Here is a 57671-nt window from a genome sequence, read left to right on the forward strand (position 1 = left end):
TTGCATGTTGTTAGACAAATTTGAAACTTACATTATCAACATTGTAGGTTTAAAATCTAGATCAATTCGAAAACATTTAATCAAAGTCTGTAAAGACGTTAAATTTTGCGATTCATTTCAATATTCAATAATCAAACACGACGATATACCAGTTTTAGAAGTTAGCTTACCGAAGCAACAACTTCCATATTTCATTAGTTTTTTAAGTTTTTACCAATTTTCAATTTATCAGATTTTATCTCCTAAACGATTAAATACGCTATTAGATACTGAACAAACATATCAAGCTTCTAAACGTTTCGACTTAGCAATTGATGGCCTCCAAGATGCATTCATAAAAGATAAAGTCATTGATATTATGACTTATTTCTCAAATAATTATGAAATTAAATATACTTTAAATAACAACTGTGCAAGCGTATGTTGTGCACCTGAAACGTTTAGTAAATTACTACAAACTATTGCATGTAGAAATATTGATATTCTTTCAGCATCTTATAAAACACGTGCGATGCATAAAGCAAATATATCTTAGTAAAATTCGTGAGATTTTTATTAAAAAATATTTTAAGTTATATAGTTAATTTACACTAGTTTACAGAACAGAGGGAATAGGACAGAAATAATATTTTCTCAAAATTTATTTCGTTGTATCCCCAGCTTGCTTAGCTTGTAGAATTTCTTTAGGAAATTCTCTTTGCTGGGGCCCCGCCTACCAGGCAAGGATGACTAGGTTTGAAAAAAGCTTGATTCAAGCGAATTTTCAAATCAGTCAGCTACTGACAAAATGATAAAGTAGGCTGAGACATTTTATTTTGTCCCAGCCTCTTTGTTTTTTAATTCTGTTCAAGCAATATCACACTCAACAAAAGTTTCTGGTTTTGTGATCAGTATAAAGCTAAGTTGGACAAATTACTAAGTATATTAAGCATTGTATATGAAAAAGCCAGTAGGTGAATAAATACTAATTCACTTACTGGCTATATTGATTAATTATTTTTTATCATTATCATCATAAACTAAATGTTCAAATGCTTCACGTACTTGGGGTACAGTCATTCCAACAACGACTTGTACATTTTTACCGCTTTTAACTAATCCGTGCGACATTTGTTCATGAGTGAAATATCCACTATCTTCAACTTTTGTTTCATCATTAACTGTTAAACGTAAACGTGTTGTACAATTAGTAACGTCTTTAATATTTTCTTTTCCGCCTAAACCTTCTAAATAATAATGTGCTTTCGCTTCATATTCATTGCTAGGTTGGAATCCAGAATTGTCAGTACTTCCATCGCTTTTTTTCTCTTTATAATCTTTTTTAGAGAATAATTTAACTTCTTCTTCAGCTCGACGTCCTGGTAATGGAATATCAAATTTCAAGATTAAGTATCTGAATACAACGAAATAGATACCTGAGAATATCAATCCTATAACAACTTGAGCTACATAAGTTAGCCAATGATTTTGTCCTAAAGGAATCCAGTTCGTCGCGATGAAATCAAGTAATCCACCGCCCATGTTACCAACAACACCGAAACCATACATAATTGTATCCATTGTCGCTGCTAATAATGCATGTATAACAAATAAGTAAGGTGCGATAAATAAGAATGTAAATTCTAAAGGTTCAGTAATACCAACAACTACCGCAGTTAATGTAGCTGGTACTAATAACGCAGCAACTTTTTTACGATTGGCTTTAGGTGTTGTAGAATACATTGCTAATGCGATACCGATAGCACCAAACACTTTACCGTTACCTTGTAACATGAAACCGTAATGGAATTGTTCTTTTAACGGTTTACTGCTTTCAGCAAATTCATTTAAATGTCTAAACCACTCTGCTTTAAGTCCGTCTTTTGCAACAACCGGACCTACTTCAATTGGTGCATAGATGAAGTGATGTAAACCAGTCGGTATTAACACACGTTCTAAGAAATGATACAACCAAACACCGATGTAGCCTGATGCGATAATGAAATGTTGCATTGATTCAATACCATTTTGTATTGTTGGCCAAACAACACAAGTAATTGCAGCTATTGGCAACATAACGAAGAATGAAATGGTTACAACAAATGTTAGACCTTGGAATACACCTAACATCTCTGGTAATTTTTTACTATAGAAACGATTATGTATCCATGTCACAATGGCAGAAATAATGATACCACCTAAAATATTAGTATCTAAAGTTTCAATACCAGCAATCGCTTTTAATCCAGTTACATTTTCTACACCTTTTTCTAAATTAGCACCAAATGTATGTGGCCATTGCGTTAAAATAGCGTTGATAAAGGTATTAAACATTAAATAGCCCATTAATGCAGCTAAAGCCGCATGACCAGGGGCCTTCTTAGCTAGAGATAAAGGCAATCCAACCACAAATACGATTTCCATATGATTGAAGATAACCCAACCACCTGATTCAATTACAGACCAAAATTTAAACCAAAATGTATGATCATTTGCTAATCCACCCATGATGGTAGGATTTTTAAATAATGTTGCAAAACCTAATACTATCCCAAAGAATGCAAACATTAATACAGGAACAATCATTGCACTCCCAAAACGTTTAATAGCGTTCATAATTTAACCCCCAAATCTTTCTATGTAGTACTTAAATATATCGTACATATAAAAGCGTTTTCTTAATATCTATTATAGTAAACGCTTACACTTATACAATGACATTGACCGATTTTGAAATAATTTTGTATAATCAGTTTATGTTTTCTATACATGAAAATATTTTCAGGAAGAATAAGAGGTGTCTTTGTGCTACTAGATGAAAAAGTAAATGCCAATTTTGACAAGTTAAATGATAATGACCTACAAATTGCACACTTTGTAAACACGCACGTAAATCAATGTAAAACTTTGAAGATACATGAACTTTCACAATACACTCATGCATCTAACGCTACCATTCATAGATTTACACGAAAGTTAGGATTTGATGGTTATAGTGACTTTAAATCCTATTTAAAATTTGAAAGTGAACATTTAAGTCAACTACCTAAAGATTCAATGGATGCTTTTAAACAAGAAATAGAGACAACATTTAGCTATTTAGCTCGTATTGATTATAATTTGATTACCGATAAACTTAACCAGGCGTCTACCGTCTACTTATATGGTACTGGTCGTGCACAGAAAAATGTTGCGGACGAAGCTCAGCGAATATTATTAACGATGCATAAAAATATTATCGTGTTACATGACGTTCATGAGTTGAAAATGGTACTGAATCGTTCTATTGATGAAGATTTATTCTTTATTATTTCTCTATCTGGTGAGAGTCACCAACTCACAGACGTTACAAATCTACTTCAATTACGCCAAAAATATTTTATTTCAGTTACAACAATGAAAGATAATTCATTAGCCCAAAAAGCGAGCTATAATGTTTATGTATCAAGTAATACTTTCTATTTATACGATGATACAGACTATTCAAGTTTTATTAGTTATCATATCTTCTTTGAAACATTAATCAGAAAATATAATGAACGTAAAGAGAAAGGTGAACTCAGTTAATCTTTATCACAACTAAATAGCGGTACTGATTAATTATTAACACATCAAAACCCCAACAAGGAGATTGTCTTTGTAAACTGTCCTTGTTGGGGTATCCACCCTAGTAAGAATGACTAGATATTTGGTAATATTGATATCAAATTTTCTCAGTTTAGACTGCTACGTGAATTCACGCAAAGTCCTAAGTTTTTATTTTAATAGATTATTGTCTTCTACATATTGTTCAAGTATTTGATGCATTTTATCAAACATCAATTCTAAACCGTGAACAGTAGAATCGTGATATTCCTTTTTCTTTTGTTTATATTCTAATGTTGTTAAGCGTCGTTCACGTTCAACTAATGACTGATAAAAGAAAAACATTTGTGTGCCACCGTTTTCACGCTCTTCAAATTCAACTTCAATGACATCCTCTTGATTACTTAATTCAGGCATACCAATTGTCATTTTTATATACTCATTGTCAACGAGTTCTTGATACGTACCTTGAATAATATTTTGTCGTCCATTACGTGAATCAACTATGCGATATGAGCCACCTTCAGTCATATCTACATCAATTGACTTATTCGTACGTTGAGATGTCATAAACCACTGTTTTAATAAGTCAGCATCCGTCCAAGCTTGATATACTAATTCTGGTGAGTATTTTAATAAACGTTCGATATGAATTTCAACATGTTCATTCTCAACATTATACTTTGCCACTTGTTTCACCTACTTTCACTCTTATATCTATTTTAACGCATTTCAATACAGTTCCAAACTTTGAACTATTAAAATGTTTTATTATTTTAATTTTTCTTATTAAACATGCTAATTATAAGTCTATTATTGTTATTTGTCTTTACTTTAAGATTTAGCTTTAACACGAGGGTATCTTAATATAATAGCTATAATACCGCATATCCCTAATAAAAATGAATAAATGCAGTAAGGCATTACACTAAATGGTGATATACTTGCAACGCCAGCTGCAGCTATCACTTGTGGGCTATAAGGTAAAAAGCCTTGAAAGCACCCTGCAAATATATCTAATAAACTTGCAGATTTACGTGGATCAACACCATATTCATCTGCAATATTTTTTGCTAATGGACCTGACATAATAATTGAAATTGTATTATTAGCTGTTGCAATGTCAGCTGCGCTCACTAAACCAGCAATACCAAATTCAGCACCACGTTTAGTTGTAACTTTAGAACGAACAAAATTTAATAACCATTCAATTCCACCATTATGCTGAATAATTCCAACTAAACCACCAATTAACACTGCTATGATTGCAATATCTTCCATACCTATAATACCCTGTGATACTGCATTTAGTAATCCTTTCCAACCAAAAGAACCATCAAATAAGCCAATAGTACCAGATAATAACGTACCACCGATTAACACAATGATTACATTTACCCCTACGAGTGCTAATACTAATACTAGTACATAAGGGATTACCTTAATTAAATTATAGTCATAGCTTTTAGAGTGATCTATTGAGATACCGTTAGTAAGGAAGAATAAGACAATAATTGTTAATATTGCTCCAGGTAGTACAATCCAAAAATTCACTTTAAATTTATCTTTCATTCTTGTTTTTTGAGTTCGAACAGCAGCTATGGTAGTATCTGAAATCATCGATAAATTATCGCCAAACATAGCACCACCTACAACAGTACCCATTGCTAACGCTGCTGGAATATCAGTTGCCTGTGCAAATCCAAATCCAACAGGTGCTAATGCAGCAACTGTACCTACAGAGGTACCCATTGAAATTGACACAAACATACAAATTACAAATAATCCAACGATGATTAAATTTTGAGGTATCAATGATAAACCTAAATTTACTGTTGATTCAACACCACCCATTTTTTCAGTGGTAGTTGAGAAAGCACCAGCCAATATAAATATAAATACCATTAAAATGATATTGGAATGACCTGCTCCTTTTGTAAACACTTCAACTTTGTTAGCAAATGTTTCTTTCCTATTCATTATTAAAGCAACAATAACAGTAATCATGATAGCTACATTTAAAGGCATATTAGTGAAATCACCTGTAATGGTACCTACACCTAAAAACAATGCAATAAATAATACTAATGGAAGTAACGCCCATGCATTGCCCTTTCTTTGTTCCTCCATACTAAACCTACTTTCCTTTTTAAAAATAATTTTATTATTAAAGTTACAAGATTACTGTCATAACGTCAATAAAGTTTTATGAAAATTACATATTAAAGCTATAGATAATGTCTTAATCATCAATTAGTTGGACGCTCAATTGTAAATTGCTCACCTAATTTAGCGTAATCATTACCTGCTAAACGGGCTACTGGTTTTAATTGTTTCGCATCAATTTTACTATCACCAAAATACACATCATCTTGTATGTGGTACTTAACAATTTTTCCAATAATTAAATCAGCACCATCATCTTCAGAGCCTAATAAAATCATTTGTTCAAGTTGACATTCAAATCTAATTTTAGCTTCTTTTATAGCTGGAATATCAATCACATCAGATGAGATGGTATTGAGTTCTGTTAAATCAAGTTCATTATCTTTAGGATTGATAGATGCAGCGGTCTTATTAATTTCCTCAACATTATCTTCATCTGTAACATGCACAACAAATGATTGGACGTTTTCTATATTAATTGCCGTATCTTTACGCTTTCCTCCTGCTCTCTGTGCCGAAATAGCAATCATAGGTGGCGCATTATTAACTATATTAAAAAAACTAAATGGCGCAGCATTTACATGTCCTTCGATATCAGAAGATGTAACAAATGCTATTGACCTTGGTATGATTGAACCACTTAATAGTTTATAATTTTGGATATCTGATAGTTGATTAGGATCAATGTGTTTCACTGTAATCCACTCCTTTCAATACAAAAACGCAAGAGTCTTTATTGAAACCCTTGCGTTGGATTTATACTTTGAGATATTTAATTGATTTGGATGCCACCTGTGACGCCAAAAACTTGACCAGTCGTATAACTTGAATCCTCTGAAGCAAGTAATACATATGTGCCTGAAAGCTCTACAGGTTGACCGGCTCTACCTAATGGCGTATCTTGACCAAATTGAGGAATCGCTGATTGTGGTTGACCACCTGTTATTTGAAGTGGAGACCAAAATGGACCAGGTGCTACACAATTAACGCGAATACCCTGCTCCCCTAATTGCTCAGAGAAACTTTTTGTTAATGAAATAATCGCTGCTTTTGATGCTGCATAATCATGAATCAATGGATTTGGATTATAACCTTGAACGGATGATGTTGTAGTGATTGACGCACCAGGTTGTAAATAATCCAATGCTTTTTGAACTGTCCAGAATACTGGATATACGTTTGTTTCAAACGTTTCTTTAAAAGATTGTGTATCGAACTCTTCTAATTTATCGTGATACTGTTGATGGCCTGCTACTAATGTCACATTGTCTAAACCACCTAATTCTTTATACGCTTGTTCAACTAAATCATAGTTAAATTGTTCATCACGAATATCTCCAGGTATTAATATAGCTTTACGTCCTGCTTTTTCAATGACAGCTTTAACTTCTTGAGCATCTTGTTCTTCACTTGGAAGATAGTTAATTGCAACGTCTGCCCCTTCTTTGGCATATGCAATCGCTGCTGCACGTCCTATTGCTGAGTCTCCCCCTGTTACAAGCATTTTATAATCTAACAATCGGTTATGACCTTCATACGATGTTTCACCACAGTCAGGTTGTGGTGTTAGTTCAGATTGAAGTCCAGGTAGTTCTTGTTCTTGTTTTTCATAATCAGATGTTTTAAATTTTGTTCTTGGATCTTGTGCACCCATTATTTACTCATCTCCTAAAACATGTTTAGTGTCTGTTTACCCGTTCATCATGCTTTTTAAATCACATTTCAAAAATTGTAATATAGCTACACAAATCAAACTCTTAAATGAAACATTGATTATTCATTAAATGCTGTGTCGTCAAGCAATTGATAAATCAACGTTATAAAGTACTCAGGAACTTTCTCAAGTATACGCTCATCTGGATCAAACTTTGGATGATGTAAATCGTATTTACTATTAGAACCAATAAACGCAAATACCCCTGGATGGTTAGCTAGTAAACCAGAAAAATCTTCGCCAATAGTATAGGGTGTCTCTAATTCTATGATTTGATAACCTACTTTTTGAGCAGCTTTCTTAGCTTGGTCAGTTAAGTATTCATCATTAAAAACTGTTCCTGGCAGCTTAGTATATATAACTTCTATATCGACATTGAACAATGTCTCTAATCCTTTAGTAATTTCTTTAAATCGTTGTTCTATATAATTTTGAACCTCTGGCTTAAATGATCGCACTGTACCTTGGACATATGCTTGGTCAGCAATCACATTCCATGTATTCCCAGACGATACTTCTCCAATAGTTACTACAGCACTATCAAAAGCTGATATATTTCGACTTACAATCGTTTGTAAACTTGTTATTAATTGACCAAGTACCATGACTGGATCATTACCTTGTTCTGGCTTAGCAGCATGTGCACCTTTACCGTGAATTTTAAATTCAAAACGGTCTACTGCCGAAGTAATTGGTCCAGATTTAATTGCAAATTCTCCAATATTTAAAGTTGGATAATTATGGAAACCTAATATCGCTTTAACATCGTCTAATACATCTGTCTCTGCAATCGCTTTGGCACCATATCCCGTTTCTTCTGCAGGTTGAAATATAAATTTCACGCGACCTTTAAGTTTATCTTCTTGTTCTTTTAAATTTGTAGCAATAGCTAGAATACTTGCCATATGAATATCATGACCACACGCATGCATCACACCTTCATTTGTTGAGGTGAATTCATGTTCAACTTGCTCTGTAATTGGTAAAGCATCTATGTCTGTACGAACAGCAATACAAGGTTCACCATGTCCTATTTCAGCTATAAGCCCTGTTTCTAAAGGATAATCTATTATTTTTATATCATAAGTTTGTAATATACGTTTTAATCGCTTAGTTGTTTCATATTCTTTCTGAGATACTTCAGGAAATTTGTGAAATGTTCGTCTCCATTTAACAAAATCATTGTAAGTTGTCATAGCGATGGTCTTCCTTTCTTTGTAAAAATAAAGTGAACGACATAATAAATAAGTGTGCCTATAACGACACCTATAACTAAATTGTGTGACATTAATATTAAAATAATCGTTATGAACATTACGATACTATGCTTTATAGGTGCTTCTTTTAAATGTTTAAACATACGTCTATCAAATGTATTCATTGATATTGTAATTAATACCGAAGCCAATACTGCCATAGGAATAAAACCTACAATCGTACCTAAAATAACGACGCATGAGAGAAGAAATAATCCTGTAACGAATGTGGCTAATCGCGTAGTAGCACCCATTTTAAAATTAAATTTTGATTGACCTACTAAGGCGCTTAAACCATATCCACCTAATAACCCGACAAACAAATTAGCTAACCCTTGACCAATAACTTCTCGGTCTTTATTGGAGTGACTTTGTGTAATTACATCCATCATTTCATTTGTAAGATTTGTTTGTACTACGCAAATAATAGACATGGTTAATGCATATAAAGTAATAATACTTAATGCATGTATGTTTAAAAGTTCTGTATAAACAGAAATTTTAGGAAAGGTAAGTCGAATTTCTGCTAAATCGTGGACTAATTGAACATTCGGTTTAAGAAAATAACTTGCTAAAGTCACGACGCTTATAGCTATAAGCGGAGCTGGCATAAATCGAATAAATGTTGAAGATAAATAAGTCGCAGTAGTTATACCAAAAATATATTTTATTTGCGTTGTAAGTAATAGAATGCCCAATACATTCATAAATCCAATAACAACAGTATCTGGAATATGATTAAGGATCTTATCTATGTGACACATGTCAAAAATAATTAGAATGATGCCCATTATAAACGTGGCCATAATTAAGTAATGAATATTGTATTGTTCTACTAGTGGTGCACCTACGCACCTACTATCGAAATACCACTACTTGGTCCAGACACCATACTTATTCGTTCTCCAAGAAAGCTAATGAATAACATCATTAATCCACAACTCATTAACCCTATCGTAGTACTGATATGAACAATAAACGAGAAGGCTATAGCTACAGGGAGTAGTGCTAAACCCATTAAGATACCTGCCATTATATTTTGCGAAATATCTCCAAGTCATTGCTGCTTATAACTTAACCGCTTCATCACCATCCATTACCTCCCTAATTATTTATATCGTAACATAATTGTCAAACTTTTCTATCAATTAAAAGTAATTAAAAAAGTAGAACAGAATTCAACGCGAATTCAACGTTCTACTCATTCATGTTTGAATTTAATTTTAAAGGTTATCGTTATCTTCTAATTTCAGAGTCATATACGACAATTTAATTCTACTTTTTAAACTAGGAAATGGTGAATTAAATTCGCCGCTAACTTTGACGTACGATTATCAACATCATAGTCTGGGTTAGTTTCTGCAATACTAATTGATGATACCTTATCGCTTAATATTACACGCTTACTTATTTCAAATACGGAATGAGGATATAATCCTAATACACTAGGTGAACTTACACCAGGCGCAAACGCACTGTCAATAACATCCATACATATGGTAAACATAATCGTATCATGGTCATGAATAAATCTTTCTATTTTATCTTTAATGGTCGGTGACACTTGATGTAAAAGTTCGTCCGCATACACATAAATAATATTATTATCTTTTGCATAATCATATAACGCACGTGTATTACCACCTTGAGCCAAGCCTAAAACTAGATAATCGACATTTTCATCATTATCTAAAATTTCTCGGAACATAGTGCCGGATGTAGGTGGCTCATCAGGACGTGTGTCAAAATGAGCATCAATATTGATAATTCCAATTGAAGCATCTGAATAGACTTCTCTAGTAGCCAAATATTGTGCATATGCAATATCATGACCACCTCCAATTAAAAAAGCCTGTTTATGTTGCTTAATAACTTTAGCAGACAATTGTGCCATCTCTTGTTGCGTTTCTCTAAGATGATTACTTGTATGTTCAACATTACCGTAATCAATCAACATTTCGCACTCACTTAAATCTGGAAGTTTCGCGAATTCATGTTTTATGATATCTGGTCCCTTTCTTGATCCGATTCTACCTTTATTATTTTCAACACCTTTATCAACGGCATATCCTAAGAGACCAACACCTGTCTTATCACTTACGTTTTCCATATTTTCCAAATTAGCGAACTTTACTGTTTGAAAATGTCTAAACTGTTTAGGATCTGTTTCACTATCCAAACGACCAGTCCATAGTTTTGGATTACCCTGTGTATACATTATATTGCCCCCTATTTATTTACTCTATAGCATTATCTTACATCATAACGAGATTTATCATTACCATTTGTTTATATTTATGATTACCCTTTTCAAATTAATTTAAGACATTAAAAATTGCTTTCAATCATATAAAAATAATTCAAGACTATTACATTTTAATGATATTTAAAATGGACAATTTATTTATGGCCTTGTAATATGTATAATATTAAAGAAAAAGTTTTTACGGTTACCCTAATGGAGGTTACATAAATGAAGACGAATCGTATATCAGGATTTCAATGGGCGTTAACTATCTTCGTATTCTTCGTTGTCACGATGGCGCTATCATTAATCCTACGAGATTTTCAAGCATCAGTAGGTATTAAACGTTTTGTATTTGATATTACTGATCTTGCACCGTTTATCGCAGCAATTGTTTGTATTATTGCATTTAAAGATAAACGTACTCAATTAGCTGGATTAAAATTTTCAGTTGATATTAGAGTCATTGAACGTATATTACTAGCATTGATTTTACCGCTAGTTATTTTCATGATTGGCATGTTTAGTTTTAACACATTTGCCGATAGTTTTATTTTATTACAAGCAACTGATTTATCTGTATCAGTTCCTACAATTATTATTGGTCATATTTTAATGGCATTTTTTGCGGAGTTTGGATTCCGTTCTTATTTACAAAATATTGTAGAAAATAAAGTTAATACATTTTTCGCTTCAATCATTGTCGGTTTAATTTATTCTATATGGGCTGCTAATACGACATATGGAATGGAATATGCGGGATACCATTTCCTTTATACTTTCATGTTCTCAATTATTATTGGTGAACTCATACGTGCAACTAAAGGACGTACGATATATATCGCTCTCGTATTCCATGCAACAATGTCATTTGCACAAGTATTTTTATTTAGTGAAGAAACTGGCGACCTATTCTCAATGAAAGTTATCGCATTAAGTACGACGTTAGTGGGCATTGTCTTTATCATTTTAAGTTTAATTATTAGATTTATTGTTTATAAAACAACTAATCGTTCACTTGATGATGTTGAACCTAATAATTATTTAGACCATATGAATGATGACGATACATCTACTTCAAATAAAACAAAGTCTGAAGATCATGAACTTAACGATAAAAAAGACAGCTTCACTGAGAGTCAACTTAATGAAGATCATGTTGAACATAAATCACAGTCTGAGAATCAAACTGATTCTTCAAATGAAAAACTTAAAGACAACACATCTTATAAAGAAGATAGACGTTCATCTGTAGTTGATGATGCTAAGGATGAAATAGATCAAATGAGTGATACATCTAGTCATAAAACTGAGAAGTAAAGCTTATATTACGCCTTCTTTTGAAGGCTAAGTGCACATACAAATAGCCAGAAAATGAATTTTTCTAAGTTCATTTTCTGGCTTATTTTTATTTATTTAAGTTAGATTTTTTTATGAATTTAACGCCATTTTGTGTACCTACTATAACTTGATCAGTTATATTTAAAAAATATCCAGTTTCTATGACACCTGTTAGATGAATTAAATACTCATGAAATTGATATGGGTCAATCTGTTTATTTAACTGACAATCTAAAATGTAATTGCCATTATCCGTTATAAATGGAACATCATCACTCATTCGACGTTCGGTAATAACATCATCATAAGCTTCAATTTTTTTAGCGATATGGAACCAATTGAACTTATCTACCTCTACTGGCAGTTTGAAACTTTCACCTAAGTAATTTACGAGCTTGCTTTCATCTACTAAAACTACAAAACGATGAGCCATTTCATCTATTACTTTTTCGCGAAATAGCGCTCCACCACCGCCTTTAATTAAATTGAGATTAGCATCCACTTCATCAGCACCATCAATTGCTAAATCAACATGACCAACATCATTGATATCAACAACATTAATATCTAGTTTTTTTGCAATAAATGCACTTTTATTAGAAGTACACACGCCAGTAATATTTAATTGTTCTTTGTGAATTCTTTCAGCGAGCTTTGGAATAAGCAATTCAATGGTACTACCCGTTCCAATTCCTAGCACCATATCATCTTCAATTTGAGCTACAGCATCATCTACTGTCATGATTTTAAGTTCTTTAGAATCTTTCATTTAACTGTGACCCCTTTTCAAATATACTCACTCATTATTTTACATGACGATCATACAAATACCTAGTTCAATATTGGAAATTATTTTATCATTTGTCTTATGTTTTAATTATTAATATAATATAATTTTTCTTAACACCTTAACTAAGGGGGCATAAATATGATTTCAGTATGTGCAATTTCAGTAGGACAAATTAAACAATTAGATTACGGTCAAAAGAGAGAAATGTTGTCTGCTTTGAATAAATCTCCTATTTCTAAAACAATGTGGTTATCAAGAACTGGATTTGTTGAAGATGAACAGGCATATAAAGACCATGGTGGTCCACATAAAGCAGTATGCTGTTTTAGCAAATCTCATTATCAAATGTATAGAAATGATTTAAATACGCTTCCTGATTACGCAATGTTTGGTGAAAATTTAACTTTGGAAAATTTAGATGAATCAGACGTGTTCTTTGGAAATCAATATCGTTTAGGTGAAGCAATTTTAGAGGTATCTGAAATAAGAGAACCTTGTTGGAAAATTCAAACAAAGTACGGTATAAAAGACTTAGTTAAAAGAATGTCTACTAGTGGAAAAACAGGCTTCTATTTTCGAGTGTTACAAGAAGGATATGTAGCTCAAGATGATGATTTAGAATTAATTCAGTTGGCAGATGAAGCAACTCGACTTTCTGTACAAGAGCTTAATGATATTTACTATAATGATCGTAAAAATTTATCTCGACTGAAGTATGCGCTACAAAATCCATATTTATCTGAAATGCGTTTAGCTAAATTACAAAAGTTATATGATAATGCAATGAAATAAATTCTATTTAGCATAGGATAAAGCGGGTAAATCATAATGACGATGTACCCGCTTTGATGCTTTTTTAATTTTATTTTTCTGATATATGATAAGTTGTTTTAGAATAAAAATGCTCGTTAGGTTTTAAAATAGAGTTTGCTTTATTACCATACAAATTAATATCATTAGGTAAAAATTGTGTTTCTAGAGATATACCTGAGTGTGCTTTATAAATATTAAAATCACTATCCCAATCTTTCGTATCATTAAATGTATAAATGACAACGTTCGGCATAGATGATGTAACATCTAATTGAAACTCATCATTTTCAATGAAGAATTGTTGATTTCCAACATCAAAAGGGTGATCTAATCCATTTCTAGAACCAATTTGCTCTTTAAGTAGTTCATTATCAGAATTAAAAATATCACTAAAAGATATACTATTTGTTTTAAAGATAGCTAACAAATCAATTGAATTAGTATTCTCAATAAGGTTGTTTCGATCAATTGGATACATATTTAATTGCTCACTCTTAATTTTATGATTATATATAACATTATTGTCTCTATTCAAATTAAAATAAACATGATTAGTTGGATTAAATAATGTATCTTGATTTGTCTGTGCTTCATATTCTACTGTCCAACGGTGTTCGACGTCATAAGTATGTATCACTTTAATAGTCATATCCCCTGGATACCCATCTTCCATTGACTTTAGTTGAACTGTAAAAGTAACCTTAATATTCGTGATATTATCTTGAATGTCGTAATTAAAAAGTCTTTTATCTAAACCATTACTACCACCATGAAGGTGATGTACATTATTATTAGCTTCTAATTGATATTCCTCATCGTTCAAATGAAATTTGGCATTTCCAATACGTCCAGCATAACGACCGATAGTAGCACCAAAATGATACGGATTTGATGGATAAAACTCATCCGCTTCAACTCTATTTCCTAATACAACGTTGTTATCATGGTACTTCCATGATACGATGCGTGCACCGAAATTTGTGAACACAATATTGGTTTCATCGTTGTCAATTTTAATTAAGTCAATACCATGTCTTTGCTTTTCTACTTCAACTATCATTACTTACGTCTCCCTCTTAAACACGCTTAATCAGGTTCTGCTCGGTAATATCATAACGCATACACCAATAATACAGATGCATGCTCCAATTAAATCGTACTTATCAGGTGCTTGTTTATCGACAATATATGCCCAAATTAAACTCATTACAATAAACACGCCACCATAAGCAGCATAAACACGACCGAAAGTTGGAAACGACTGGAACGTTGCAATGACACCATACATCATTAATATAACGCCACCTATAAATCCCAACCAACTTGATTGTCCTTCCCTTAACCACAACCAAATTAGATAGCCACCACCAATTTCACAGAGACCTGCTAATAAAAAGATAAAGATTGAATAGAGCATTGAAATGACCTCCAACTTGTAATAAAGTTATCCTCATTGTATCAATGCAATGATACCTTTATCTATTTAAATTTTAAGCACTGACTTTTTCACGTACATATTGTTACACTTTTTTTATTAATATTCCATAGATTTTATATAAATTAAAAAATGAAAACGCTATCTATTAAAATTTTTAATAGACAGCGTTTGCGTAACACTTTTATTCATGAAGTGTGCTGCGAATTTGTTTGTTTTTAAGTTTGAGAATCAATAATTCAACGACAATGAATATGGTTGTAATAAAAGCAACCAATGGCATTTGTTGCATGATTAATTCGATGAATATATCAATGATACACACAATAGTTAATCCGATTGTTATCCAAATAAAATTAGTCGCATGTACTTTTAATATGACTAATTTCTGTTGTTCATCTGCATATCTATAATTTGGGATTAAATTTATTACACCTTTAGGTGACGCACCACAATTCTCTATGGTAGGTGTATCCATTTCTGTATATTTAATTCGCTTATCATCAAACATACATAATGCAACAACTACACCTACTCCTAAAATAAGCCAACTCGGTTCAAACACCCATTCATAGTTACTTGTATGATTAATGTTCGGTGTTACTATGTTAGCGATGAGAACCAAATAAACTATCCACAGAATAAGATAAACAATTCTTTTTAATTTAGAATGACGATTTAGTTTTGATTTATCGCTAAAGTCATGTACATAAATATGAATATCATCAACTGTTTCTGAATGAATTGTTAATTTACAAACAATAACAATTAAAAGTAATAAACTACCGATAAAAAATGGTGAAAGAAATTGCCGTTGCAAGTCGTTAAACATTGCAAAAGCAATGATAGCACATAAGAAATTTAAACTTAAAATGCCAAGTTTAGCTTGCAATGTAATTTTTTCTACTTGCAAAGCTTCATCATTTTTAGTCATTCTCTACCTCCCAGAATAAATCATTCAAAGTAACACCTAGCGTCTTAGCTATATTAATACATAATTTTAATGACGGATTATACTTATCATTCTCTATCATGTTAATGGTTTGACGTGATACTCCAACTGATCGTGCAAGTTCTAATTGCGAAATCTTCTTTGCACCACGATAAACTTTGACTTTATTCATATCTCCACACTTCTTTCAACATCCCATATTATTCATCATAACGATATAATGCCAATATCGTCAAATATATATGACACTTATATTTAAGTCTTTAAATTCTTGGTTAATTTCAATTATAATTGCAATCATAGTATATTTTAATTGTGTTATACCAGTCTAAGCTTCAGCTTTAATTATCAGTTATTAAATTTTCAAGAGGAAGAAGGTGTTCATGTGGATTTTGTATCAAGACCAACGACTGAAACCGCTAAAGCGTTATTAGGTGTCAAAGTCATGTATGAAGACGAATTTCAAACGTATAGTGGCTATATTGTTGAAACAGAAGCTTATTTAGGTTTTACAGATCGAGCAGCTCATGGATTTGGAGGTAAGCAAACGCCTAAAGTGACTTCACTTTATAAAAGAGGCGGCACCATTTACGGACATGTGATGCACACACATCTATTAGTGAATTTCGTAACTCAAAACGAAGGTGTCCCTGAAGGAGTACTGATTCGAGCTATTGAACCTTTAGATGGCATAGAAATGATGAAACATAATCGTAATAAGTCAGGATATGAATTAACAAATGGACCCGGAAAATGGACAAAAGCGTTTAATATACCTAGAGCAATTGATGGTGCCACATTAAATGATTGTCGCTTATCCATTGATACTAAACACCGTAAATACCCTAGGTATATTGTTGAAAGTGCTAGAATTGGAATACCGAATAAAGGCGACTGGACTAATAAACCGCTACGATACACAGTTAAAGGTAATCCATTTGTTTCACATATACGTAAATCAGACTGCCTAAACCCAGATGAAACTTGGAAATAAAGAAAAAAGACATTCTAGAAATTTTAATCCTTAGAATGGGCCTTTATGACTATTTCTAAATTGTTTAATATCAACAAATCTATTTTCATAGATATTACAAATTAATATTCCAATTAGTTTTTTATCTTTTTATAAACTTATTAAAATTTCGTATTATATAAAAACCATAATACCTATCCTAGAAATCTATATTTCTTATATGTATAATGTTATATATGGGGATTTATAGCGCTTACAAGAAGTGCTATTTAAAATTTTTTAACTCGTTTATAAAGGGGGCTATATAAATGGAAATAGATGCGGTCACAACACTATGTCTTGCCTGTCTTTTATTTTTACTAGGTGAATTCATCGTCAATCACGTTTCATTTTTACAAAGAATTTGTATACCACCTCCCGTTATAGGAGGATTACTATTTGCAATTCTAGTTGCAGTCTTAGATACCTTAAATATTATTCAAATTAAATTAGATGCTAGCTTTATTCAAGATTTCTTCATGATGGTATTCTTCACTACTATTGGATTAGGTGCATCTTTTAAATTATTTAAAATTGGTGGGAAAGTTTTAATACTTTACTTTGTATGCTGTGCATTTCTGGCAATATGTCAAAATTTCATTGGGATCTCATTAGCTAAAGTATTACATATTAAACCATTGTTAGGTTTAACAGCTGGTTCAATGTCAATGGAAGGTGGACATGGGAATGCAGCGGCTTATGGTAAAACGCTTGAAGAAAGTTTTAATATTGATTCAGCTATTACTGCTGCACTTGCAGCAGCAACTTTAGGCTTAGTATTTGGTGGATTAATTGGTGGACCATTAGTAAAGGCACTCATTAAACGCTATAACCTAAAACCTGAAAACAGCGATGATTCGTTTAAAGATTATAGTAAAGTAGAATCTAATGAAGTGCTGCATCGTAAATATCAACCTACACAAGTATTTTTTCTACAATTAACAATTATTGCACTGTGCATGTCATTAGGTACATGGATAGGTGATCAATTTTCTAATTTAACTGGTCAAAGTTTACCTATGTATGTAGGCTCAATGTTTGTAGCAGTTGCAATTCGAAATGTATCGGAATATGCGAACATACAACTCATCGATTTAAAACTGATTGATCAAATTGGTGATGTAGCTCTAGGCTTATTCTTATCACTAGCACTGATGAGTATTCAACTTACTCAAGTATATTCACTTGCATTACCTCTTATCGCTATCGTTTTAGTTCAAGTCTTATTTATATCATTATTTGCATTCTTTATACTATTTAGAGTGCTTGGTAAAGACTATGATGCTGCTGTTATGGCTGGTGGATTTATAGGTCATGGTTTAGGGGCTACACCAAATGCGATGGCAAATTTAGATGTAATTACTAAAAAATATGGTAGTTCACCAAAATCATATCTTGTCGTTCCTATAGTTGGAGCTTTCTTAATTGACTTAGCAGGTGTACCTATCGTTATGGGCTTTATTAATATTTTTGGAAACTAAAGTTTTATATCATGCATTATAAAAAAGCAAGTTGGGAGTCCAAACTCTCAACTTGCTTTCTTTGTATAATTTATTAATGCGAATTATGGTTGAATGACCTATTCAATATTACCCTCTATGAATGTCTAAACCGCGTTGTTCAATCCATGACATTAACTTATGATCGAAAACGAACTTACTTTGTTTTAATTCACTAATATCTCTTGCATTTAACATTGTCATAATTGATTTCGTATGTTCAATAAATGACTCAACATACTCAATCGTTGTCGTGATGCCCCCATTTTCAACTTGATTTAAGAATGGTCGAGACATACCTACAGCTTTAGCCCCTAATGCTAGACTCTTAACAACATCTAGAGGCGTACGTACACCACCACTAGCAAAGACATTAAGTGAATCTTGATAAGCTGAACTTTCAAGCAATGACTCTACAGTTGACTGTCCCCAATTTGCAAGATAGTCCATATCTTTATTTGAACGACGCTCATTTTCAATTGTGACAAAGTTTGTTCCACCTTTACCACTTACATCAACGTATGTAACACCAACATCAATTAAATCTTTATATAGTTCTTTGCTCATGCCGAAGCCAACTTCTTTAATAATAACTGGAACATCAACACGTTGAACAATAGCTGCTACATTATCTAACCAAGTCGAGAATTCACGATTTCCTTCAGGCATCACAAGTTCTTGTGGTGCATTCACATGAATTTGTAAAGCCTGTGCATCTAATAAACTAACCGCTTCTACGGCTTTATCTACAGGAACATCGGCACCAACATTACTAAAAATTATACCTTCTGGATTGGTTTGACGTGCAATACTGAATGATTCCGCCATTTTAGGATTTCTCAAAGCGGCATGTGTAGAGCCTACAGCCATTGCTAATCCAGTTTCTCTAGCGACAACTGCAAGTTTCTCATTAATTTGTTTTGTCCATTCACTGCCGCCTGTCATCGCATTGATATAAATAGGGTATGTCATATCAAAATCTGTTATTTGACTTGTTAAGTCTACTTCATCTACATTTATGCTAGGGATTGAATGATGCACGAATCTCACTCGATCAAAGTCTGATTGAGGTGCATCACTTTGAGCCATTGCTATTTCAACATGTTCATTTTTCCTCTGTTCTCTTTGAAAGTCACTCATCTTTGTACCTACCTTTGCTTAAATTAATAAAGTTTCATAATATATTAGAACCATTTTTTTCTTTTGAAAAAGATAATCAATGCAATAGCTATAATTAACATGACGATCATACAAATTGGATAGCTATATTGCCATTTAAGTTCTGGCATATATTCGAAATTCATGCCATAGACACCTGCAATAAATGTCAAAGGTGAGAAAATGACTGAAACCAATGTTAATACTTGCATGATACTATTCATTCGAAATGATGAATAAGATTCGAAGTTCTCTCTTATTTCATTAGCCATCTCCTGTGATGTTCTTATGATATTATTTTGCTTTATAAGATGGTCATCGATATGTTGAATATACATCGAATGCTTACTATCTACAATCAATTTACCTTCAGTTTTAATTGTATTAACTAATTCTTGCATAGGGAATAATACCCTTTTAATTTTGATTAAATCAGATTTAATTTGAAAAACATTATCCATTATTTTTTTACTTTGAGTATCATCTACATGTGCATCTTCAAAGTTATATGTTTTATCCTCAATTGTATATACGAATTCAAAATATTTATCAACCATCATATCTAAAATATGTATCACTATATCTGCACAATCCAAGTCTGAATCATGATGTTGTGCATTCATTTTAGCCACTTCATTTAACGATTCAAAATGTTTGTGGTGATATGTAACAAGTACTTTCTCACTTAAAAATACATTTAAAGAAATTGGAGAAAAATCATCTTTGTACATACTGTGAAATACTAAATATTGATATGATTCATAGGATTTATATTTTACACGTGGCACACCTGTAATGGCGTCTTCTAACTCTAAATAGTTAAATTCAAATTGACTTATTAAATAATCATTCTCTGCTTGTGTTGCATTTTCAAAATCAAACCATACAATTGTTGCTGTTTCAGGAATCTCCTTCACACTATCAACTTGAGTGAGCGATTGATTTTTAGTTTGATATCGAATTGTCATAGTCATTGTTACGTTTACCTCCTACATAACCATACGTCTTTCATTCTACCATGAATTAAATCATGTGTATGTGTTATTTTTATTTAGTAAAATAGAACTATCAATATATGAGCGAGGTCTTTAGTAATGAGTAATCCTGTAATTATTAATAAAGTGGTAGAAACAAATCAAATTGATTATAACAACCACATGCATGACTCAGAATATAATAAAGTGTTTAGTGAAGCTGTAAATGAATTTAACTACACGCATGGACTTTCTTTAAAGGAACGTGAGGTACTTCAATACACAATGTTCACTTTAGAAGAACATACGACGTACCTAGCAGAGTTATCACTCAATTCAGCTTACCGAATCGAAGTTTATATTTATGATTATGATTATAAACGTGTACATTTCTTTTTAATGCTTTATACAGATGAAGATGAACTAGCTGCAACTAACGAAGTTATCATGATGGGAATTGACAGTAACAAACATAAGTCTGCTCCTTTTCCAAGTGATTATCATCAAAACATTGCTAATTATTATAGTCAACAAGGTACTATTGAATGGCCTAAACAATTAGGTCATCAAATAGGAATACCTAAAAAGGAGAACTAAAAATGGTATCACAATTCCGCAATCAACTTTTAGAATTATTATATGATTTAAATGATGAGCTTAAAGTAGACTTAATAGAACTCAATATTACTAAACAATTATTTATGAATGGTCCCAGTCAGGAATTGCTTAAAAGAGCATTTAATATTAGTTATTATCAAGGACAGAAACAAGCTATTGAAGCATTACAAAATATCGTTGCATCAGAGGAAAATGAGGAAATTTTGAAACATTTATTAAATGACTATGCAAGTCAATTTGCGAACTTATCATCTAATTTAGTGAATTTGTTAAATCAACAAGATGTATCTCAAATAGATTTGGCACAAGGCATAGACAATTATTATCATAACTTAGGTCAACAAACGGTTATAACTAAAGTTCAAAATTTAATTTAAATTTTGAACAATGAAGTTATTCATATTTCATGATTTGAAGTGACAGAAGACGAGAACTCATCTTCAACAAAAAGAACTGAGAAGGAACAATTAAATGCCCTTCTCAGTTCAATTACCTACGTCATATCTGCTAAGTAGACTTAGAGTACTTTTTTATATCAAACTATGTTTTGTTTGATGTTAATTAAGCATCAATCGTCTTAGTAATTTGTTTAATTACTTTGTGTGACTCACTTATAGGGAATAAAGGGAAATCGTGGAACATTTTCGGATACTCAAAGAATTGAACTGGTTGTCCCTTATCCTCCAAATTATATACAAAACGCTTCATATCTGGATGATAAATTTCTCTGCCACCACCGAATAAAACGATAGGTGGTAAATCGTGTAGTTGTCCATAAATTGGTGATATTAATGGATTAGCTAGTGCTTCTCCTTGCGTCCATACATTGAATATACGTTGTAAACCATCCCTATTGACGAAACGGTCTTTATTGCTTAAATCCTTAGTTATTTCAGGATTAGTCAATGTTGCATCCAACATTGGTGAAAGTAGATAAACTTTATTAGGTAATGGTTGATTATTAGCCACAAGTTGTTGAACGTAACTTAGTGCTAATGCGCCCCCAGTACCATCCCCCATAATAACGATATGCTTGGCATCCACTTCTTCTAATAAAGATTGATATATCCCATCGATTGCTTTAAATGTGTCTTGAAAGTGGTGTTCTGGTGCTTTAGGATAAATTGGCAACACAACTTCATAAAGCGTACTAAGTGCAAGTTTATCCATAAACCTCCAATGAAATGGTGAGGGTTGTAACGTATTATAACCACCATGAATATAGAGAATTTTCTTTTTTGTTTCATGACGAAAATTAAATCTAAATACTTGCATATCATTGTGTGACAACTTATCTAAATTAGATTTAACATTTAAACTTGAAGGTTGCTTATGCTTCGCTTGATTAATATCTTTTCTTTTATCCATGAACTTATCGAAATCTGAATCATTATCAAACATTATTGAACGAATGTGCAGTAAGTATCGATTGATGATTCGATTAACCATATGTGATCTCATAAAATTCTACCTACCTTAATTAATAATAAATTACTTAAACGTCATTACATTTAGCACAAAAAGCGATATAATGAAAACTATGTTCAAAAAAATCATGATTAAATATTTAATATAATATTGTTAATTGCATATTAAATTCAGTATAAATTAGTCAATCTTAGAAAACAAATGAATTATAGAAAAGGAGTTAGAAAAGTGTCAGAAAGAAAAACAACACAATATGATAATAAATCTCCTATTGATAATCACAACGATCTTCGTTCTAATCGTAACAACCGAAAAAGAAGATCTTGGGTGAGTTTAATTATCCAAATCATAATTTTCATATTAGTAGCTATTACGGGTTATAGTATGTACAAACAACCTATCTTTAATTTAGCATTTGCTAATCAACCCATTAGTTACGGTCAGATTAAAGGTTTTCAGTATACGGTTACACAAATAGGTACACTTAATATTAATTTAAGCCAATTAGCTAATCTTGAAGATGTGGCCAATCGTCTCGTATTTGTTTTTAATATATTTTTCATTTTAACAATTGTAAGTTTAGTTATCACTATTTTGACTATTATCTTCAATCGAACTTTATTAAAGATTTTAAATTTTATTGTGATTTCAATATTATTGATCATGTCACTGTATTTCGGATATGCAATACAAGTAATTGGTCAACGAATTGCTGATAAACTACAAAGTTTCTCGTTAAATGTTTCTGCTAATCAAATTATTAGTGAAGCGGATGCTATTCATAATGCGCTTATTTTATTAGTATGTAGTCTAGCTTTATTAATTGTTAGTTTCTTTTTCAGAAATCGAAAAATGAACCATCCTAAAATCAAGTAATATATTTTTTGCCATTGTAGACGTAATCATTTAGTCACAATGGCTTTTTTCTAATAAAAAAAGTATCGATCACACTTAAAGAAGTGTACCGATACTTTAAAAATAATGTCCCCCAACATCATTTTATTTAAATTTATTACTTTCTGCATTCATCATTCTTTCATGTTCTGCATCAGCGCCTTTTTTACCTTTTAAGAATAAACTTAAAATAAATGCTAAGACTGCTAATCCAGTCGCAATCCAGAATGCATCGTTAATGCCTTCGATATATGCAAGCTGATTTACGTATTTTAAGATAGCTTGTACTGCTTCAGATTGACCACCATATTGTGCCGCCATTTGACGGACGTGGTCTTGGATCACAGGATTTGTTTTATCTAATTCATCTGTAAACGCACCAACATGATTTGTTGTTTGCGTCGTCATAACAGTAACAAGAATCGCAGTACCAATTGAACCAGCTAATTGTCTCATCGTGTTTAGGAATGCATTACCATGAGAAATAAGTCTTGGTGGCAGTGCGTTAATGGCCGCTGTCATAAGTGGCATCATTACAAACGCCATACCGAATGATCGAATCACATAAATACTCATTATATGAAGATATGATGTATCCATATTTAATTTAGTAAGTTCCCATGTTCCGTAAGCCATTACAGCTATACCAAACAATGCTAAAGGTTTTAAACCAATTGTATCAAGTAGCTTACCAGTAATTGGTCCTAATATACCCATAACTAATGAACCAGGAAGTAATAACAGTCCTGAATCAAGTGCTGAGAAGCCACGTAAATTTTGTAAGTAGATTGGTAATAAAATCATACCACCGAATAAACTCATCATAACAACCATGTTAATGATAGTTGTTAGTGTAAATGTTGATGATTTCAACACTTCAAGATTTAACATTGGCGCTCTCATTGTTAATTCACGAATGACGAATGCAGCAATGAATATCGCACCAATTATGAACATCGTTACGATTTCAGCTGAACCCCAACCTTTATTACCGGCTTCACTGAATCCGTATAATAGTGCACCAAATCCAATCGTACTGTAGACGATACCTTGATAGTCGGCTCTTGGATTTGTTGTTCTTTGATATAATCTGAACCAGAAATAACCGAATATCATTGCAGCAATTCCTAGGAAGAACATACCATAGAACATAACGTTCCAATGATAATTTTGAACGATGTAACCTGATAAAGTTGGTCCAATAGCTGGCGCCAATATCATTGCTATACCCATTGTTCCCATTGCAACGCCACGTTTTTCTGGTGGGAAGATTGTAACGATTACGTTAGAACCTAATGGCATTAACACACCAGCACCAATGGCTTGTAGTACACGTCCACCCATCATCATAGGGAAGTTATTAGAAAGTGCACAGACTAGTGAACCAATAGTGAATAATAAAAGTGCAATAATAAACAACTTACGATAAGAGTATTTATTAAATAAGAATGCACTTATTGGAATTAAAATACCATTTACTAACATGAATCCTGTCATCAACCATTGTCCAGTTGACGCAGAAATATTGAATTCTGTATTAATCTTAGGCAATGCAACGTTTAATAACGTTTGGTTTAAGATGGCTATAAACATACCAAACAACATTGCTGCTAAAATTTTATTTCTTGTAATCCCTTTTCCAAAAACAAAATCTTCTTTTTGTTTCTTAATACGTTCGTTTACACGTCCTTCTTGAGAATCAGGATTAATCGGTTCATAAATTGAATCCTTAGGTAGATGTTGATTGTTTACATCATCATCTTTTTTGTCATCCTCAGTAGCATCATCAGCATAATGTAAGGAATGTGATGCTTGCTTTTGCTCAGGATGTATTTGCTCTGATGCATGATCTTGCTGATCTTGTTCATTCTCGAAATGATTTTTTCGTTTATCATTTTCAATGTGTCTATCTTCAGAGTTCGTGTGACGCTGTTTATCATCGTCTCTTTGAGAATCTTGCGTGCGATTCGACGCTTTATCTCGGTCTAAGTCACTGATTTTAAATTTAGATGGATTACTTTGACTTTTAGATTCTTCATTTATGTGTTGTCCCTTAGCTTGGTTCTTACGTTTCTTACGTGATTTCAACACAAGAACGTTAACTAAACCAACTAAAATGACCGCTAAAACAATATATCCAACAATGAAGGTCGTTGTCATTCTATGACCTCCTTAGTCTTTATGAATTTTTACTTCAGCGTTCATTCCAGGAACAACATTTTTAGATGGTGCTGAATCTAAAGAAATTTTAACTGGTACTACTTGAGATACTTTAGTGTAGTTACCGTCAGTGTTAGATGATGGCATTAATGAGAAGCTAGCTGCAGTTGCTTGGCCTACTTCTTCAACTTTACCGTCAACGTCAGAATCTTCACCGTCGATTGTTACGTCAACTTTGTCGCCTTTTTCTACACTGCTAACATCTTTTTCGTCAATATTTGCTGTAATATATAAATCATCTAAATTGTAAGCATAAGCAATTGGTGAACCTGCTTGTGCAACTGAACCTTCCATACCACTTGTTTTAACGATAGTTCCGTTTTTTGGCATTTTGATATCCATTGTTTGTGACTCACCGCTTTGGCTTTGACCACTCACTTCTGCTACTTTGTCACCTTTTTTAACTTTGTCCCCTTGTTTTACATCAAGAGATTTAATTTGACCTGAAGTTGGGCTAGAGATTTGAATTTGTTCTCCATCAACTTTGGCATTATCAGTTGTTACAAAGCTTGTAGCATTATGATATAAGTAGAAACCTACAATACCAACTACAACTAGAACAACGATTGTGATGATATTAATTAACACCATTTTCTTCATTGAACATTTCCTCCTATTTGCTTTTCAAAATCACTTTTAATATTATAAAGACATATAAATAAAATTAACACCAACAATTATTAGTAAATTGTCGGCTAAATGAAGTACAAGATAAATCAGGTGACAAGATGAAGCAAAACGCTAAATATAAAATTATAAAAAGTTTAATTGATTTATTAGAAATTTATCCCTTCGAAAATATATCTATAAAGATGATTTGTGCAAATATTAATGTCAATCGGTCAACTTTCTATGATCACTTTCAAGATAAATTTGACTTGCTATCAAAAATCCAAAATTATCATTTGAATAAATACGAACACTTACTCAACACATTCTCTTTTAATTTTGATAATATTAAAAAAAATCCTGAAAAAGTTTATAAATTCTTCCATATTATTCTAAAATATATCTATAGAAAAAAAGCGTTTTACCACGCTATTTTTATTTCCCATCCAAATAAAGAATTAGTTATGGAATATATTGATATTACGAAACAGTATTACACGAGAATTTTAGGAGAAAATAATACAACCATTCAAAACGTGCCTTTTTTTATAACTTATACAATGAGTGGTCAAATAGGTGTCATTTTAAATTGGTTAAGATTAGGGTGTCAAGAACGCCCGGATGAAGTAGCAAGTGCATTACTAGCTAATACTTTAAAAGTTCAAAGATAGTTGTATTTAGCCAATGAAGAAGCCATTAATTGAGTTAACTCGATTAATGGCTTCTTCACTTTGATACTGTATTTAATTGTTTCATCGTAGCATAGTAATTAATTTAATTTCTTTTATAATTTGTCATGTTTAAATACTTTAATATTTAATAATTGTAAAATGATAAGTAAAATTGCTGTGAGACTAATAATAATGATATAAGGCATACTGTTATATTCACCTTTTAGATTAACAAGTGGTGTCACAAGGCCGCCTAATAAAGATTGTAATAATCCCAATAAACTTGATGCGCTTCCGCTTCCGGTTGTACGTTCTTCCATTGCAATTGAAAATCCTAATGTCGCGACGCCTGTAACTGGCGCCACTAAAACGATAAAACCTATAACTAATAACGCAAAATGCCAATGATTTATTAATGTTAATGACACAATCACAACGCCAAAGATTTGGATAATTGTAAATGCACGTAGTAGCACTTGTGGGTGAAAATAGTCTACTAATTTTCCAGCAATCTGACTCGCAATAATAAGTGTGATTCCCACTCCTGCAAACATCCAACTAAAGTGTAATGGCGAAACACCATATATTTTTTGAACTAAAAATGGTGATGCAGAAATGTAACTAAATAACATGATGAATGTAACGCCTTGAATGAGCATTGGTAAGACAAATCGTGGTGTTGTGAGTAGACTTTTAAAGTTACTAAAAATCACATTCACTCCACTGCTATCACGATTTTCTACCGATAAAGATTCAGGAACTTTAAACAATGAACCTAACACCATTAATACACCAAATAGCGTTAAAATGACAAAAACCATTCGCCAAACAGCAAAACTCAAAATTAAGCCCCCTAAAGCTGGCGCAATCACAGGTGCTACTCCATTAACTAGCATGAGCAGTGCTAAAAATTTAGTCAGTTCATTTCCACGATACATGTCACTAGCAATCGCTCTTGATATAACAGCTCCAGCGCCTCCAGTAAACCCTTGAATAAATCTAAGAAATACCATAATCCAAATATTTTCAACGAAGACAATACCTAAACTTGCTAAAGCAAATATAATCATTGATATAACTAGTGGTTTCTTTCGCCCAATACTATCGGATATTGGACCTACAATCAGATTACCTAACCCTAAACCTATCATAAATAAAGATAAAGTTAGTTGTGCATTAGCAGTAGTCGTATTAAAATCATTTTTTAATTCTGGTAGCCCTGGCAAAAACATATCTATAGATAAAGCACCTATAGCAGTTAAAGCACCCAATATAATAATAAATAACGGTGAATTTTTCTTTTGCTTTTGCTCTATATCCATTATATTATCCCACCTTTTTAGGTTTCATATTTTTATGTATTGATTAAAATTTAATAAGTTGGAATAAAACATGCTTCAATATTACTCTAGCTTTCGAATTTTTAAACCACTTACTGAAATTTTAAGTTTGTGTTTCGTTCATTCTCTTATAAATGACTAGAACTGAGAAAAGCTTGATTTAATCACCTTCTCAGTTCAGTCTACAAATACTTATTTAGAATGAATGTTAAAGATACAATTTCGATCGCTACTCATTCATTTATTTTGAATCAACTAATTGAATATTACCCGTATCACTATCTTCTCTTAATTCATAATTAGTGGTTTCATACTGCCCATTGCTATTTAAATGTTGCACTTTAGTATTAATCGTGTTGCCTTTTTGACTAGCACTTACAACTTGTGGATTAATAAAAGCAACTGATTGGTTTAAATTGTTTTTTATAGACTTATAGATACTCGATTTATCTTTTAAAAATGTACTCACTAAATTGAAATCACTTTGTGAAATAGCTGAATTCAAAGTGAAAGAATAATTACTAAAGAAATTACTTAGCTTTGTTTTCAAACTATTTTCTTCCGCTTCTTTTTCCTCGATATAATCACTAATCTCTTCATCATCAAACTCTAATGTAGCACTATTAATATTACCTAAATCTCTTGCTTTGATTGTTTTTGTCTCTGCATGGAATGTTTTCCCTTTTGCCTTACCTAGTGCAGAAACTGTAACATCTTTCGTTTGAGGATAAGGTCCATATTCTCTAGAACTGCTATATTTCATTTGTTTATCATTTATTTCAACTTTTAATGAGCCTTTGTCTAAATCACTTTTTCCTTTTAATTTGACTGTTAATAACGCTTCGTTGAAATTTTCATTTACTTCAACTGTGTTACTCTTTCCATATCTAAAGTCAAATTTAAGTTGACCACTAAACTCACCATATTCTGTTTCTTTTTTAGCATCAACAGAATATATACCTGGGATATAAGTACCTAGTGAAGTCGTCTTATTCGCATCAGCAATAACTGTTTTCTTTTTTCCACCATCTTTAAATTCATATTTCGTATCCAATTTAGGTTTCACAATTGCCTTCTTTGTAGGAGCAGTGTAACTCATATTATCGAATATTAATAATCGTGTACCATTTTTACTTACACGTAAGTAGTTATTACCTGCACGCGTTTTTAAATTAATTGCCTCTTTTGAATCACTTTTATTGAGTGTTTCTACTGTAGATTTAATATCGCGCGCAAACTTCTTCATTCCAACTTCACTTCTAATATAGTCTATATATACACTTGCCTCATCAGAATCTATATGAGAATTTTTAGAGCTTAATAGCGTCGCTACTTTTTGTGAATCATTATTATCAATTGCATTAACTAAAATCTTTGTTTGCGCATTAGGTGAATTGTAATTTCTAACCAATACAAACACAATAATTAGTAAAACAATGATAAACGCAACGATAGCCCAAGGAATAAACTTTCTTATCCTAATATTAGATGTGTTGATTTGAGGGGAGTTTATTTGATTGTCTTTATTGTCTAATTTATTTCCACAATTAGGACATTTGTTTAAGTTACTATCAATTTTCTGTCCACATTTCGGACATGTACTCATTTAGTCACCAACTTCCCCTCTACTAGAATATATTTATCGATTGATATTTTAATTTCAAATTAAGAATATGATTTCTATTATATAATAATCATTCTAGACCTTCATACTAATTTAAACTTTTGAATTAAATTTTTTTACTCTCTCATCTATTATATATAATACACTTAAAGCTTTCTCAATATCTTTACTTGATAAATCAGCTACCATATCACTAACCATATCGCTAACTATTTTATTGTTTTCTTCAGTATATTTTCTACCTTTTTCCGTTAGAGCAACATATTTTAGTCGTTGATCAATATTGTTATTTGGCTTTTGTAATGCTACGAAGCCACTATCGATTAGTTTCTTGATACGTCGACTTACTGCTGCTTTATTAACACCTTGTTTTTCAATTATTTCAGTAATTGATAATACTTGATGATGGCTTAGCAATCTTAGAACATTGGATTGCTCCATTGAAATACCATACTTGCTTTGCTGATCTTTTAATAACTTTGCAGTTAAAGTATTAGTATCATCAATGAATTGCTTCATAAATTCGATGTGGTTTCTTGAAATTATGCTCATTACTTTACTCCTTGTTAAATAGTAATCAATAGCGTTTTACATACTCTGTTAAATAATATCAATAAACAATTCTCTTGAAAACCTCATTACTTTATTAATAGTTGCTAATTGGTAAGTTGTTCGATTACATTTATATATATAAAGAAATTAGAGGTATTCCTTATGATTGCAATTATCTTAGCTCTCGTTGTGTTATTGATTGTACTAGGTGTATTATTCAACGTGAAATGGCTTCTTAATTTAAGAATGTTTATTACAACTATTATATTATGTATGTTAATTACTGTTTTGAATCTATTAACAATGACACTCCCTACTACACTAATAATAATCATGATGATTACTATGGGTGGTTTACTAGTGAAGCACAACCATCTTTTCTCCTTACAAAAAGGTCAAACTTTTATAAATAAAATGACGAAACTTCTCATACTAGGAGTACTCTTTGCATCGATTCTTGCATATCTTAGCACTATGCCTATTCCTATAATTAATGGTGTTTTCTTGTGGCTAACTATGATTGCGATAAGTACTTGTTATGCATTATTGCTTTACATGTCTTGGTCATCAGCTTTAGGTCGTATCTCAACTCATAAGCAGTACGACTTAATTATGGTATTAGGAGCTGGAATTTTCACAGAAAAAGTTACACCAATGTTAGCCGAAAGATTAAATCGTGCACTTAGTGTATATCAACATCAAACTGACAAATGTAAAATAATTGTTAGTGGTGGTCAGGGGCCAGATGAACCCATATCTGAAGCATTAGCGATGCAGCGTTATTTAATACAACATGGGGTTCGCCAATCTAGTATTATTATGGAATCTCAATCTACAAATACGTTTGAAAACTTCTATTATTCAAAAAAAGGCATACACAATCTATACTCAAATAGCCCCAATATACTTTGTGTTACGAGCCAATTTCATATCTTACGAGGAATGAAATTGGCGCATACGAACCGAATGAAAGTTGATGGTATAGGAAGTCACACCCCTTATCATTTTTTTGATGTCGCATTAGTGAGAGATTTCTTAGCACTAATGTATCAATATAAATTACTATTGACCATTTACTTTGCAGTTTTATTTTTTGCTTCTCTTTTCATTCTATTTTAAAAAAGCGGGAGTGGAACAGTATGTTTTGTTCCACTCCCGCAAAATGATAATAGCTGAGAGAAGTTTGATTATTGTGTGATTTAAATGACACAACTAATTAAACTTTCTAAGCTTATTTTTTATAACTCGATTTTACCATCTTCAATTTCAATCACTCTATCCGCATATTCAAATAATCTTTTATCATGCGTAATCATAATACCAATCATATTTTTGGTTTGAACATGTGCTTTAATCATTTGCACAACAGATGTCGCTCTATCTGCATCTAAACTGGCAGTTGGCTCATCTGCTAATATGATTTTAGGTTCATTCATAAAAGCTCTCATTATAGCGACGCGTTGTTTCTCTCCTCCAGATAACAAATGAGGATAAACATCTAAACGATGACTCAGACCTATCTCATTTAATAGTCTTTGTGCTTTATCTTTAGCCTCTTTACGTTTTATACCCGCTTCTTTAGCTACAATCATTAATTGTTCTCTAACTGTTAGATAAGGAACTAAATGAGATGATTGAAAAATAAAACCTATATCATTTAGTCTTAGACTTGTTTTATCTACTTCATTTGACAATAAATGCTCACCATTATACAAAACATCTCCACTCGACGGACTTAGTAATCCACCTAAAATATTAAGAAGTGTAGATTTACCTGATCCAGATGCGCCACTTAGTATGATGAATTCACCTTGATTCACATTAAAATTAATATTCTTTAATACTTCTGTTTGTGCATCTCCATTGCCAAATGTCTTAGTAATGTGTTTGAGTTGTAATGCCATTATTCCATACCTCCAATTGCTTCTATAGGATCTACTTTTAGAACTTTTATAAAGGATAATAATGCACCGATTAACCCTACAATTAGAAATACGACTATCATTAATAACACCTGACTATAACTTAAATAAAATGGCATAGTTACAGGCATAAAGACATTTAATATAAGTATGAGAGAAAATGCTAAAATAACACCTAACATTGTCGTTAAAATAATTTGTAGTAAAAGTGCAGTTAATAAATGTTTCTTTTTAATACCTATGGCTTTAAGAATGCCTATTTGAGGTATTTTTTGAATCGTCATTACATAGAAGAACGCACTTAAAACGATTGCTGTAATCACGAATAGACTAATAATCATTAAATTAAGTGGCATTTGTTCTGCTTGATAACTAGCAATGTTATCAGTTAATGTCTTTTCATTTACAACCTTGATGCCTTTAATTTGTTTAAGTGATTGTTTTTCATCTTTGTTGATTTTGTCAACCGGATAAAATGTTGATACTTGTTTATTTAATGACTTAAACGCTTCTTTATTCATTAATATCATTGAACTATGTGCGTACATTGACTCATTCATTATGCCGCTAATTTTATAGTCTTGATTATGTCCTTTAAAAGTTACAGTATCTCCAACTTTCAAGTCATTTCCAGTCAGTTTCTCACTAATAGCTATTTCATTCTGTTTTTTTGGAAAATTACCACTTACAAGTTTTGGCGTAAGATGTTTAGGCGTATTTAGCGTGATGACATCTTGATCTTGTTGGTTTATTTTAAGTGTTTGCGTCCCCATTTGAGTTGCATTTTCATGAATGATATTCTCTATTTTGTTTTGTTGTGATTGGTTCAACTGGGAACTTTCTAACTTCGGTTCCTTATTATCTTCGACTATATAATGTTCAGCTGGCATATTATTTAAATATGATATATTTTCTCGTGCTAAGCCTTGAGCTAATCCACTAATAAATAACACCATGCTTCCTAATAGAAATATAATTAACATGATTAATGTATAACGAAATCTGTAAAATTTTATTTCTTTCCATGCTAAATTCATATTTAGTACCTCCCACTGCTATTTCAATACATAGTTTAATGACACATTGTGAACTGAATATGAACTTTAAGAAGAATTGTTTTCTGATATAGTTATTCATATAATCATTTTATGAATAATAAAGGAGTAAAACTGATGGTGAAGTGTTTAATAGTAGATGACGACTATAAGATATTACATTATGTATCTCAACATCTCGAAGCAGCTCAAATTCAAACCGTCACTCACGCATGTGGTGAAAGTGCCATCGCATACCTTGCAAATAATAAAGTCGACATTGCAGTTGTTGATATTATGATGACTGGCATGGATGGATTTGAATTATGTCAATTGCTTAAAAATGATTATGATTTACCTGTCATAATGTTGACGGCAAGAGATGCTCTGAGTGATAAAGAACGTGCATTTGTAAGTGGGACAGACGATTACGTTACCAAGCCTTTTGAAGTAAAAGAATTGTTATTTAGAATACAAGCTGTGTTAAGACGTTACCAAATTAATTCTCAAGACATTATAAAGTTAGGAAATGTTACTTTAATTCAAGAGCATATGGAATTATCTGTCGACTCTAAAAATGTCAATTTGCCTACAAAAGAGTTTCAATTATTATTTTTATTGTGTGGTAAACCAAAACATATTTTCACAAGAGACACACTAATTGAGCGAATTTGGGGATTCGATTATGAGGGAGATGAAAGAACTATAGACGTTCACATTAAGCGATTACGTCATCGATTAAATCAATTAAAAGCCACAATTGAGATACAAACAGTTCGTGGACAAGGATACAGGGTGATTACACATGTTTAAGACGCTTTATACACGTATTGCGATTTACACGATTACAGTCATTCTTTTTAGTGCTTTAGTCAGTTTTCTTTTTGCAAACGTGTACTATCATTTCAATTTAAAAGCACATAATGACGCAAAAATTATGCGTACTTTAGAAGAGGCAAGAGCATTTCATACATCTTCAAATCAATCTGACACTCAATCATATTTTAAACATTTAGGAGATATGAACTATCAAATTATGATTGTAGATCACTCACATAATAAAACATTTTTTGGTGAACCATTCCGAAAAGACACTATTTCAGATTCAGCTATTAACCAAGTACTAAAAGGTAAAGCCTACCATGGTATTAAAAATAAACCTTTCGAACTATTTATAACTGGCTTTTTTGATAATGAAACGGATAATACTGTGGGTATCCCTTTTAATCAAAATAATCAAAAGCTTGCCGTATTCATGCGTCCTGATATAGGTGAAACATTTAGTGAGTTTCGCACTTTTCTTGCTGTTCTTTTAATATGCTTATTAAGTATATCTATCACGCTCGTTATTGCATCTACATATTCAATTATTAAACCTATAAAAATATTGAAGCAAGCAACTGAACGTTTAATGCATGGTGATTTTAATTCACCAATCTATCAAAGTCGTCATGACGAAATTGGTACGTTACAATATCGATTTGAAGCGATGCGACAATCTTTAAAACAAGTAGATGATATGCGACAACACTTTGTTCAAAATGTTTCACATGAAATCAAGACGCCATTAACACACATTCATCGTCTACTTAGTACGTTACAAAGCAATGTAAATCAAGGAGAGCGTGATCAGATTATTCATGAAATTCATGAAGAGGTTACGCATTTAAGTAATTTGACAAAAGAATTATTATTATTATCCGAACTAGATAACGCTACTCATCTAAAATTTGAAGATAATGTTCACTTTAAAGAATTAATAACTGACATCATTCGTCATGAACAATATGGGATAGATAACAAACAATTAATGTTGATGTCTGATATAGATACGGTTCATTTCCGAGGAAATAATCGTTTATTACATCAAGCATGTTCTAATCTCATTCAAAATGCAATTAAGTATTCTAATCCCAATAGCATGATTGATGTGAAATTATTTATTAACGAAGGAATTATTTATTTTACCGTTAAAAATGAAGGGCATACCATTCCAGAATCAGTGCAACCTCATCTATTCGATCGTTTTTATAAACGTAATGCTGAGGATAATAGCAATGGATTAGGATTAGCAATTACTCAATCTATCATTCATTTACATCGTGGACAAATATCAGTAACTAGTAATGAACGTGACGGAACGACGTTTACAGTGACATTGCCTGAAACTAACTAATCAATTTAGTTAGATATTATTTTACAAAGCTAACCACTTACTTCAATATATCTACCATTTAATATTGTTCTAAAAATTTTCTATACATTTGTGGTTAAATGACGTTGAGGAGGCATTAGTCAAATGAAACTACGGTTACATATATCACCCGAAGAAGATGAGAAGTATATCGCGATTCACGCACCTGAATTTGATGATGAAGTACAACAAGTTATTACAAATATTGAAGATTTGAATAGTTTAAAGCAACTCTATGGCAAACAAGATGACATGATCCATATTATAGAAATTCAAACCATCACTAGTTTTCGTACACATAAAAATCAAGTCATTGCAATTAGAGACGGCGAACAATTTAAATTGAAAGAACGATTATATGAACTTGAAGAAAAACTTCCTACTTCATTTATTCGAATTTCTAAATCTGAAATTGTAAATATTAATAAGATTAAAAAATTGCAATTAGAACCTAATGGTTTGATTAGAATTTATTTGCAACATATTGATTATACCTACTCCTCTAGAAGATATTTAAAATCCATAAAGGAGAGACTTTCATTATGAGAAAATTATATCAATTTGTTAGTATTTCTTTAGTGATAGGTTTAGCACTTTCTATCATTTTTAGTTATATCAATGCTGGAGGTGAATATTATCCAATTTCACCAGTTACAACACTAGGTAAGTTATATTATTCACACTTGTCTGAACCATTAGTAATGCTCATCGCCATTTGTTTGTGGCTTTTAATTGGTGCATTATTTTACTTAGCAAACTTTTTCTTTACGCACACAGATTGGAGTATCACACGTAGCACATTAATGCATTTTATATTGAGTTATATTGGATTATTACCAATTGGTATTTTATCCGGATGGTTTTCGATAAGTGTTTCAAATATATTTATTTTTACATTCTATTTCATCATTATCTACATCACTATTTGGATTATAGAGTTTTTAAAAAGTAGAAAATATGTTTCTGAAATCAATAACCAATTAAATAAAAAATAATTACTAATGGAAAAGCTCCTTATAAAGTAAACACTTAAAGTGCAAACTTTATAAGGAGCTTAATGTTATTTTATATTGAAATGATACTTATTTTACATTTAAATATTTTTGAATTTCTTTATTAACAGCGCGATAGACGTCCTCATGCTCTGTTAATTTAAGTCCGAAAGAAGGTACCATTTCTTTAATTTTTGGAATCCAATTTTTAAATTCATTACCATAACAACGTTGTAATAAATCTAACATAATATCTACTGCAGTTGATGCACCAGGTGAAGCGCCTAATAATGCTGCAAGAGAACCATCATCAGATGTAATTACCTCAGTACCAAACTGTAAGTTACCTTTACTATCTTCAGTATCTTTAATCACTTGTACACGTTGACCTGCAACAATAACTTCCCAATCTTCGTCTTTTGCATTAGGCACAAATACACGTAAATCATTCATACGATCTTCATGTTTTAACATAAGTTGTGATACGAGATATTTAGTTAAATCTATTTCTTTAACACCTGCTGATAGCATTGTTAATAAATTATTAGGTTTAACTGAACGTATTAAGTCTAAATTTGAACCTGTTTTTAAGAATTTAGGTGAAAAGCCTGCAAATGGACCGAATAATAAAGCACGTTCCCCATTTACAAACCGTGTATCTAAATGAGGTACCGACATTGGTGGTGCACCTACACTTGCCTTACCGTAAACTTTAGCATGATGTTTTTCGATAACGTCTTTATTAGTACAACGTAAGAACAGACCACTTACTGGGAAACCACCGATATGTTTTGATTGCTTGATACCTGTTTTTTGGAGTAACGGTAAACTTGCACCGCCGGCCCCAATAAATACAAATTCTGATTCATACGTATGACTTTGTCCAGAATTAAGATCTTTAACAGTCACTTTCCATTTTCCATTATCCAGTTTCTCAATATTTTCAACTTCTTGTTTATAAGAGACTTCTACATTTCTTTCTTTTAAATTAGAGATGAGTTTTTTTGTTAATGCACCAAAGTTTACATCTGTCCCACTTTCATCACGAGATAATGCAATTGGAACATGTGATGTTCTTCCTTCAACCATTAAAGGTACCCATTCTTTAATTTTTTCACGATCTTCAGTAATATCCATTTTTTCAAATAGTATATTTTCTTTTAATGCTGCTACTCTGTTTTTAAGGAATTTTACATTGAAGATACCTTTTACGAAACTCATATGTGGCACTGATTGAATGAAGTTAGATGGATTTTCTAATTGTCCAGTTCTTACTAAATGTGCCCAAAATTGCTTAGATACTTGGAATTGTTCATTGATTTTAATTGCTTTTGTAATATCAACAGAGCCTTCTTTGCCTTCTTTAGTATAATTCAATTCACAAAGTGCAGAATGACCTGTGCCAGCATTATTCCAAACATTTGAACTTTCTTCACCAGATTGTTCTAATTTTTCAAATATTTTAATTTCTTTGTCTGGAGATAATTCTTTTAATAACGTACCGAGTGTTGCGCTCATTATACCGCCACCTATTAAGATGACATCTGTTTTGCTATGTTCTGAACTCATAACAATACAGTCCCCCTTTTTTTTCACATCTTTAGTCGATAGGAAATTGATCTTGGCTTAATAAATTAAAACGCTTTCTTTATTTATTAAAATTTTTAATATTAACTTTACGCAGAACGTAAATCGACTTTTTAATAACTAGTTTAATTATATACATAATCGTTCTATGAAAAAAGTGTTAACATAAAGTTTTCATCTTTTATCTAGAATAAAGGATAGACACCTAATATCTTAGTTAGCATTGGCTATTACTATTAGACACATCTCAGAAATGCTATAATTTTCTATTATGAATTATTTGAGGTGTAACTATGAAATCATTCACATTTTTCATGCATAATATTTATGCATTAGGTGGAACAGTTAAAGCAGTTTCTGAATTAGCTAATACACTTGCCGACAAAGGACATCACATAGAAATTATTTCTGTGTTTCGAGCTCAAGACGAGCCTTACTTTGAAATAAATGACAAAATAAAAATAAAGACATTAGTAGACTACCGTTTAAAACCTCAGAACACTAAAGCAATAATGATGAATCGTTTAAATAAATATACTTCACTATTGAAACCAAAAGAAATAAATCAGTTTGAGCCGGGGTTAAATCAATTTTCCAAATATGTAGAACATAAAATGATTAAAGCAATTAAAAAAGTAGATACAGATGTACTCGTAGGTACTAGAGCGAGCTTTAATATTTTAATTTCAAAGTATCATTCAAACGATGTCATAACTGTGGGAATGGAACATATGAACCTACATGCTCATCCGGAAAATTATCAACAAGATATACTCACTGCCTATCGCAACATAGATTTAGTCACAACGCTAACTCAACAAGATCAATTGAATTACGAGCAACAAATCGACACACCTGTTTATACAATTCCAAATATCATCAATCCAGTAAAATATGCTACTAAGAAAGAAAATATCATTATTAGTGCGGGTAGATTAGATTTTGAAAAAGGGTTTGATATTTTAATAGAAAGTGTTCGCCGTATTCAAAATGACCTTAAGCGATTGAATTTTAAAGTAGAAATATACGGTGATGGTCAAGAGCGTGGACATTTGCAACAATTGATTGATCAGCATCAATTAAATGATTTAATTACTATCTATCCTGCAACTCAACAACTTAATACCAAATTATCTAACAGTAAAATTACTGTGGTTCCGTCGAGAAATGAAGGCTTTGGTATGGTTTTATTAGAAGCTATGGCTCAAGATAATATTGTTATCAGCTTTAAAAATATACTTGGACCTGCTAGCATTATTAATCATAATTCCAATGGCTATTTAGCCAATTATGGTGATGCAGGTTCATTAGCAAAATATATAGACATCGCTATGAACCACGTCGATGAAGCTAGTCAGATGATCAATGAAGGACATGTTACTTTGAAACAATATACGCCTAACACGGTTTATGAAAAATTTATGACCGCAATTAATAACGTTTAATTCTACTTATAATTATGTTTATTTGTGGGGACTGCTATGAATATTGAAAAAGCCCGTAAACGAATTTTTACAATTCATTTACAGGCAATTTTTGAAATAATTATGTCTTAGAATAATATTGTATATTAATTACAGAATTAGAGATAAGATAAATGTCCAAATACAGATGAAGATTAGTAATCCAACACTGTAACGTAATGTCATTTTAAGTAATTCTGATTCTTTACCTACTTCTTTAACGGCAGCAGTCGCAATTGCTATTGATTGAGGTGAAATTAATTTCGCTGCTACACCACCCACTGTATTTGAAGCTACTAGTAATGAACCGCTTGTTCCAATTTGTTGTGCAACTGAAGCTTGAATTGGTGCGAATAATGAGTTGTTATTAACAACTGATCCTGTCATAAATACGCCAATCCAACCTAAGATTGGTGATAAGACTGGGAACACGTTTCCAGCTTTAGCAATACCTTGGCCCATTGCTGCACTTAAACCACCATATGTAGTGATTTTTGAGATTGCTAAGATGAAACAAATTGTTAAAACTGGTAACCATAGTTCTTTAAAAGTTACACCGAATAAACGTCCTGCATCTCCGAAACTTACTTTCTTAGCCATTAATACTGTAATAATAATTGTAATTAAAATCGCAGTACCAGTTTGACCAATAAAATTGAAACTTAACATAATTGGTTTATGAGCGACTTCACTGAAAGTACCTGGTAAATTAAAGTTAAGCACTAATGAAGATAATTTACCATTTGGTAAGAATAAGTTCTTAAAGAATGGTGCGCTCCAAATCATAACTACAACTGTTAATATAACAAATGGACTCCATGCATAGATAATTTCTTTTGCATTGTGATGTTTCACCGGTTCAGGTTCCACATCTTTCTGTACTCTGAAAATATGTTTTGGTTGGAATTTTCTAGAGAATAAAGCTAAAGCTCCCATAGTTACTAATGGTGGGATAATATCAGCTAATTCAGGTCCGTTAAATACTGTTAGTAAACCTTGTAATACTGTATACGTAACAGATACAACTAAGATAGCAGGTAATGTTTCTTTTACACCTTTTAAACCATCAATGATAAAGATAAGTAAAAATGGTATAAAGAAGTTAATAATTGCTAATGTTAATGTAGATGTTTGAGATACGCCCATTGCGTGAACGCCACCTGGTAAGTGTAGTGTATCTACAACACCTACTGGAATTCCTATAGCACCAAAAGCACCTGAAGCAGCATTTGCTACTAAACATAACATTGCAGCTTGTAAAGGTCTAAAACCTAATTGAGCAAGTAATAACGCACAAATTGCAATCGGTACACCAAAACCAGCTGCACCTTCTAAAAATGCATTAAATGAGAAACCAATGAGTAATAATTGTATACGTTGGTCTTGTGAAATACTTGTAATACTGTCTTGAATCGTATTAAATTGACCAGATTCTTGAGTGATTTTATAAAGTAATACTGCCATCATGACAATATAACCAATCGGAATAATACCTTGATAGAATCCTTCTACAACACCACCTGTTGCAATGCCAAGTGGTAATTTGAAGAACGGGATAGCAATAAGTAATGTAACAACTAACGTTGTGATAGCTGCATAGATACCTTTCATTTTAAAAACGGTTAAGTATAATAAGAATAGAATAATAGGTACTGCGGCTATTAAACTAGATAATACCAAATTATCAAATGGATTAAATGTTTGAACTAACATAATTCTGACTCTTCTTTCCTTTAGTTTGTATTAATGATCACTCTAGCGATATTGACAATTGAAGTTTGACCATACTTCTAATTGTTATATTGTTTATTAGTTTGTCGACAAGTTAATAATGCTAGATTTCACAAATTTATATCTTGTGAACTTTTTCACAATAAAAATATACCATCTTTCTACTTAAATGACAATACTATATAGTACTTTTTATAAAATTTTTGTTAAATTTTCAACAAAATAAAATCCCACTATTTTTCAACGAAAATTTCCAAACATTTCAATTATATAATGATGTAATTTTTGTAAATATGAATTTTTTTTAGTCACATGGTAAAATATATTTAAGAAATTTAAGAGTTAAAGGACAATGTATGATGATTAAACAAATAAATATTTCTAACATGCGCCATCTTGCATTACAATTAAACAAAGCCAAATCAGCTGGTTTTTCACATTTCATTCCTTATTCAAATGATATTAAAATCAATCATGATATGTTGGAAGCTATAGACTTAACACATAATTCAATAGCAGTAGATTATACTTTAAGTGGTTTATATTTAAATGACTGTCGTTATTTTGGTGAAGATATATTAACATTTTTATCATGGATGAAAAATATTAACCACTATCCTAATATTATTTTCAATATTGAACGTGCTTTATTACATTTATCTAAGTATAACATTAAATCTATTATGGATTTAGCCGTCATTTCTGTTTTAAAAGACGAAATTGATATAGACAATCACGTCGTTTTTAATTTCATCAATGAATGTCGCACTAGCCATGCTTTCTGGGCATCATTAGATACTTTTGATATTAAAAAAATAAATCATTTTGATTTGAACAAATTGGCATACATTCATGGTCACTCTATACCTTACAGTAAATTCAAATATCCTGGTAAAGAAGAAGAAATGCGATTTGTGGATAGTTGGCTTGTTACAACTAAGTTTAAATTACCAAAATGGCTATATAACAAAATGCAAAATCATGCATTAAACAAACATCGTAATCTAAGCTATGTATATGATAAAGATTCTTCAAAAGTAAAAAACCATGTTGTTTTTTTAGGTTTTGATTATGGTTATAGAGGCAATTCTAAGTATTTATTTAATTATTTTGTGAAGAGAAATCCTACCACGGAAGCTTATTTCATTACTAACGATAGACGTGGACCATACTTTTTACCTACTGATGCTGAGAATAATAAAGAACTTATTGAAACAGCAAAAATTGTAGTCATTGAAAGTTATATTCCTGATGAATTCAAACCAAATGGTACTGTTATTCAATTGTGGCATGGAACCCCAATTAAAAAATTATTCTTAGATAGTAAAGAACCAGATCAAAATAAAAATATTTATAATTACAAAGCACGAAAGTATAATAAATGGCTTAAACAAGATTATCTTTTAACAGATTCTGAATCAGCTGAGGGGTTATTTGAAACAGCCTTCCCTAATCAACATACTCAAATGATACCTTATGGTTATCCAAGAATTAGCTATTTACTACATTATCAGAATGATAAAAATCATCAGAAGAAAATTAAAGATGCAATAAATGTTGATCGAACAAAGCCAATTTTATTATATGCACCAACATGGCATGCGACAAAAAATCCAACTGAATTGATGTCGATTTCACCAGAATTATTAGAAGAATATCACGTCATTTTTAAAGGTCACATAGAGGATGACATGACACTTCCAGAAGGTGCAATTGAAGCACCAAATCATATTGAAACGCAAGATTTATTATTAATATCTGATGTCGTAATTACTGATTATTCTTCAATTATCTTTGATGCTTTAACTATTGGCAAAAAAATATGTCTCTATACACCAAATCATTCATCATATCAGCAAGAGCGTGGTGTTTATGATGATGTTATGGAAAGTTTATCTAAAGTTTGGTATACAGATGAAGATTTATTACACAATAACTTAATCCATCATACATTAACTGATATTTCAAATCATCAACTACTGAACCGTAATAACACCTCACTAAAAAGACTAACTCAACTTATGCGAGATATTATCAATAATAAATAAACAATATATATATAGCCTGGGACATAATTCAATGCCTCAGGCTACATATATATTGGCAGTAGTTGACTGAATTAAAAAACGCACTTGTAACAAGCTTTTTTAATTCTAGTCAACCTTACCAAGGGATGGGGCTCCGAACCCCAACTCCCCTATTTTATTAGACCAAGCTTTATTCGTTCTATAGCTAAACTTCTCTTTCCATTATTAAATCTATATCGACTACTTCACCTGTTATAAATTCATGCTGTCCTGTGACTTCAAAGCCGTGGTTCTTATAGAATGATAATGCTTGTTGATTATGTTCCCATACACCTAACCAAACTTTATTTTTATTTAGTTCTTTCGCTTTATCAAGAGCCAATTGAATAAACTTTTGTCCTCTTCCTCCACCTTGATAAGTCTTGTAGAAATAAATTCTTTGAATCTCCAAATAATCTTCACCTTTAGGCTCAGTTTGAGCATTACCGACATTAAGTTTTAAATACCCTGCAATTTGATCATTCACCTTGTAAAAATAATGAAATGAATTAGGATTATTTAATTCATTTAACAACACTTTTTCATTATAGGTTTCTTTGAAAAATTGATTAAAATCATCATCTGAATATTCTCCTTCAAACGTGTCATAAAACGTTGTCTCAGAAATTTGTCGTAAGTCACTCACATCCATATTTTCAATCATTGTTATATATTCACTCATCATTCCTACCTCCTAAAATACCGCTCATTATCCATTTTTTATTTTGTAACTTATTCCCTATTTACATGCCTCTATGCATTAAATTCGTTTTATTTATGAACAGAGCAAATTTCTATTGATAATATTTATCAATAAGTATAAAGTATAGATGATATTATTAACAATAATGAGTGAGGTTATCAATATGTTTGTATTAGGAATTACAGGACCGACAAGTTTAGTCGTTATTAGCATAATTGCATTAATTATTTTTGGACCTAAAAAATTACCACAATTTGGTCGAGCAATTGGTAGTACTTTGAAAGAATTTAAATCTGCAGCAGAAAATATAGATACAGATGAAAGTCATGATACTCCCAGTAAAGAGTCAAAACAACAACGAGAACACATTAAATAGTAATACACTTCTAGGACACTTTGATGAACTACGATCGCGTCTCGTCAAAGTGTTCATCGCTTTTATTGTTGCAACGATAATCGTATATGTATCATCACATTGGTGGATGAAACCATTTATACACTATATTAAACGTGCACATGTAACACTACATGCATTTTCATTTACTGAAATGATTCAGATTTACATTATGATTATCTTCTTTGTAGCGTTGTGTTTAATTATACCTATTATGTTTTACCAATTATGGGCTTTTATTGCACCTGGCCTCCATGTTAATGAACGGGGATTTATTATTAAATATAGCTTATGGTGTGCACTGTTATTTATAATTGGAGTAGCATTTGCGTTTTTTATAGGATTTCCATTAATTATAAATTTCTCTTTAACATTATCTGAAGTTTTAAGTATTGAGCCTGTTATTGGTTTTAAAGCCTATTTGCATGAGTTAATACGATGGTTGCTAATTTTTGGTGTTCTTTTTCAACTCCCAACATTATTTATGGGTCTAGCTAAATTTGACTTAATCAATGTTAATGAACTAAAACACTATCGTAAGTATATTTATTTTGGTTGTTTTGTAGTGGCGAGTATTATTGCCCCACCAGATATTACTTTGAATTTATTATTAACATTGCCTTTGATTATTTTATTTGAATTCAGTATGTTTATCGCAAGAATTTCACAACGATCATAATAACTAATAAACCTCGAGTACTTGTTATCCTCACAAGTCTCGAGGTTTTATTTTACTATTCATGATAATTAGTTTGGATTAGTATTCTTTTGTTTGTTTTGGCGATTTTTTAAAATGAAGAACACAATGAACACTATATATATTAATTGAGCTACTATTGACTCAATATTAGGATAAAATCCTATAAAACCAATTGTAGGTAAACCTTCAATACCATGTTGTGGAAGTGTGCCTAACAATTGTAGTTTTTGAACACTTACACCAAGCATTTTGAATGCCATAATAAAAATTAAAATTGAAAGTACTCTAAAGATGTAATAAATTGGAATAAGTTTCACTATAAATCTAAATAATAATGCGAAGATAATTAAAATTACAATCGCTAAAGCAATACCAATGACGAAGTCCATTGTTGTAATACTGCCTATCATACCCATGTAGAAAATAATCACTTCTACACCTTCACGTAAAACAGAAATCAATCCAATTGTACCTAACAATACTAGATTACCGTTACTAATAGCGTTTTGATACATATTTTGAATCATATCATTCCAACGTTTTGCACTTGATCGTCTATGCATCCAAATACCAACGATATACATTAGAACCACTGCAATTATTCCTAGTGTTGCTTCCATTCCCTCTCGTAGTAATCCATTATTGCCTAGCGTTTGTATGAATACAACTGCTAACGTAATACTTAGTATTAAGCCTAATATTGAACCACCGATAACACTAGCTGTACCTTTATTATCTTTAACATTACGTGTCATTGTAGTTAATGTCATAATGACCAACAATACCTCTAAACCTTCACGTAAAAAGATAATCATAACATCTACAAATGTATAACCGTCTTGACCAACAGTGTCTTTGATATCATTGTTAATGTCTTTTAATCCGTCTTTAACGCGATCTTTGTTACTCTGGTCTAGAATACTTTGATAATACGGTATTTTATCTTCAATTGTAGTATATAATGAACCGTTTTTTGTTTGAATTTTCCCTTCAACATATGGCCAAATTTGAACAAATTTAGATAATGCCGCATCAGTTTGATCTAAATTATTATCTTCTATCCCTTTAATCGCTTTATCTAACTCATCATTTAGTTGCGTTACTTTATATTTATCATTATCTGAGCTGGATTGTTTTTGATCGACCGTATCAATACTTGATTTGAAGGTTGTCCAGGCATTGTCAACTTTCTTAGTATCTAAAGGTTCTTTTTGGATAGCAACACGTAGTTGCATTAAGTTCACTTCAATTTGTCCATATTTACCTTCATCATAATTTCTTATGGCTGTTTCATGAGTCGTCCAAATTTGATTTAAACTATTGTTAATAGATTGTAGCTCTGACTCATTTTTACTTTTGATTGCTTTTTTAATAGGATCATCTTTTGCAGCAACTTGTTGCTTCAATGTTTTAATTTCACCACTGATATCTTTGGTAGAAACTGCATCTTCATAAGCGATTAATGATTTAGTTAATTGTGATAATTTATCAGCTTTAGCATTCATTGAAGAGGCTTTATCTACCGCTTCAAGTTTTGACTTTACGTCTTTACCTTCTTTGTTATCTTTAATGTTTAAAGATTTTACTTTTTCTTTAATATCAGCAAGTGCACTTTGTTTTTCTTTATTACTTTTATCTTTATCTTCTATAGTTGATTTTGCATCAGTTATCGCTACATACACATCACTTATTTTGCTATCATCTGCAGCATTTACTTGATGTGCTGGGACAATTCTAATAACCGTGAGAATAAGGACTAGCGCAACGACTAATTTAGTTAAATAAGGTTTCACCGATATAGCCTCCCTTTTTTACACCTGGTAACACAAGGAAGGATGCAGAACCTCGATGCGTAATATATTCATTTAACTTATCACTGTGTCCTAAATTGTTTTGAATATCAATAAATTGTTGAGTTGATTTTTGGAAACAAATAAACATTAATCCTGTTTCCAACGCCCCTGTTTTGGCATTTGTTCCATCATTATAGTTATATGCACGTCGTTTGATTGATGTTTTCACTTCACGTGCTAGACGCGCATGCGCATTTGGATCGATAACATATTGACCACTGCTATCTTTAGCGTCTAAATCTATATTGTCGAATTCTTTTTTACCGGTTAATGGTGCTCCGGATGCTCGTTTACGTCCGAAAGTAGCTTCTTGCTCTTCTAATGATGTACGGTCCCATGTTTCTATATGAATTTGAATGCGTCGAATAATGCAATACGTTCCATTTTTAGCCCAACCGTCGTCAATGAATACATACTTTTTAAGCTCGTCATTTTTACGAGGATTAACTGTACCATCTTTAAATGCCATTAAATTTCTAGGTGTTTCTTCTAGTTTGCCAGAGACAAAACCATTTTGTGACCATTTCATTTTAACAACATCTCTAAATGGTCGAATTAAGTTGTGAATCGCATGGAATGTTACTTGTGGATCATTTGAACACGCTTGAATCATGATATCTCCATCACTGTATTCATCATCTATTTGGTCATTAGGAAAATGTGGTAAATCTTTAAATCCAGATGGGATTTTTGATGACATACCAATCTTTTTCAAAAATGATTTACTAATACCGTATGTCAATGTTAATTTACTAGCACCTAATCCAATTGATTCTCCAGTATCCACAGGGGGTAATAATACATTTTGACTATCTTTTTCAGCAGGTGCACCATCAGTCATATTGACTGACATTTGCGTCCACTTCTTAAACATGTCTTTAATCGCTTGTTTATCTTTAGTCTTTAACTCTAATGCAACGAAGTTACAATTTTTTTGTGTCGGTGTTGTAATACCTGCTTGTACACGTCCATAAAATTCAAATGCATCTTTATCTTCATTCTCAGGTGTATCGAACATCGATTTAAATGAAAAAATACTGCCTGCCCCACTAGCACCGATAACCACACCAGCGCCACCTATTCCTAACATTTTTAGAAAAGAGCGACGAGATACTTGGTCACTTTGATTATGATCTACTTTACTCATTCTGTAACCACAGCCATTTTACTTAGAGGTTCACCAAGTGAATTTACAGCATCTGATAGAGCTTTTCTATCTTCTTTAGTAACTGCACTATAATCTTTGAAGCCGTCACCGTCTTTATACTTGTCTAATAGTTGGTTAACTTTATCAAAGTTCTTTTGAATATCAGCACTTAATTTTTTATCTTTTTTATTTAACTCAGGTTTAAACAATTCGTAGATTTTTTGTGCACCTTCGATATTAGCTTTAAAATCGTATAAGTCTGTATGTGAGTAAATCTCTTCTTCACCTGTAATTTTTGAAGTTGAAACTTCATTTAATAAATCAACTGATCCTTGTAACATTAATTTAGGAGTAATATCTAAAGTATCTGCTTTCGCATCTAATTCTTTAGCATCTTTTAATAATTGATCAGCATCTTTTTTAGTTGTTTCATCTATTTTATTATCTTGATAAAGTGATTTCTCAATCTTATGATAACCTGTCCATTGATCTTCTTTTTTCTCTTCTTTCATATCTGCTAAACGAGCATCAATCTTAGGATCTAAATCACCAAAAGCTTCCGCAACAGGTTCTGATCTTTCATAATACATACGTACTTTAGGATATAATTCTTTCGCTTTATCCATATCATCTGCTTTTATAGCTGCAACAAATTTTTCAGTTCCATCCAAGAATTTATCAAGTTGACCATCTGTATACTTTTCATATTCTTTAGTTGCTTTTTGTAATGTTGCTTTGTTATCCCCTTTACTACTCTGCGATTGCTTATCTTTATTACTATTATCGTCACTATGACTATTGTTGCCACAAGCCGCTAAAAATAAAGAAGATGCTAATAAAATAGTTGGTAATTTTTTCATTATGTATTCACCTCAATATAGTTTAGAAGATTATCATTTGAAGATGAATCGTGTAATTATGTATACATCATATTTAACACCAACTTAATATCGTTGTTATGTCGTCTTTTATATTCATATAAACACTTTTATTTTTTCAATTGATAATCATTATCAAATTTATTATAGGTTTAGCCCAATAAAGTGTCAATAACAATTCAAATACATTTTTAAATAAAAATTTTTTTATTTTTTGAAGCCAAGAGACTTTTAATTTACCTTATATTTATAAGGCTTTAAAGCATACAATTGGTTTATTAAGGGTATAAAATAAGCACTAATACAATATATAAAGGAGTCACGTAATATGAGTAATCAATTTAAAGCTTTTTTAGTGGATAAAAACAACGATGGAAGCGTTAATAGTGACTTTTCTCAGTTAACAACTGATGATTTACCTGAAGGTGAAGTCTTAATCAAAGTTCATTATTCAGGTATTAATTATAAAGACGCATTAGCTACAACGGATAATAATCAAATCCTTAAATCTTATCCTATGGTTCCTGGTATAGATTTAGCTGGTACCGTTGTTGAATCAGAAGACCCAACAATTAATGAAGGTGAAGAAGTCATTGTAACAAGCTATGATATGGGTGTAAGTCATTATGGAGGATTTAGTGAATACGCACGTGTAAATTCCGATTGGGTAGTTAAATTGCCTGATAATATGACTTTAGAAGAAGCTATGATTTATGGTACAGCAGGCTATACTGCCGGTTTAGCTATTGAAAAATTGGAAAAAGCTGGTTTCATGACACTGGAGGGCGGCAAGGTACTTGTACGTGGCGCATCTGGTGGTATAGGCGCATTGGCAGTGCTTATGCTTTCTAATTTAGGATATAAAGTAGTTGCTAGTACAGGAAACAAACATGCGGGTGACAAACTAGAAGCTTTAGGGGCGAATGAAATTATTGATCGTATTACAGATAATGATGAAAAGCCATTAGGTTCAAGAACTTGGCAAGCTGCCATTGACCCTATTGGAGGAAATGGAACACCTTTTGTCACTAATCGTATAGATAATAATGGTGGTGTCGCACTAATTGGCTTAACAGGTGGTGTTTCTTTTGATACAACTGTCTATCCATTTATTTTAAGAGGCGTAAGTCTAGTTGGTATAGATTCTGTATTCACACCAATGAAATTACGTGAACGTGTTTGGAGACGTTTAGCAACTGACTTAAAATCTGACAAACTTCATGATATTAAAAAAGTCATTTCATTTTCAGAATTACCAGATGCGATTTCAACTGTTTTAAACCACGATAATTTCGGTCGTATTATTATTGATTTTGATGCATAGTTAAATCGAAAAAAACACTAGGACAATCCAGTCTCAATATCATAGAATGAAACGATATAAAAACACGTTCTTCTATGATTTCGATTTGTCCTAGTGGTTTTTATAATTAAAACACGATATACATGCCATCTGATTTTGGCTCAGTAGTCTTGAATCCAAATTTTTCGTACAGCTTGTCAGCTGGATAGTCTGCTATCAAACTAACATAAGTTCCCTTTTCAGCTACGGAATTAATATATGCCATTATTTTTTCCAAAATAAGCCTACCATAGCCTTGTCCTTGATAATCTGGATCAACGGCTATATCTACAATTTGAAATGTCGTTCCACCATCACCTATAACTCTGCCCATTCCAATCAATTGTTGATTTTCATAAATCGTAATATTGAAACAGCCATTTGGTAAACCGTTTCGAGCTGCAGTTTCTGATTTAGGGCTCATTCCTGCTTTAACTCTTAAGTCACAATACGCTTGAGCCTCTGGTGGCTCATTAGAATATCTAATCATTATTTTCTATCCCCTTAATATAATCTTATAAATATTGATTAATAACTTTTTTATTTGATTCTTTGAATACATCATTGTGACTTGAAACATATCCTTCTTTGTATGCATCAGGATCAATGTAAGTTTTAGCTAAGTTTGCTGCATTTCCAGCATCACTAAACGCGCTAGCAATGAGGTGTACTTTAGCATCATGATGTACGATATCCCCACAAGCAAAGATGCCAGGAATATTTGTTGTCGTGTTGCCAAAACCTTTAACACGATATTCATCGTATAAATCAAGTTTAGATGTACAGTCTTTAAGTAGTGGATTCTCATGATCAAAACCATGACTAACAACAACATCATCAAACGCTTGTGTCGTAACTTCTCCAGTCTCAATATTTTCAAGTTTTACTTCTTTAATACATTCACATTTATTGTCACCTATTAACTCTTTAATTTGTGTTTTAGGCAACAGGTTCACATTTAACGCTTTAAGTACACTTATCATTGCTTCATAGCCTTTAATGTCTGATTTTCTATAAACAAGTGTAATCGAATTTGCAATATTAGCTAAATCTCTTGCCCAATCTAAAGCAGTGTTACCCCCACCAGAAATTAGAATATCTTTTCCCTTAAATTTTGAGAAAGATTGCACAACATAATGTAAATTTGTTAAACGATAACGCTCTGCATCTTTAATTTGAAGAGGCTTAGGATTAATAATCCCTCCGCCGACAGCAAATATTACAGCTTTTGAGTCATAAATTTTTCCGCTATCTGTTTCTACTTCAAAGTGTCTTTCTTCTATTTTGCGTATATCTGTTACACGTTCGTTCAAATTAACTTTAGGGTTAAAATGTAAGCCTTGGTTAATCATATCTTTAATGATTTCATTGCAAGGTTTAGGCGCTACACCACCAATATCCCAAATAATCTTTTCTGGATAGATTTGCATCTTTCCACCTAATTTATCTTGTACGTCAATGATTCGCACAGACATTCCTCGTAAACCAGCATAGAAACTCGCAAATAATCCAGCAGGTCCACCACCAATAATAGTTACATCTTGCATTGTAAATCCTCCCAAGATTATGTCCCGTTTCGAATGATAATTATTATCATTATTTTGCCTTAATTATACTATATGTGCATATATTATTGAAGAAAATCATATTTTAATTGCAATTCTACTTTTATTAGCTAAAAAAAGACTTTTCATCAATAACACGATTGTGCTATTAAAAATGAAAAGTCTCACTTCAAATCAATTAATCTCTTGGTTCTTTGAGTGCTGCTTGTCGAATTAAGAAAAATAACAATAATAATCCTGCTAGCATTCCTGTATGACCAATACCTGCAAATCCAGCAAATGCTTCTGGAGAAAAACTTTTTCCTAATACTTGGAACGTTCCTTTCGTTACCATCATACCAATGGTTGCTATAACACTAATGTTATAAACGATGAAGAACCAGTTAAATAAATAGTAACTACTTAATTTAAATACTTTTTCTAATGGTATCAGTATTAAAAACATAAACATACCTAAAATAAGTGTATGCGTATGTACAATAGATAATTGTGTATCACCCGTAAAATGATGTGCTTTTGTCAATTCTCTATAATAGAATCCGCTGAAAAGTCCCAAGATCATATAGACCAAAAATGCATATAGTAATCGTCGCATAAACAATGCCTCCCTCACATTATTATTATAATTTATTATCATCAACTTTACAGTGACAATATTTGTAATATTGAGTCACTTGTTAATAAATAGAATTATGAGAGTGAGGTACTTTAACTGAGTCAAACTTAATATACAATTCAACTCAGTTAAATAAGTTATGCCTATTTACAAAGAGACTTGGTCCTAGCCTCACTCGTAATATTATTTATTTCTTGAATGTTTAAATAATGCGACTAATGATAATATAATTGCGATGATTGATACGATCCATAAAGCAATTGAACCGCTTGAAGAAGTTTGTTCACTAGCAGTATCTTTTGATTTTTCATCTTTTACATCTACTGCATTAGCATTCTTTTTAACTTCTAACGTAGGCGCTGGGTGTTCGCTATTTTCTTTTCCAGTCCATTTAACTTTATCATCGTTATCATAGGTTTGAATTGCTTTAAATGCATACTTGCCTTCATCTTTAGGGCTGGCTACAACAATTGGAAAATCCATAAATTCATCTGGCCCAATGCCTTTACCTTTAGCAGTCCAAATAATTTTAGTAATGTTACCTTTTTTATCTTTATCTAATTTATACTTATAGCCCTCTACTGGTTGTATATTAACAACTTGAACTTCTTTTGGAACTTCTAATTCTACTTTTTCAGTATGATCTTTTTGTTCTACAGGAACCCTAACATCTACTTTTTCATAAGATTCTGGGTCAACTGCTTTTGGGTTTAAAGTAACATGCGCATCTGCTACTTTAAAGAAACTTAATGTAAAAAAGAGTATGAAACTTGTAGCTAATAATTTTTTTATCATCTTTTTTCTCCTTCTATGGAATACTGATTTGGCTCATAATTACTCCGACTAAAATAAGTAATATACCAATTAAAACTTCTATAATTAATGAAGATTTATTTACTCTATTACGTTTATTGAGTGCACGTGTTGTTTGCAATAATCCCAATAACATCATTATTAAAGTACCAAAAACTTTAAATAGTAAGAATACCGTCCAAGTTTGCATATTTGTCCAAATTGACAAAATCTTCGTTTGATCAATAGACATTAATACACCTGAAATAATGATTATTGCTACCGCAGCAGCATTAACTTTTAATAATATTTCTCGCAATAAATCTACGGCATCTTTTTTACGTGTAAATACTGAAATCAATAAATAGCTTAATGCACCTAACCATAAACTAATACCTATTAAATGTAGTGTTCTTAGTATGATAGACCATAATGGTACGCTTTGTGACCATGCATGTCCTGACATACTTATAGCTAGAATCATTGCAATAGATACAATCCAGTACCATGATTTCTCCATGTTTCTTAAGACGAATAAACCACTTAAAACAATTAAAGCAATGGCACTTAATATGTAAGGGAATTGTGTTATTGCACTAGGCTCAAGGGATAATATTGCATCTAATATATCCGAAGACAATGTCATCAAATAAAGTACAAGTGACATCAAGTATGCCATCATCATTATTAAAGACACTGCAATATGTCTAGGAAATACATCGAATGTAGATAGGTTATTACGTCGTGCAATACCATTTAACCAATATAGACCTACAAGAATAATCGTTGCACCTTCAGCTATGTATCTGAATAATCCAAACCAGAAATTAGGTATTTCGTAAAATGCTGGAGATGTATCAACACCGTTAGCTGTCTTCTTACCTACTGAGAACTCAAAACGATCACTAATCTCATGACCGTCAGCAGATACTGTATGCCATTCTAATTGCTGTGTCCCTTGTTGAACTTTATCAGTAGGAAATGTAAGTGTCTTAGAATGTCCGGTTGTTGTAGGATTTATATCCCCTACTTTATTCCCTTTATCATTATATATTGTGATGCCTGAGTATTCAGCGTTAACAGGTTCATTAAATGTTAACTCTATCGTATCAGGCGCTTTCGATATAACCCCATTTTGTGTTGGTGTAGTTTTTTCCAAAGTTGCATGCGCAGATGCGACATTATGAAGTATCGGAATTAACAATAATAAAAACATCATTATCAATGCCAAAGCTACTTTAAAACTTCGCTGTAAATTCACCATTGACGTCCTCCCATAAAATTTTGCTCATTTACTTATGATAAAATAATGCGTGCTATTTAACAATAATTATTCTAATTTGCCACTTTTTATCCAAAAATAAAAGCTAGACTGAAATCGATATCATTTCATCCCCTCGCTTATCCAATTTATAAAATTATAGATTATAAACAACTTATTGTTAGTACTATTGACGGTTTCAATTCATTTAGCCAGTAGTTTTTCGGGCTAAAGCCACTATCCTATGTTATTCGCTTCAATTAAAGTTGCTTTATCAACTGTTAATCGATTTCTTAATGAATACACAATAAACATAGCTAAAAATGCACATACTGTTTCAGCTATTAATAATGACCAAATGACACCACCTAAGCCAAATAAACTATTTAAGACAAATAAAACTGGAATAATAACTGTTCCTTATGCGATTGCCATTATTATAGCCCCACGACCCTGTCCAGTAGCTTGCAGCATGCCAGTAAATAAAAATCCAATGCCATTTAGAAGTAATGATGTCATAGTCACTTTTAAAATAAATGTAGCTAGAATAACAATTTGAGGATCAGTACTAAATAATTGAACAATTGAATGTCCGGCTACAAGAACGACAGTCATGCAAACTGTAAATATAACAGCAATAGACACGATGACCACTTTAATGGTATCTTTCATTTTTGTTTTATTAGATACGAAATTATATGCAATTAGAGGTACAACACCTTCTGAATGTCCCATTATGATTAGTTCTGGGAATTGAACAAGTCTAAATGAGATGCCGTAACTTGCTATCGCATAGTTACCATATGTTGCTAAGAATAAATTAACGACTAAACCAGTTACTCCCATTAGAACTACCATCAAGAAGGCTGGAATTTCACCAGATTCAACTTTTTCCTTCATTTCTGCTTTTTTACTATCCATTACTACTTTTTGCGTTTTACTCATTGCATTTTTTGAAAAGTCTTTGTTAAAAATAGATACCCCATAGTATTTTTCATCTTTAAGACCTTTTTTAATATCTGATTCTTTATCAACTTTAACCCACTTAACAGTATCAGAATCACTATCCATTAATTTATCTTCAATTTTTTCCCGATATTTACTTTATTACCTTGAATGTCTACACCTTTATCATTGTTTACAACGGCTATTGGTAATTTTTTTGATTTTGGATTAAACGCTGGATAAAAAGCCAAAGAGAATATAACTAATAATAATATCGCTGCAATAGGTGCAAGCCATAATAGTTTGCTTTTAAAAATATTCATGAAATCTAACCTCCTAAAATTTATTGAACAATGTGTTAAATATTTAATACCTTGTAAATTATAATGAGATAGTCAAAAATAAACAATAATCAATTATTCAAATACCGTACGTTATTGAACAGATTGTAAATTTTTGTCTATTTACTATTAGGAGGTCGATATTTAATGAAGGAAGACAGGAGAATAAGAAAGACAAAATCAGCTATTAAACGTGCATTTACAGACCTTTTAAAAAAGAAAGACCTCGACAAAATCACTGTTCAAGATATTTCAAATCAAGCAGATATTAATCGTGGTACATTTTATTTACATTATAAAGATAAATACATGTTATTAACTGATATGGAAGATGAATGCATTTCACAAATTTGGCCATCAACTCAATTTAATCAACTCGACACTAGTACACCAGAAAATACAGCTGATGATTTTATTAATAATATTTTGACCAAAGTATTACAACATATCTCCGATAATATGGACTTTTACCATACGATTCTTCAATTAGAACGTAAAAGTAGACTTGAAGAAAAAATTCATTCCTTAATGAAAGAAAATATGCAAAAATATATTAGTATTGACCATGAGATAGATGGTATACCTGAAATGTATTTTCATAGTTATGTTTCAGGTGCTACTATTTCAATCATCAAATATTGGGTACAAGACGATAGTCGTATTTCTGTAAATGATTTAACAAAGTATATTTTTAATATTATTTATAACGGCCAATTACGTATTATGATTCAAAATCATTATGAACGTACCCAATCCAACTGAGACTAAATGAATATGAAAGGAATCATTAACCATGCTAACTGCATATAAACATTCAACTAACAATGACATCGTTGAAACAACTCTAGATCACTCTGCATCATGGATTAATGTTGTAGAACCTGAAAGAGAAGAAATTGAACAATTAATTGAAACATATAATTTGCCCGAGGATTTTATTCGAGATCCATTAGATGCTGATGAAAGCGCACGTATTGAATATGATGACGATACAGGCTATTCCCTTATCATTATCGACTTACCTATTGTAAGTTCTACGCACCGTCGCGTCTTATCTTTCGTTACAATCCCATTAGGAATTGTTATCGGAAAAGGACTTATTTTGACAATCTGTGATGCTGAAAATGAATTCTTAGAGAATTATGCACGACAAGATGATGTTAATTTAAATTTTCATAGTCGCTTTGCGCTAGATATTTTATTAACTATTTCAAACCACTACAACAGAAATTTAAGACTTTTAAATAAATCACGAATCCGCATTGAACGT

At 31.7% G+C, this 57671-nt stretch carries 58 protein-coding genes and 1 pseudogene (1 of these 59 cut by a window edge); 22 read left to right on the plus strand and 37 right to left on the minus strand.

Features of this window, described 5'->3' with window-relative positions; genetic code table 11:
- The first annotated feature begins 4 nt into the window (after window positions 1-4).
- Entirely contained in the window at window positions 5-535 is a 531-nt protein-coding gene (locus tag BDW31_RS03545) for a hypothetical protein (protein WP_037549894.1), read from the plus strand.
- A gap of 458 nt (window positions 536-993) precedes the next feature.
- Here the strand turns inward: BDW31_RS03545 and BDW31_RS03550 are convergent, their stop codons facing one another.
- A complete protein-coding gene (locus BDW31_RS03550) occupies window positions 994-2595 on the minus strand; it encodes an alpha-glucoside-specific PTS transporter subunit IIBC (RefSeq protein ID WP_053025227.1) in 1602 nt (533 codons plus the stop codon).
- Between the two features lie 189 nt (window positions 2596-2784).
- Between BDW31_RS03550 and BDW31_RS03555 the strand changes: the two genes are divergently transcribed.
- Window positions 2785-3546, plus strand: coding sequence for a MurR/RpiR family transcriptional regulator (locus tag BDW31_RS03555; RefSeq protein WP_070442478.1), 762 nt, complete (start codon window positions 2785-2787; stop codon window positions 3544-3546).
- 189 nt (window positions 3547-3735) lie between these two features.
- Here the strand turns inward: BDW31_RS03555 and BDW31_RS03560 are convergent, their stop codons facing one another.
- The 8 genes from BDW31_RS03560 to hutG all read right to left on the minus strand — a co-directional run bounded on the left by BDW31_RS03560 (window position 3736) and on the right by hutG (window position 10918).
- Window positions 3736-4254 (minus strand): SRPBCC family protein, encoded by a 519-nt coding sequence (locus BDW31_RS03560; protein ID WP_053021518.1) that lies wholly within the window; start codon window positions 4252-4254, stop codon window positions 3736-3738.
- 144 nt (window positions 4255-4398) lie between these two features.
- Window positions 4399-5694 carry a Na+/H+ antiporter NhaC family protein gene (locus tag BDW31_RS03565; protein WP_053021397.1) on the minus strand — a complete coding sequence of 432 codons (1296 nt, stop codon included), beginning with the start codon at window positions 5692-5694 and terminating at the stop codon, window positions 4399-4401.
- Between the two features lie 119 nt (window positions 5695-5813).
- A complete protein-coding gene (locus BDW31_RS03570; protein WP_110709177.1) occupies window positions 5814-6425 on the minus strand; it encodes a flavin reductase family protein in 612 nt (203 codons plus the stop codon).
- A 77-nt stretch (window positions 6426-6502) separates the two neighbouring features.
- On the minus strand, window positions 6503-7384 hold the full coding sequence (locus tag BDW31_RS03575) for an SDR family oxidoreductase (protein ID WP_053021399.1): 882 nt from the start codon (window positions 7382-7384) through the stop codon (window positions 6503-6505).
- Between the two features lie 119 nt (window positions 7385-7503).
- The gene (locus BDW31_RS03580; protein WP_110709178.1) at window positions 7504-8640 is read right to left on the minus strand and encodes an amidohydrolase; all 1137 of its coding nucleotides are present in this window, start codon (window positions 8638-8640) and stop codon (window positions 7504-7506) included.
- The gene (locus tag BDW31_RS03585) at window positions 8637-9491 is read right to left on the minus strand and encodes a SulP family inorganic anion transporter (protein WP_305954622.1); all 855 of its coding nucleotides are present in this window, start codon (window positions 9489-9491) and stop codon (window positions 8637-8639) included. Before BDW31_RS03585 ends, BDW31_RS03580 begins: the two co-directional genes overlap by 4 nt.
- A 56-nt stretch (window positions 9492-9547) precedes the next feature.
- Window positions 9548-9718 carry a hypothetical protein gene (locus tag BDW31_RS12870; RefSeq protein ID WP_306432110.1) on the minus strand — a complete coding sequence of 57 codons (171 nt, stop codon included), beginning with the start codon at window positions 9716-9718 and terminating at the stop codon, window positions 9548-9550.
- A 264-nt stretch (window positions 9719-9982) separates the two neighbouring features.
- A complete protein-coding gene (gene hutG, locus BDW31_RS03590; protein ID WP_037535874.1) occupies window positions 9983-10918 on the minus strand; it encodes a formimidoylglutamase in 936 nt (311 codons plus the stop codon).
- A gap of 255 nt (window positions 10919-11173) precedes the next feature.
- Here hutG and sdpC point away from each other — a divergent pair, with 255 nt between their 5' ends.
- Window positions 11174-12265, plus strand: a complete 1092-nt coding sequence (gene sdpC / locus BDW31_RS03595; protein WP_070442484.1) for a peptidoglycan release complex CPBP-like subunit SdpC — start codon at window positions 11174-11176, stop codon at window positions 12263-12265.
- An 88-nt stretch (window positions 12266-12353) separates the two neighbouring features.
- On the opposite strand, the gene BDW31_RS03600 is transcribed toward sdpC, so the two are convergent.
- Window positions 12354-13055 (minus strand): ribose 5-phosphate isomerase A, encoded by a 702-nt coding sequence (locus BDW31_RS03600; protein WP_053021403.1) that lies wholly within the window; start codon window positions 13053-13055, stop codon window positions 12354-12356.
- A 159-nt stretch (window positions 13056-13214) separates the two neighbouring features.
- On the opposite strand from BDW31_RS03600, the gene BDW31_RS03605 reads away from it, so the two are divergent.
- Complete coding sequence (locus tag BDW31_RS03605; protein WP_110709180.1) at window positions 13215-13868, plus strand: MOSC domain-containing protein; 654 nt, start codon at window positions 13215-13217, stop codon at window positions 13866-13868.
- Between the two features lie 70 nt (window positions 13869-13938).
- Here BDW31_RS03605 and BDW31_RS03610 read toward each other — a convergent pair whose 3' ends face one another.
- From BDW31_RS03610 to BDW31_RS03625, 4 genes are all read right to left on the minus strand, one after another.
- On the minus strand, window positions 13939-14949 hold the full coding sequence (locus BDW31_RS03610; protein ID WP_070442487.1) for an aldose epimerase family protein: 1011 nt from the start codon (window positions 14947-14949) through the stop codon (window positions 13939-13941).
- 30 nt (window positions 14950-14979) lie between these two features.
- The gene (locus BDW31_RS03615) at window positions 14980-15306 is read right to left on the minus strand and encodes a YnfA family protein (RefSeq protein WP_011275042.1); all 327 of its coding nucleotides are present in this window, start codon (window positions 15304-15306) and stop codon (window positions 14980-14982) included.
- 202 nt (window positions 15307-15508) lie between these two features.
- The gene (locus tag BDW31_RS03620) at window positions 15509-16258 is read right to left on the minus strand and encodes a hypothetical protein (RefSeq protein ID WP_110709182.1); all 750 of its coding nucleotides are present in this window, start codon (window positions 16256-16258) and stop codon (window positions 15509-15511) included.
- Window positions 16251-16448 (minus strand): helix-turn-helix transcriptional regulator, encoded by a 198-nt coding sequence (locus tag BDW31_RS03625; RefSeq protein ID WP_037535858.1) that lies wholly within the window; start codon window positions 16446-16448, stop codon window positions 16251-16253. Before BDW31_RS03625 ends, BDW31_RS03620 begins: the two co-directional genes overlap by 8 nt.
- Before the next feature lie 213 nt (window positions 16449-16661).
- Between BDW31_RS03625 and BDW31_RS03630 the strand changes: the two genes are divergently transcribed.
- Window positions 16662-17270, plus strand: a complete 609-nt coding sequence (locus BDW31_RS03630) for a DNA-3-methyladenine glycosylase (protein ID WP_110709184.1) — start codon at window positions 16662-16664, stop codon at window positions 17268-17270.
- A 287-nt stretch (window positions 17271-17557) separates the two neighbouring features.
- Window positions 17558-18769, plus strand: a complete 1212-nt coding sequence (gene gltS, locus BDW31_RS03635) for a sodium/glutamate symporter (RefSeq protein ID WP_053025216.1) — start codon at window positions 17558-17560, stop codon at window positions 18767-18769.
- Window positions 18770-18877: 108 nt separating this feature from the next.
- Here the strand turns inward: gltS and fni are convergent, their stop codons facing one another.
- Together fni and corA are read right to left on the minus strand one after the other, a co-directional pair.
- The gene (gene fni / locus BDW31_RS03640) at window positions 18878-19927 is read right to left on the minus strand and encodes a type 2 isopentenyl-diphosphate Delta-isomerase (protein WP_037549931.1); all 1050 of its coding nucleotides are present in this window, start codon (window positions 19925-19927) and stop codon (window positions 18878-18880) included.
- A 44-nt stretch (window positions 19928-19971) separates the two neighbouring features.
- On the minus strand, window positions 19972-20919 hold the full coding sequence (gene corA / locus BDW31_RS03645) for a magnesium/cobalt transporter CorA (protein WP_070581997.1): 948 nt from the start codon (window positions 20917-20919) through the stop codon (window positions 19972-19974).
- Between the two features lie 120 nt (window positions 20920-21039).
- Here corA and BDW31_RS03650 point away from each other — a divergent pair, with 120 nt between their 5' ends.
- Together BDW31_RS03650 and BDW31_RS03655 are read left to right on the plus strand one after the other, a co-directional pair.
- Window positions 21040-21516 carry a thioesterase family protein gene (locus BDW31_RS03650; protein ID WP_053025214.1) on the plus strand — a complete coding sequence of 159 codons (477 nt, stop codon included), beginning with the start codon at window positions 21040-21042 and terminating at the stop codon, window positions 21514-21516.
- A 2-nt stretch (window positions 21517-21518) separates the two neighbouring features.
- Complete coding sequence (locus tag BDW31_RS03655; RefSeq protein ID WP_053025213.1) at window positions 21519-21914, plus strand: hypothetical protein; 396 nt, start codon at window positions 21519-21521, stop codon at window positions 21912-21914.
- Window positions 21915-22098: 184 nt separating this feature from the next.
- Here the strand turns inward: BDW31_RS03655 and BDW31_RS03660 are convergent, their stop codons facing one another.
- Complete coding sequence (locus BDW31_RS03660) at window positions 22099-22998, minus strand: alpha/beta hydrolase fold domain-containing protein (protein ID WP_110709186.1); 900 nt, start codon at window positions 22996-22998, stop codon at window positions 22099-22101.
- Between the two features lie 195 nt (window positions 22999-23193).
- Here BDW31_RS03660 and BDW31_RS03665 point away from each other — a divergent pair, with 195 nt between their 5' ends.
- Entirely contained in the window at window positions 23194-23841 is a 648-nt protein-coding gene (locus tag BDW31_RS03665) for a hypothetical protein (protein ID WP_053025211.1), read from the plus strand.
- A 123-nt stretch (window positions 23842-23964) separates the two neighbouring features.
- On the opposite strand, the gene BDW31_RS03670 is transcribed toward BDW31_RS03665, so the two are convergent.
- Both BDW31_RS03670 and BDW31_RS03675 read right to left on the minus strand, forming a co-directional pair.
- Window positions 23965-26019, minus strand: a complete 2055-nt coding sequence (locus BDW31_RS03670) for a DHA2 family efflux MFS transporter permease subunit (RefSeq protein ID WP_053025210.1) — start codon at window positions 26017-26019, stop codon at window positions 23965-23967.
- Window positions 26020-26031: 12 nt separating this feature from the next.
- Complete coding sequence (locus BDW31_RS03675) at window positions 26032-26679, minus strand: HlyD family secretion protein (protein WP_053025209.1); 648 nt, start codon at window positions 26677-26679, stop codon at window positions 26032-26034.
- Window positions 26680-26807: 128 nt separating this feature from the next.
- Here BDW31_RS03675 and BDW31_RS03680 point away from each other — a divergent pair, with 128 nt between their 5' ends.
- A complete protein-coding gene (locus BDW31_RS03680) occupies window positions 26808-27359 on the plus strand; it encodes a TetR/AcrR family transcriptional regulator (RefSeq protein ID WP_070581987.1) in 552 nt (183 codons plus the stop codon).
- Between the two features lie 113 nt (window positions 27360-27472).
- Here BDW31_RS03680 and tcaB read toward each other — a convergent pair whose 3' ends face one another.
- The 3 genes from tcaB to tcaR all read right to left on the minus strand — a co-directional run bounded on the left by tcaB (window position 27473) and on the right by tcaR (window position 30875).
- On the minus strand, window positions 27473-28681 hold the full coding sequence (tcaB, locus tag BDW31_RS03685) for a putative multidrug effflux MFS transporter TcaB (protein ID WP_053025208.1): 1209 nt from the start codon (window positions 28679-28681) through the stop codon (window positions 27473-27475).
- A gap of 259 nt (window positions 28682-28940) precedes the next feature.
- A complete protein-coding gene (gene tcaA / locus BDW31_RS03690; RefSeq protein ID WP_053025207.1) occupies window positions 28941-30305 on the minus strand; it encodes a membrane-associated protein TcaA in 1365 nt (454 codons plus the stop codon).
- A gap of 111 nt (window positions 30306-30416) precedes the next feature.
- The gene (tcaR, locus tag BDW31_RS03695; RefSeq protein ID WP_053023283.1) at window positions 30417-30875 is read right to left on the minus strand and encodes a MarR family transcriptional regulator TcaR; all 459 of its coding nucleotides are present in this window, start codon (window positions 30873-30875) and stop codon (window positions 30417-30419) included.
- A gap of 162 nt (window positions 30876-31037) precedes the next feature.
- Here tcaR and BDW31_RS03700 point away from each other — a divergent pair, with 162 nt between their 5' ends.
- Window positions 31038-31994 (plus strand): YdcF family protein, encoded by a 957-nt coding sequence (locus BDW31_RS03700; RefSeq protein ID WP_053025206.1) that lies wholly within the window; start codon window positions 31038-31040, stop codon window positions 31992-31994.
- Between the two features lie 119 nt (window positions 31995-32113).
- Here the strand turns inward: BDW31_RS03700 and BDW31_RS03705 are convergent, their stop codons facing one another.
- Both BDW31_RS03705 and BDW31_RS03710 read right to left on the minus strand, forming a co-directional pair.
- Window positions 32114-32779 carry an ABC transporter ATP-binding protein gene (locus BDW31_RS03705; protein ID WP_053023281.1) on the minus strand — a complete coding sequence of 222 codons (666 nt, stop codon included), beginning with the start codon at window positions 32777-32779 and terminating at the stop codon, window positions 32114-32116.
- Window positions 32779-33834, minus strand: a complete 1056-nt coding sequence (locus BDW31_RS03710; protein ID WP_053025205.1) for an ABC transporter permease — start codon at window positions 33832-33834, stop codon at window positions 32779-32781. Before BDW31_RS03710 ends, BDW31_RS03705 begins: the two co-directional genes overlap by 1 nt.
- Window positions 33835-33969: 135 nt before the next feature.
- On the opposite strand from BDW31_RS03710, the gene BDW31_RS03715 reads away from it, so the two are divergent.
- From BDW31_RS03715 to BDW31_RS03730, 4 genes are all read left to right on the plus strand, one after another.
- Entirely contained in the window at window positions 33970-34644 is a 675-nt protein-coding gene (locus tag BDW31_RS03715) for a response regulator transcription factor (RefSeq protein WP_053025204.1), read from the plus strand.
- Window positions 34637-36007 (plus strand): sensor histidine kinase, encoded by a 1371-nt coding sequence (locus BDW31_RS03720; protein ID WP_053025203.1) that lies wholly within the window; start codon window positions 34637-34639, stop codon window positions 36005-36007. The genes BDW31_RS03715 and BDW31_RS03720 overlap by 8 nt, the downstream gene beginning before the upstream one ends.
- 123 nt (window positions 36008-36130) lie before the next feature.
- On the plus strand, window positions 36131-36571 hold the full coding sequence (locus BDW31_RS03725; RefSeq protein ID WP_053022218.1) for a LytTR family DNA-binding domain-containing protein: 441 nt from the start codon (window positions 36131-36133) through the stop codon (window positions 36569-36571).
- On the plus strand, window positions 36568-37020 hold the full coding sequence (locus tag BDW31_RS03730; protein ID WP_053021421.1) for a DUF3021 domain-containing protein: 453 nt from the start codon (window positions 36568-36570) through the stop codon (window positions 37018-37020). Before BDW31_RS03725 ends, BDW31_RS03730 begins: the two co-directional genes overlap by 4 nt.
- Window positions 37021-37107: 87 nt before the next feature.
- Here BDW31_RS03730 and mqo read toward each other — a convergent pair whose 3' ends face one another.
- Window positions 37108-38586, minus strand: a complete 1479-nt coding sequence (gene mqo / locus BDW31_RS03735; protein ID WP_053025202.1) for a malate dehydrogenase (quinone) — start codon at window positions 38584-38586, stop codon at window positions 37108-37110.
- A 311-nt stretch (window positions 38587-38897) separates the two neighbouring features.
- On the opposite strand from mqo, the gene BDW31_RS03740 reads away from it, so the two are divergent.
- A complete protein-coding gene (locus BDW31_RS03740) occupies window positions 38898-40049 on the plus strand; it encodes a glycosyltransferase family 4 protein (RefSeq protein ID WP_053022219.1) in 1152 nt (383 codons plus the stop codon).
- Window positions 40050-40178: 129 nt separating this feature from the next.
- Here BDW31_RS03740 and BDW31_RS03745 read toward each other — a convergent pair whose 3' ends face one another.
- A complete protein-coding gene (locus tag BDW31_RS03745) occupies window positions 40179-41780 on the minus strand; it encodes an L-lactate permease (RefSeq protein WP_053025201.1) in 1602 nt (533 codons plus the stop codon).
- A 377-nt stretch (window positions 41781-42157) separates the two neighbouring features.
- Between BDW31_RS03745 and BDW31_RS03750 the strand changes: the two genes are divergently transcribed.
- Window positions 42158-43846: a CDP-glycerol glycerophosphotransferase family protein gene (locus BDW31_RS03750; RefSeq protein WP_053025200.1), complete on the plus strand. Its 1689-nt coding sequence runs from the start codon at window positions 42158-42160 to the stop codon at window positions 43844-43846.
- 184 nt (window positions 43847-44030) lie between these two features.
- Here the strand turns inward: BDW31_RS03750 and BDW31_RS03755 are convergent, their stop codons facing one another.
- Complete coding sequence (locus BDW31_RS03755; protein ID WP_053022221.1) at window positions 44031-44546, minus strand: GNAT family N-acetyltransferase; 516 nt, start codon at window positions 44544-44546, stop codon at window positions 44031-44033.
- Between the two features lie 166 nt (window positions 44547-44712).
- Between BDW31_RS03755 and BDW31_RS03760 the strand changes: the two genes are divergently transcribed.
- On the plus strand, window positions 44713-44943 hold the full coding sequence (locus BDW31_RS03760) for a twin-arginine translocase TatA/TatE family subunit (RefSeq protein ID WP_370444502.1): 231 nt from the start codon (window positions 44713-44715) through the stop codon (window positions 44941-44943).
- On the plus strand, window positions 44894-45640 hold the full coding sequence (tatC, locus tag BDW31_RS03765) for a twin-arginine translocase subunit TatC (RefSeq protein WP_053022222.1): 747 nt from the start codon (window positions 44894-44896) through the stop codon (window positions 45638-45640). The genes BDW31_RS03760 and tatC overlap by 50 nt, the downstream gene beginning before the upstream one ends.
- 68 nt (window positions 45641-45708) lie before the next feature.
- On the opposite strand, the gene BDW31_RS03770 is transcribed toward tatC, so the two are convergent.
- The 3 genes from BDW31_RS03770 to efeO are packed head-to-tail and all read right to left on the minus strand — an operon-like array spanning window position 45709 to window position 49521.
- The gene (locus BDW31_RS03770; RefSeq protein WP_053025199.1) at window positions 45709-47454 is read right to left on the minus strand and encodes an FTR1 family protein; all 1746 of its coding nucleotides are present in this window, start codon (window positions 47452-47454) and stop codon (window positions 45709-45711) included.
- Window positions 47435-48661 carry an iron uptake transporter deferrochelatase/peroxidase subunit gene (gene efeB, locus BDW31_RS03775; protein WP_070631860.1) on the minus strand — a complete coding sequence of 409 codons (1227 nt, stop codon included), beginning with the start codon at window positions 48659-48661 and terminating at the stop codon, window positions 47435-47437. Before efeB ends, BDW31_RS03770 begins: the two co-directional genes overlap by 20 nt.
- A complete protein-coding gene (efeO, locus tag BDW31_RS03780) occupies window positions 48658-49521 on the minus strand; it encodes an iron uptake system protein EfeO (RefSeq protein WP_053025197.1) in 864 nt (287 codons plus the stop codon). Before efeO ends, efeB begins: the two co-directional genes overlap by 4 nt.
- Before the next feature lie 346 nt (window positions 49522-49867).
- On the opposite strand from efeO, the gene BDW31_RS03785 reads away from it, so the two are divergent.
- Window positions 49868-50863, plus strand: a complete 996-nt coding sequence (locus BDW31_RS03785) for an acrylyl-CoA reductase family protein (protein ID WP_110709188.1) — start codon at window positions 49868-49870, stop codon at window positions 50861-50863.
- 106 nt (window positions 50864-50969) lie between these two features.
- On the opposite strand, the gene BDW31_RS03790 is transcribed toward BDW31_RS03785, so the two are convergent.
- From BDW31_RS03790 to BDW31_RS12700, 7 genes and pseudogenes are all read right to left on the minus strand, one after another.
- Window positions 50970-51371 (minus strand): GNAT family N-acetyltransferase, encoded by a 402-nt coding sequence (locus BDW31_RS03790; RefSeq protein ID WP_053025195.1) that lies wholly within the window; start codon window positions 51369-51371, stop codon window positions 50970-50972.
- A gap of 25 nt (window positions 51372-51396) precedes the next feature.
- On the minus strand, window positions 51397-52428 hold the full coding sequence (locus tag BDW31_RS03795; RefSeq protein WP_053025194.1) for an NAD(P)/FAD-dependent oxidoreductase: 1032 nt from the start codon (window positions 52426-52428) through the stop codon (window positions 51397-51399).
- Window positions 52429-52624: 196 nt separating this feature from the next.
- Complete coding sequence (locus BDW31_RS03800; RefSeq protein ID WP_011275005.1) at window positions 52625-53041, minus strand: DUF2871 domain-containing protein; 417 nt, start codon at window positions 53039-53041, stop codon at window positions 52625-52627.
- A gap of 204 nt (window positions 53042-53245) precedes the next feature.
- Window positions 53246-53857, minus strand: coding sequence for a YcnI family protein (locus BDW31_RS03805; protein WP_053025193.1), 612 nt, complete (start codon window positions 53855-53857; stop codon window positions 53246-53248).
- A gap of 13 nt (window positions 53858-53870) precedes the next feature.
- The gene (locus tag BDW31_RS03810) at window positions 53871-55118 is read right to left on the minus strand and encodes a copper resistance CopC/CopD family protein (protein ID WP_053025192.1); all 1248 of its coding nucleotides are present in this window, start codon (window positions 55116-55118) and stop codon (window positions 53871-53873) included.
- A gap of 234 nt (window positions 55119-55352) precedes the next feature.
- A pseudogene (locus BDW31_RS03815) lies at window positions 55353-55991 on the minus strand (MATE family efflux transporter); the annotation flags it as partial.
- 194 nt (window positions 55992-56185) lie between these two features.
- On the minus strand, window positions 56186-56383 hold the full coding sequence (locus BDW31_RS12700) for a YhgE/Pip domain-containing protein (RefSeq protein WP_053025191.1): 198 nt from the start codon (window positions 56381-56383) through the stop codon (window positions 56186-56188).
- A 165-nt stretch (window positions 56384-56548) separates the two neighbouring features.
- On the opposite strand from BDW31_RS12700, the gene BDW31_RS03820 reads away from it, so the two are divergent.
- Together BDW31_RS03820 and BDW31_RS03825 are read left to right on the plus strand one after the other, a co-directional pair.
- Window positions 56549-57163, plus strand: a complete 615-nt coding sequence (locus tag BDW31_RS03820; RefSeq protein ID WP_053025190.1) for a TetR/AcrR family transcriptional regulator — start codon at window positions 56549-56551, stop codon at window positions 57161-57163.
- Window positions 57164-57194: 31 nt separating this feature from the next.
- Window positions 57195-57671: the 5' portion of a magnesium transporter CorA family protein gene (locus BDW31_RS03825; RefSeq protein ID WP_037535792.1), read on the plus strand. Its footprint extends 465 nt past the window's final position; only the first 477 of its 942 coding nucleotides appear in the window; the start codon lies at window positions 57195-57197; the stop codon falls past the right edge of the window.

The organism is Staphylococcus sp. AtHG25 (genome assembly GCF_003217445.1).
GTDB classification, from domain to species: domain Bacteria; phylum Bacillota; class Bacilli; order Staphylococcales; family Staphylococcaceae; genus Staphylococcus; species Staphylococcus haemolyticus.

Excerpts from the sequence above, each read along its gene's own strand:
- BDW31_RS03545 (WP_037549894.1), top strand. The coding sequence starts at position 5 with ATGTTGTTAGACAAATTTGAAACTTACATTATCAACATTGTAGGTTTA.
- BDW31_RS03550 (WP_053025227.1), bottom strand. The coding sequence starts at position 2,595 with ATGAACGCTATTAAACGTTTTGGGAGTGCAATGATTGTTCCTGTATTA.
- BDW31_RS03565 (WP_053021397.1), bottom strand. The coding sequence starts at position 5,694 with ATGGAGGAACAAAGAAAGGGCAATGCATGGGCGTTACTTCCATTAGTA.
- BDW31_RS03575 (WP_053021399.1), bottom strand. The coding sequence starts at position 7,384 with ATGGGTGCACAAGATCCAAGAACAAAATTTAAAACATCTGATTATGAA.
- BDW31_RS03580 (WP_110709178.1), bottom strand. The coding sequence starts at position 8,640 with ATGACAACTTACAATGATTTTGTTAAATGGAGACGAACATTTCACAAA.
- BDW31_RS03585 (WP_305954622.1), bottom strand. The coding sequence starts at position 9,491 with ATGGGCATCATTCTAATTATTTTTGACATGTGTCACATAGATAAGATC.
- BDW31_RS12870 (WP_306432110.1), bottom strand. The coding sequence starts at position 9,718 with ATGGGTTTAGCACTACTCCCTGTAGCTATAGCCTTCTCGTTTATTGTT.
- hutG (WP_037535874.1), bottom strand. The coding sequence starts at position 10,918 with ATGTATACACAGGGTAATCCAAAACTATGGACTGGTCGTTTGGATAGT.
- sdpC (WP_070442484.1), top strand. The coding sequence starts at position 11,174 with ATGAAGACGAATCGTATATCAGGATTTCAATGGGCGTTAACTATCTTC.
- BDW31_RS03600 (WP_053021403.1), bottom strand. The coding sequence starts at position 13,055 with ATGAAAGATTCTAAAGAACTTAAAATCATGACAGTAGATGATGCTGTA.
- BDW31_RS03605 (WP_110709180.1), top strand. The coding sequence starts at position 13,215 with ATGATTTCAGTATGTGCAATTTCAGTAGGACAAATTAAACAATTAGAT.
- BDW31_RS03610 (WP_070442487.1), bottom strand. The coding sequence starts at position 14,949 with ATGATAGTTGAAGTAGAAAAGCAAAGACATGGTATTGACTTAATTAAA.
- BDW31_RS03615 (WP_011275042.1), bottom strand. The coding sequence starts at position 15,306 with ATGCTCTATTCAATCTTTATCTTTTTATTAGCAGGTCTCTGTGAAATT.
- BDW31_RS03620 (WP_110709182.1), bottom strand. The coding sequence starts at position 16,258 with ATGACTAAAAATGATGAAGCTTTGCAAGTAGAAAAAATTACATTGCAA.
- BDW31_RS03625 (WP_037535858.1), bottom strand. The coding sequence starts at position 16,448 with ATGAATAAAGTCAAAGTTTATCGTGGTGCAAAGAAGATTTCGCAATTA.
- gltS (WP_053025216.1), top strand. The coding sequence starts at position 17,558 with ATGGAAATAGATGCGGTCACAACACTATGTCTTGCCTGTCTTTTATTT.
- fni (WP_037549931.1), bottom strand. The coding sequence starts at position 19,927 with ATGAGTGACTTTCAAAGAGAACAGAGGAAAAATGAACATGTTGAAATA.
- corA (WP_070581997.1), bottom strand. The coding sequence starts at position 20,919 with ATGACTATGACAATTCGATATCAAACTAAAAATCAATCGCTCACTCAA.
- BDW31_RS03650 (WP_053025214.1), top strand. The coding sequence starts at position 21,040 with ATGAGTAATCCTGTAATTATTAATAAAGTGGTAGAAACAAATCAAATT.
- BDW31_RS03655 (WP_053025213.1), top strand. The coding sequence starts at position 21,519 with ATGGTATCACAATTCCGCAATCAACTTTTAGAATTATTATATGATTTA.
- BDW31_RS03660 (WP_110709186.1), bottom strand. The coding sequence starts at position 22,998 with ATGAGATCACATATGGTTAATCGAATCATCAATCGATACTTACTGCAC.
- BDW31_RS03670 (WP_053025210.1), bottom strand. The coding sequence starts at position 26,019 with ATGACAACGACCTTCATTGTTGGATATATTGTTTTAGCGGTCATTTTA.
- BDW31_RS03675 (WP_053025209.1), bottom strand. The coding sequence starts at position 26,679 with ATGAAGAAAATGGTGTTAATTAATATCATCACAATCGTTGTTCTAGTT.
- BDW31_RS03680 (WP_070581987.1), top strand. The coding sequence starts at position 26,808 with ATGAAGCAAAACGCTAAATATAAAATTATAAAAAGTTTAATTGATTTA.
- tcaB (WP_053025208.1), bottom strand. The coding sequence starts at position 28,681 with ATGGATATAGAGCAAAAGCAAAAGAAAAATTCACCGTTATTTATTATT.
- tcaA (WP_053025207.1), bottom strand. The coding sequence starts at position 30,305 with ATGAGTACATGTCCGAAATGTGGACAGAAAATTGATAGTAACTTAAAC.
- tcaR (WP_053023283.1), bottom strand. The coding sequence starts at position 30,875 with ATGAGCATAATTTCAAGAAACCACATCGAATTTATGAAGCAATTCATT.
- BDW31_RS03700 (WP_053025206.1), top strand. The coding sequence starts at position 31,038 with ATGATTGCAATTATCTTAGCTCTCGTTGTGTTATTGATTGTACTAGGT.
- BDW31_RS03705 (WP_053023281.1), bottom strand. The coding sequence starts at position 32,779 with ATGGCATTACAACTCAAACACATTACTAAGACATTTGGCAATGGAGAT.
- BDW31_RS03710 (WP_053025205.1), bottom strand. The coding sequence starts at position 33,834 with ATGAATTTAGCATGGAAAGAAATAAAATTTTACAGATTTCGTTATACA.
- BDW31_RS03715 (WP_053025204.1), top strand. The coding sequence starts at position 33,970 with ATGGTGAAGTGTTTAATAGTAGATGACGACTATAAGATATTACATTAT.
- BDW31_RS03720 (WP_053025203.1), top strand. The coding sequence starts at position 34,637 with ATGTTTAAGACGCTTTATACACGTATTGCGATTTACACGATTACAGTC.
- BDW31_RS03725 (WP_053022218.1), top strand. The coding sequence starts at position 36,131 with ATGAAACTACGGTTACATATATCACCCGAAGAAGATGAGAAGTATATC.
- BDW31_RS03730 (WP_053021421.1), top strand. The coding sequence starts at position 36,568 with ATGAGAAAATTATATCAATTTGTTAGTATTTCTTTAGTGATAGGTTTA.
- mqo (WP_053025202.1), bottom strand. The coding sequence starts at position 38,586 with ATGAGTTCAGAACATAGCAAAACAGATGTCATCTTAATAGGTGGCGGT.
- BDW31_RS03740 (WP_053022219.1), top strand. The coding sequence starts at position 38,898 with ATGAAATCATTCACATTTTTCATGCATAATATTTATGCATTAGGTGGA.
- BDW31_RS03745 (WP_053025201.1), bottom strand. The coding sequence starts at position 41,780 with ATGTTAGTTCAAACATTTAATCCATTTGATAATTTGGTATTATCTAGT.
- BDW31_RS03750 (WP_053025200.1), top strand. The coding sequence starts at position 42,158 with ATGATTAAACAAATAAATATTTCTAACATGCGCCATCTTGCATTACAA.
- BDW31_RS03755 (WP_053022221.1), bottom strand. The coding sequence starts at position 44,546 with ATGAGTGAATATATAACAATGATTGAAAATATGGATGTGAGTGACTTA.
- BDW31_RS03760 (WP_370444502.1), top strand. The coding sequence starts at position 44,713 with ATGAGTGAGGTTATCAATATGTTTGTATTAGGAATTACAGGACCGACA.
- tatC (WP_053022222.1), top strand. The coding sequence starts at position 44,894 with ATGATACTCCCAGTAAAGAGTCAAAACAACAACGAGAACACATTAAAT.
- efeB (WP_070631860.1), bottom strand. The coding sequence starts at position 48,661 with ATGAGTAAAGTAGATCATAATCAAAGTGACCAAGTATCTCGTCGCTCT.
- efeO (WP_053025197.1), bottom strand. The coding sequence starts at position 49,521 with ATGAAAAAATTACCAACTATTTTATTAGCATCTTCTTTATTTTTAGCG.
- BDW31_RS03785 (WP_110709188.1), top strand. The coding sequence starts at position 49,868 with ATGAGTAATCAATTTAAAGCTTTTTTAGTGGATAAAAACAACGATGGA.
- BDW31_RS03790 (WP_053025195.1), bottom strand. The coding sequence starts at position 51,371 with ATGATTAGATATTCTAATGAGCCACCAGAGGCTCAAGCGTATTGTGAC.
- BDW31_RS03795 (WP_053025194.1), bottom strand. The coding sequence starts at position 52,428 with ATGCAAGATGTAACTATTATTGGTGGTGGACCTGCTGGATTATTTGCG.
- BDW31_RS03800 (WP_011275005.1), bottom strand. The coding sequence starts at position 53,041 with ATGCGACGATTACTATATGCATTTTTGGTCTATATGATCTTGGGACTT.
- BDW31_RS03805 (WP_053025193.1), bottom strand. The coding sequence starts at position 53,857 with ATGATAAAAAAATTATTAGCTACAAGTTTCATACTCTTTTTTACATTA.
- BDW31_RS03810 (WP_053025192.1), bottom strand. The coding sequence starts at position 55,118 with ATGGTGAATTTACAGCGAAGTTTTAAAGTAGCTTTGGCATTGATAATG.
- BDW31_RS12700 (WP_053025191.1), bottom strand. The coding sequence starts at position 56,383 with ATGAATATTTTTAAAAGCAAACTATTATGGCTTGCACCTATTGCAGCG.
- BDW31_RS03820 (WP_053025190.1), top strand. The coding sequence starts at position 56,549 with ATGAAGGAAGACAGGAGAATAAGAAAGACAAAATCAGCTATTAAACGT.